Raw genomic sequence first — 57,290 nt, 5'->3', positions numbered from 1 at the left:
GCCGAGGCGCAAATCGGGGAAGCAAGGGCGAATTATCAGCAGGCCAAGGACGAGCTCGAGGTCAAGACCGAGCTGCAGCGGCGCAATCCCGGCATCGTTCCGCAGCGTGATATCGACAAGCTCCAGGTCTTGGTCGATCAACGTCAGTCCGGGATCGATGCCGCGACCGCCGCGAAGCAATCCGTATCGATGCAGATCTCCATCCTGCTGCCGGCGCAGAAGGCCAGCGCGGAGGCCGCGCTCGACCAGGCCCAGGTGGATGTCGACAAGACCTTTGTCCGCGCCGGCGTCGATGGGCGCGTCGAGCAATTCCTGATCCGTCCCGGCGACGTCGTCAATCAACTCATGCGGCCCGCCGGCGTTCTCATTCCGGAGGGGGCCGGCCGCAAGGTGCTCCAGGCCGGGTTCGGTCAGATCGAGGCACAGGTGATGAAGGAGGGCATGGTGGCGGAAGCGACCTGCATCTCCAGGCCATGGGTGATCATCCCCATGGTGATCACGACAGTACAGGACTACATCGCGGCCGGACAATTCCGATCCGGAGAGCAATTGGTCGATCCGCAGAACGCCGTCCGCCCCGGCACTATCCTGGTGTTTCTGGAGCCGCTTTACAAAGGTGGCCTCGATGGCGTGACACCGGGCAGTAGCTGCATCGTCAATGCCTACACCAGCAGCCACGAGGAGATCTCGGCCAAGGGGACGCCGACCAGCCGGAAGATTGCACTGCATGTGGTCGACGGCGTCGGTCTGGTGCACGCGCTGCTGCTCCGCATCCAGGCTCTGCTGCTGCCGATCCAGACCCTGGTGCTGAGCGGGCATTGAGCTGTGACGGCGCCCCCCGGGCCTGTCGCAGCGGTGCAATTCCAGCTAGAATTGCCGGGACAGCAGTTGCTGGAAGCTTCAAGGATGGAGCATGAGCGGGCGCACGTCCATCTCCAAGGTCAGGTCTGGGGCTGCGGCGGCGCTGTTCTGTCTCGCGCTGCTGGTCGCCGTCTGCCTGTCAGCCGGGCGAGTTGGTGCAGTCGAACGAAGTCTCCGGGGCGAACTGAAGCGCGTCCTGGTATTGCATTCTTTCGGCCGTGATTTTCGGCCGTGGAGCGAGTATGCGCGCGACATCAAGGCCAAGCTCGAGCGGCAATCGCCCTGGCCACTCGATATCCAGGAGCACGCGCTGCTCACCGCGCGCTTCAACAATCCCGGTCCCGAGGCGCCTTTCGTCGAATATCTGCAATCGCTGTACCAGGGAGCGATGCCCGACATCGTATTGAGCATCGGCGCGCCTGCGGCCCGGTTTGCGCAGAGATACCGCGGAAGACTGTTCCCTGATGTGCCATTGATTTTCTCCGCGGTCGAGCATCGGCTGATCAATCGCGCCGATCTCAGCGACAACGACGTCGTCGTGGCGATCCGCAACGATTTCATGGCCGCGTTCCGCAACATCCTGCAGATCTTGCCTGACACAAAGTCGATTGTGGTCGTGATCGGTGCCTCGCCGCTCGAGAGGTTCTGGGTCGAGGAGGTGAAACGGGAACTGAAACCCTTGGGCGAGCAGGTCGAGCTGGTCTGGTGCTCGGACTTGTCATTCGAGGAAATCCTGAAGCGCGCCTCAAATCTGCCGCCGCACACCGCGCTGTTCTGGGGGCTGATGTCGGTCGACGCAGCTGGGGTCGTCCACGAAAGCGACATCGCCTTGCGCAGCCTGTACGCAGCCGCGAACGCCCCGATCTTCTCCTACCAGGAGCCGTTTTTCGGTGACGGTACCGTCGGCGGGCCGATGCACATGATCGAGGAAACGAGTTCCAGGACCGTCAGTGCGGCGATTAGCATTCTCGGCGGCGCGAGACCAGCGAGCATCAGCTACGAGCCGATCGGCTTCGCCGCGCCGAGATATGATTGGCGCCAGTTGCAGCGTTGGGGCATCAGCGAGAGTCGTTTGCCTCCCGGCAGCGAAATCGTGTTTCGCGAGCAGAGCGTCTGGGAGCGCTATCGTTGGCAGATGCTGCTGATTGCGTCCGTGATTCTCGTGCAGGCCGGCCTGATCAGTGGGATGCTGCACGAGCGCCGCCGGCGCCAGATCGCCGAAGTCGAGTCCCGCCAGCGTCTGGCCGAGCTCGCTCACGCCAACCGCTATTCGGCCGTGGGCGAATTGACCACGTCTATTGCTCATGAATTGAACCAGCCGCTCGGCTCCATCCTGACCAACGCCGAGACCGCGGAGCTCATGCTCAAGGCCGCTTCGCCCGACATCGACGAGATCCGGCAGATCCTCGCCGACATCAGGCGTGATGATCAGCGGGCGAGCGAAGTCATCCGCAGGCTGCGCAGCATTTTGAAAAAGACACCGTTCGAGGTCAGGGACATCGAGCTCAATGATATGGTCCGCGAAGCGATCGGCCTTGCGCGGGCCGTCGCCGATGGACGCCGGATTACATTGATCTACACGCCTGCCCTGGCCGACCTGCATGTCAGAGGCGATCCGATCCAGCTTCAGCAGGTTGTTCTCAACCTGATCATCAACGGGATGGATGCGATCTTCGAGGCAGATCCCGGAAAACGCCAGGTCAGCGTCTCGACCCAGCGCGTCGGCAACGAAGCGGAGATCCGGGTCTCCGATACTGGTCCCGGGATTGCCGCCTCCGACCTCGCGAACGTGTTCGATCCGTTCTTCACGACCAAGCCGCAGGGCATGGGCATGGGGCTCGCGATCGCCAAAACCATCGTCGAGGCCCATCACGGCACGATCGGCGCGGCGACGCAGCCTGCGGGCGGCGCGCTCTTCACGATCCGTCTCCCGGTCGTCCGCTGACAGGCGATGCAGGACCGCCAATGCCCCTGGATTGAGGATACCGGGGCGGCTCCTGATGGATGCCGAGTTGATCGAATGACAGTATGCTCTCGCGCTGCAGCAGCCACGAGGGCCTGGTTTCGTTGATCTCGATCAACAAACGGCTGCGTCCCGGCCCGATCGTCCCACACTGGAAGTGCAAGGGAGGATGCAATGTTTCGCTGCGGCAAGACCCTGATGGCGCTTGCGTTCGTCATGGCGACATCGTTCGCCGCAACGGCGCAAACCAACACGACGCCCGTGGCCCCGTCTCCGCAAGCGCAGCCGGCTGCTCCGCCTGCGCTGACGGCCGAGCTTCTGAAGCCGGAGCAGCTTGAGGCCTTGGTGGCGCCGATCGCGCTCTATCCGGACGAGCTCCTTGCCAATGTGCTCGCCGCCTCAACCTATCCGTTGGAGGTGGTGCAGGCCGACCGCTGGCTGAAGGAGCGCAAGACCCTGAAGGGCGATGCGCTGAAGACCGAGGTCGAGAAGCAGGCTTGGGACGACAGCGTCAAGGCGCTGGCCTCCACCGCCGATGTGTTGACCATGATGAGCGACCAGCTGGAATGGACCAAGAAGCTGGGTGATGCCTTTCTCGCCCAGCAGCCCGATGTGATGGATGCGATCCAGCGCCTGCGCAACAAGGCCTATGACAACAAGAAGCTGGTCACGACCAAGCAGCAGAAGGTCAGTGTCCAGTCTCAGGAAGGCAAGCAGGTCGTCGTGATCCAGCAGGCCGACCCCGCGGCGATGTACGTGCCATATTACGATCCGGCGACGGTCTATGGCAGCTGGCCCTATGCAGAGTATCCGCCGTATTATTGGGGCTACCCGTCCTATGTCGGTGCCGGCGTGGTCGCGGCCGGCATCGCCTTCGGCACCGCCTGGGCGATCGGGCGCTGGGGCAATTATTGGGGCGGCGGCTGCAATTGGGGCAACCGCAACGTCTACGTCAATCATCGCACCACCAACATCGGTAACGGCTGGCAGCACAATCCGGCGCATCGTCAGGGTGTGCGCTACAACAACAGCAATGTTCAGCAGCGCTTCGGCAACAACAACCTGAAGGCGGGGGTGTCGGACCGGATGGATTTCCGAGGTCGTGACGGCAACCAGGTGCTGCGTCCCAATCAGGGCGCAGGAGACCGTACAGGCGATCGCGCGGGCGATCGTGCAGGAGATCGAGCAGGTGATCGAGCCGGCGATCGTGCCGGTGACCGTGCCGGCAATCGCGGCGATCGGCCCGGCGGTGGTGATCGTGCTGGTGCCGGGGATCGCGCCAAGGGCGGAGGCGATCGTGCCAAGGGCGGAGGCGACCGTGCCAAGGGCGGCGGCGATCGTGCAAAGGCCGCTAACCGCCCCAGCGGCGGTGCGACCAATCGCGGCGGCGCGATGAACGTCTCCTCCGGCCGGTCGGCAGCCGCAGCATCCGCGCGCGGACGATCCAGCATGGCGAGCATGCCGCGCGGTGGTGGCGGTGGACCAAGCATGGCTGGCCGCGGCGGAGGTGGCGGAATGGCGATGCGCGGCGGCGGAGGTGGCTTTGGAGGTGGCGGCCGCGGAGGTGGCGGCGGTGGCCGGCGTTCCGACATCGCACTGAAGCACGATGTCGTCCTGCTCGGCTATCTCGCAAGCGGTCTCGGCTACTACCGCTTCAGCTATATCGGCAGCGACAAGAGCTATGTCGGCGTGATGGCGCAGGAGGTCGAACGGGTGGCGCCCGATGCTGTCACGCGCGGCAGCGACGGCTATCTGCGGGTCTCCTACGACAAGCTCGGGTTGAGATTCCGATCCTACAGTGACTGGCTCGCCAATGGCGCAAAGATCCCTGCGGAGTACTTGCCATGACCGGCTTGAAGTTGCTTCGTCGCGCCGCTCTGCCGGGCATGGTGGCGCTGGCTCTCGTCACCACGGCCCGAGCCCAGCAGTCCTATCCGACGCCGGAGGACGCCGCCTCGGCACTCGCAGCGGCGGCCAAGAGCGGTCCTCGTGAAGTTCTGAAGGTGCTCGGAAGGGCGGGTGATGACATCGTCTCATCGGGCGATGAAGTCGCCGACGCCGATATCCGCGCCCGCTTCGTCTCGATGTACGACGCCAAGCACGCGGTCAAGGCGGAGGGCAACAAGAAGGCGACGCTGGTGCTCGGGCCTGACGATTTCCCGTTCCCGATTCCCCTCGTCAACACCAAGGCAGGCTGGGAGTTCGACACCGACGAGGGACGGATCGAAGTTCTGCGCCGCCGCATCGGCCGTAACGAGCTCGATGCGATCCAGACCGCGCTCGCCTATGTCGACGCGCAGAACGAATATGCCGACAAGGATCGCGGCGAAGGCGCCGGCATCTACGCACAGCGCTTCCTCTCGACGTCGGGCAAGAAGGACGGCCTGTTCTGGCGCGACGACAGCGACCCGAGTCCGCTCGGTCCCTTGGTCGCGGAGGCTTCAGCCGAGGGCTACAAACCGGGCGAAAGGCTTGCGCCGTATCACGGCTATTACTTCCGCATCCTGAAGGGGCAGGGTTCCGACGCGCCCGGCGGCGCGCTCAACTATGTCGTCAAGGGCAAGATGATCGGCGGCTTCGCGCTGATCGCCTGGCCTGCCGAGTATGGCAATTCCGGTGTGATGACCTTCGTGGTGAACCATGCCGGCACCGTTTACGAGAAGGATCTGGGGGCGAGAACAGATTTCATCGCGCCGCGCACGACATTGTTCGATCCCGACCAGACTTGGAAGAAAGTCGATGCCGCAAAGCCTTGAATGGATCATGGCATCGCGGCTGCGCGTATGTCGTCTGATTGCGATAATGGTGCTGGCGCTGAGCTTCGCAGTGCCGGCTACGCCGTCCTTCGCGCAAGCCGCCGGTCACGTGCGCGCCAGGATCGTCAAGGCGGGTCTCCTTGTCGGCGGGGGTGTTGGAAGCGGCGTGCTGACCTATCGGGGCAATAAGTATCCCTTCAAGATCACGGGCATGAGCTTCGGCATCACCGCCGGTGCGGCGATCGGCCGGCTCGACGGCTGGGCCTCGGGTATCCGGGAGGTCGGCGACTTCGCCGGCACCTACAGCTCCGTCGGCGGTGGCTTCGCTTTGGTTGGAGGCATCAGCGGCGTCCACCTGCGCAACGAGAAGGGGGTGACGATCGTGATGCAGGGGCCGAAAGCGGGTCTGGAGCTTGCGGCCAACATCAGCCAGATCATGATCGCGCTGAGATAGAGCACGTCAGCGACGGATGTCGTCGCAATAAAGGCCACAGCAACGAAATGATGACGCCGACGCGTTCCCGACGAGCGCACACTCGGCGAATCTTCCTGCGGCATTTTGACCGCACCGATTTGGAATCATCCAAAGCGCATTTGAATCGTTCCAGACATTCTCCTCCCAGTTGGCGATGATCGAGGCATTCTAAGCCGCGGCGTACGCATTTGCGTTGCCGTCACGATGGCCTCTTTTTAAAGAGGCGATGCAGATCGCTGGCATTCGAATGTTGCTGCCAAGATGAAGGCAGTGAACGCGCGTGCGCGTCTGCAGAGCAACTGATTGACGGGCCATGCATGCCGGCCGACCTCGGATACGACGAGCTGCTCTTCGGTCCATGGTCGTTGCTGGCCAAACGCGGAGCCGCTTCGCGGCGGGCTGCGCGCTATTGATAAGGACTTGCTGGGAATGCGGCGTGCGGGTGGGGTTGGGACGGTGGCGCGGTTTGCGGCGGCGCTGCTGGGTGGAGTGACATTGCTCACGTGGTTCGAACTGCCTGTACGATCCCAGACATCGCAAGGCGGAAACTCTCTTCCACCGGTGACCGTCGAAGCGCCGGCGAAACAGTCGGCCCGCCGTGCGCCAACCAGGCGAAATGATGCTCGCATCCGATCGACCGCGCGACGCGCACCGCAAGCTCCAGCGCTCGCGGTGCAATCGCAACCGGCTGTCGCCCCGCCATTTGCCGGTGGCCAGGTCGCTCAGGGCGCGCGGCTCGGGCTGCTCGGCAATACCAGCACCATGAAGTCACCGTTCAGCGCAACGAGCTACACCGACAAGTTCGTCCGGGATCAGCAGGCGGCAACGGGTGCGGATGCCTTGATCCTCGACCCTTCCGTGCGAAGCTCTCACCCGACGGGCGGTATCGTCGATTCCTTCAACATACGCGGCTTCCCGATCAACGAAGGCAATAACGGTGAATTCGCCTTCGAGGGCCTTTACGGAATCGCGCCGACATATCGGATCTTCACGGACTACGTCGAGCGCATCGAAGTGCTCAAGGGTCCCTCGGCCGCGCTCTCGGGCATGGCGCCCAATGGCGGCGTCGGCGGTGTCATCAATGTCGTGCCCAAGCGCGCGGAAGAGGATCTGACCCGCTTGACCGCGAGCTACGGCTCGACCGCACGTTTCGGCGGTCACTGGGATGTTGCGAGGCGCTACGGCGATGGCAAGCAATGGGGCGTACGCGCCAGCGGGAGTCTCCGCGACGGCAATACGCCCATCGACCGCCAGTCCGAAACGACAGGTGTCGGATCGCTGGCGCTCGACTATCAAGGCGAACGGTTCAGGTCTTGGCTCTATCTCATCGCCCAAACCGATCGGTTCGACGCTCCCTCACGTCCCTTTCTGATGGCCCCCGGCCTGCAAGTGCCGAAGGCGCCGGACGGCCGGCTGAACGTGACACAGCCCTGGGAATGGTCGCGTATCACAGACCAATCGGCCTTGCTGCGGACCGAATACGATGTCAGCGATCAGGTCACGCTGTTCGCGGATGTCGGTGGCTCCAGGACCAACGTCGAGCGGTTCTTCGGTCTTCCGACCATCGTCAACACGAGCGGCAATACGACCTCAACGCCCCAGTACTTCGGCCTCAGCATCGATCGAACTACATATGATGGCGGTGTCCGCGCCCGCTTCGATACCGGCTTCGTCCACCATGCCGTCGCCTTCCAGGCCTCGGTCTATCACGACGCGCTGCACCGGCGGCTGACCAATGGCAGTCTGGTCACCTCGAACATCTACAGTCCGACCGTCGCGCCAACCCAGTTTGCGAACGAGATCAGCGACCGCCCTCGGCTCTCGGACAGCGAGCTTACGGGGCTTTCGATCGCCGACACCTTGTCCGTGCTCGACGAGCGTATCCTGTTGACCTTGGGTGTCCGGCGCCAAGGTATCGAGGCGAACAATTATCTCTCCAATGTCGGAACGCCGACGTCGTCCTATGACAGGAGCGCAGTCACCCCGGTGGTCGGCCTCGTCGTCCGTCCCCAGGACAACGTCTCCCTGTACGCGAACTATGTCGAAGGTCTCGCGCGGGGCGACATCGCGCCGCAGGGTGCGTCCAATTTCGGTGAGGTGCTACAGCCTTACGTCGCCAAGCAGTACGAGGCCGGCATCAAGGTGGAGCTCGGCCGGATCGCAACCACCTTCAGCGCGTTCGAGATATCGAAGGCGAGCGGCGAGTCGTCCGCCGGGCGCTTCGCGGCGACCGCCGAACAGCGAGTCCGCGGGCTCGAGTTCAACGTCTACGGCGAACTCCTGCCGGATGTTCGTGTCCTCGGAGGCATCTCGCTGCTGGACGGCACCCTGACGAAGACCGCCGTCGCGGCCAATGTCGGCAACACCCCGATCGGCGTTCCGAACATACAGGCCAATATTGGCATGGAGTGGGACCTCCCGTGGATGAGGGACCTTACTTTGAATGGAGCCGTGATCTACACGGGCAGGCAGTTCGTCGACTCCGCGAACAAGCAGCCGATCCCGGATTGGACGCGGCTCGATCTCGGCGCCCGCTACACCACGGCGATCAATGGCAAGAAGACGGTTTTCCGCGCAAACATCCAGAATGTGACCGGTGAGAGTTACTGGTCCAGCGTGGCTTCGTTCGGAACGTTCTTCCTGGGAGCGCCACGCACATATCTCCTGTCGATGACCGTGGACATGTAGTCGACGCTCTTGCACTTGGGGCAGTTGAGGAGCCGGCGGCAGCATGCGCGTGACCGTCGTGTGCGGGCCGGTCAACCTGGTCGTCAAAGTGGATAGTTGCTTGCCAACAGGGGCGCCGCAGCTCGCTCCGGCCCGATGATGGCGCACGTAAAAATTCCTTCATTAAATCAATGAGGTAAATTCCGTTCTGCGTGCCTTTCGGCTGCCAGGCCGAAAGTGGCGCGGCTCTTGCTCTTGCCAGTATGAGGGTTCTTGATAAACGTCATACTGCGGGATCGAGTAGATGGAGCAGGCGGTGAGGCTGACTTTGCGGGCGGTCGAGTCCGGAACGGTGGTGCTGTTCGGGGGGCTGATCGCCGCCAACATCGCCGCATGGGCCTGGGCCTTCGCGCTGTTCGGCGACCGGCCGACGGTGCTGGCGACGGCGCTGCTGGCCTGGGTGTTCGGCCTGCGCCACGCCGTCGACGCCGACCACATCGCCGCCATCGACAACGTCGTGCGCAAGCTGATGCAGGCGGGCGGCGCGCCGCGCAGCGTCGGGCTCTATTTTGCGCTCGGCCATTCCACCGTCGTCGTGGTCGCGACCATATTGCTTGCGCTCGGCGTGGTGAGCCTCGGCGGCGACAGCCTGCTCAAGGAGATCGGCGGCCTCATCGGCACGTCGGTGTCGGCGCTGTTCCTGCTCGTGATCGCGGCCATCAATCTCGTCATCTTCGCCGGCCTGTGGCGGACGTTTCGCGCGGCGCGGGAGCAGGGTGTTCACGACGCCGAGGGCCTCGAGAGGCTGCTCGCCAATCGCGGCGTCCTCGCGCGGCTGCTCGGACCGCTGTTCCGCCTGGTTACGAAACCCTGGCACATGTATCCGCTCGGCTTCCTGTTCGGGCTCGGCTTCGACACGGCGACCGAGATCGGCCTGCTCAGCATCTCCGCAACCGAAGCCGCGAGCGGCGCGTCCGTTGCCGACGTGCTGGTTTTCCCTGCACTGTTCGCGTCCGGCATGGCGCTGGTCGACACCGCCGATTCCGCGCTGATGGTGAGTGCCTATCGATGGGCCTTCGTCGATCCCTTGCGAAAGCTCTGGTACAACCTCACGATCACCGGCGCTTCCGTGGCGGTCGCGCTGTTCATCGGCGGTATCGAGGCGCTCGGGCTGATCGCCGACCGGCTCGACCTGTCCGGAGGAGTGTGGACGCTGGTCGACGGCCTCAACGAGTCGCTCGCCAATGCCGGCTTCGCCGTTATCGCGCTGTTCGCGGTCGCCTGGCTGGTCTCGGTCGTGCTCTATCGCCGCATCTTTGCGAACGGCCGGCATCGAGCAGCGACGAAAGCTCTGGCATGCGCCGATGCGACCGAAGCGGCGTGAGCCCAGTCGTGGCAGCGGCGCGCTGACGGCACTCTGCGCCCTGGTGCTGCTTGCGGATGACGGCTGCGCTTTCGCGCAGAGCGAGATCGCCTCACGCGAGCTGCCGCCAATCCAGGTCGGAGGCGGCGAGACATCTGCGCGCAAGAAGCCGGCCGCATCGCGCCGGGCCGGCAAGCCGTCCCCGGCGGATCACCGCATCTTCGTGTATCCAGCGGCAGCGCAAGGGGCGGATGCGCGCGGAGTCGCATCAGGTGCGAAGAGTCAGCCCAGCCTGGCCAGTGAGATCACCGTCTCGGGCGAGGAGATCAATGCACGCCCTTTCACGCGGCCGGGCGAAGCGCTCGAAGCCGTGCCGGGTCTCATCGTGACGCAGCATTCCGGCGAGGGCAAAGCCAACCAGTATTTCCTGCGCGGCTATAATCTCGACCATGGGACCGACCTTGCGATCACCGTCGACGGCGTCCCCGTCAACATGCGCACCCACGCGCACGGCCAGGGCTATGCCGATCTCAACTGGCTGATCCCGGAAACCATCGCCGCAGTGGATGTGCGCAAGGGGCCGTACTTCGCCGACGAGGGCGATTTCGCCTCGGCCGGAAGCGTCCATATCGGTCTGATCGACCGCACCAGGGGACTAGCGCAGGTGAGCGCCGGCAGCTTCGGCCATCGCCGTCTGCTCGGCATCGACTCCGCGAAGGTCGGTGACGGCTCCTTGCTCGTGGCCGGCGAGGTCGGGACCTACAACGGTCCGTGGGACAATCCGGACAATGTGAGGAAGCTCAACGGTCTCGTGCGCTACAGCCAGGGCACCGCGACCGACGGCGTGTCCATCACCGGCATGGCTTACGCCAACAGATGGAATTCGACGGACCAGGTCCCGCAGCGCGCGATCACCGGTGGCCTGCTCGACCGGTTCGGCTCTGAAGATCCAAGCGACGGCGGCAAGACCAACCGCTTCGCGCTCTCTGGCCGCATCGCGCAGACCGACGATCTCGGCGCGTGGAAAGCCAACGCCTATGTGGTGAAGAGTCAGCTCGACCTCTTCAACAACTTCACCTACTTCCTCAGCGATCCCGTGCTCGGCGACCAGTTTCACCAGCACGACGATCGCCTGATGGCCGGCGCCAACGTTTCGCGCGCGCTGAACGGCTCGTTCGCCGGCCTGCCGATGCAGACCACCTTTGGTTTGCAATCGCGCTATGATGCGATCGATCTCGCGCTCACCAACACCTTCCAGCGCGGCTTCCTTGCCAATATCCGCAGCGACAAGGTCGGCGAGGGCAGCGTCGGCGTCTATGCCGAAAACACCGTGCGATGGACCGATTGGCTCAAGACGACGGTGGGATGGCGTGGCGACTATTATGCGGCCGATGTCACCTCGCGGTTCAATGTCAACAATTCCGGCCGCACCGACGCCGCGCTCGGCAGCCCGAAATTCAGGATGGTGCTCGGTCCGTTCAACCAGACCGAGTTCTTCTTCGGCGCCGGCTACGGCATGCACTCCAACGATGCGCGCGGCGCGACCACGACGGAAGACCCCAGCGATCCCGCCACGAGGCTGACGCCATCGCCGCTCCTGGTGCGCACCAAGGGGGCAGAGGTCGGCATGCGCAGCAGGATCGTTCCCGGCCTGGACACCTCGCTCAGCCTCTTCGTCCTGGATCAGGATTCCGAAATCCTGTTCTCCGGCGATGCCGGCGACACGTCGGCCACCCGCGCCAGCCGCCGCTACGGCTTTGAATGGACCAACCACTACCGGCCCAGATCCTGGATCGACATCGACGCCGATCTCGCAATGACCCATGCGCGATTCCGCGGCTATGACAGCGAGCAGGCGGAAGTCCATGCCTCGCTCGCCGGCTATCCCGAAGCGCAGATCGGCACCGCCCCCGGCAACTACATTCCGAACGCGCCGGCGATGGTGGCATCGGCAGGCGTCACGCTGGGCGAGAAGACCGGCTGGTTCGGGACTTTGCGCTGGCGCTATCTGGCGTCGAGCCCATTGACGGAGGACAACGCGTTCCGCTCCTCTGCGACCAGCATTTTCAACGGCCGCCTCGGCTATCGCATCGACAATGGTTGGCGGCTTCAGCTTGACGTGCTCAACCTCCTCAACACGAGAGCCAACCAGATCAGCTATGCCTATGGCTCGCTGCTCAAGACCGACACGCTCTACAACCTCTGCAGGTCAGGCACCGCGCCAGCTTCAGTCTGTCAGAACGGCGTGATGGACTACGTGCTGCACCCCGTGGAGCCGTTGACGTTCCGACTCACGATCGCCGGGACGTTCTAGGTTCAGTCAGGCCGCGAGTCGCGGAAGGTGCGCTCGCCGGTGATGATGGCGGATAGCATGCTCTGGCGCGACATGAATTCTTCGCGCAGCGCCGCGTAGATGTGCAGGATGACGAACACCACGATGAACCACATGCCGAGATGATGCACGGTGTGGACGTCCTGGCTGTTCGGAAAGATCGCGAAAACCCAGCCGAATAGCCGGTACCAGAGGCTGTCGATGCCAGCGCCCTCGGCATAAAGCGCAAATCCGGTCGCCATCATCGCCAGCATCGCGATGACGAACAGGAACATCGCGGTATTGGCGAGGGGATTGTGCCCGACATATTTCTTCGGGTAGCGCACCAGGAAGAGGTACCAGCGCAGCTCGTACAGAAGACCCCAGCGCCATATCCGGTTGTAGAACGGCAGCGCGAACAGCTGTCGCGCGTAGGCATTGCCGACAAAGGCCCAGTAGACGCGAAAGAGGAAGCCGACGGCAAGTGCCTGCCCCGATGCGAAATGGACGAAGCGGATATAGCCCATCGTGTACCAGTTGCTGGCCTCGCCCGGCATCGACGGAAGCGGTGAGGCGATCAGATAGCCGGTGACCACGAGCAGGGTGACAAGCGCCGCATTCAGCCAATGCCAGATGCGCACCGGTGCTTCGTATACATAGATCGATTGGCGATTGGTCCCCGTTGCTCCGACCGCGTCGAGCGTGCCCGGTATCTCCATCTCTGTCATCGATTGCTCCTGCCCCAAAAGCGATCCGACGCAGGAACAAACGAATCAGCTTACCCCATGAGACAATATCGCGAGCGGTCGTCTGCAAAATGTCCGCAGCGAAAAAAATATCTCCCCGCACGTGATGAGATGAGTTGGAAACAAGTTTCGTCTCGCGATGGAAATGTGCCTTCCAGGGCTTGCTTGAAACTGCTTGGATTTTCTTCAGCGCAAATGCCGCGTTCGGCCGAATGGTGCGCGGCGCAGCGATCGACGTCACTGACTTGGAGGCTCCCTTCGCTGCGCGGCAGCAGGTTTCGATTTACCGATGATTAGGGGTGCGGCCGCATCGTCGCGTCATTTCGAACTTCCAGAGAGCGGGTATTGCGAAATGAAATCGAGTTTTGTCGCGCGCGCGTTCGGCCGGGATGGGCAATCGACGTCGGGCCTGTTTCACGGCAACGGACGAATGAATGCTGCCGCCATGAGTCTTCCCAAGAGCGAGCCGGTCTTCGCCAATGTGTCGATCCGGGCGAAGATCATGATCGGATTTGCGGTCGTTCTGCTGTTGTCGGCCATCACCCTGGCCGGCGCCTGGCTCGGCTATGAGAAGATCCTCGACGGCTTCGGCGTCTACCGGGTCAGCATGTCGGAATCCGACTATGCGCGCGAGATCGACAGCTCCCTGTCTGCCTATCAGAGCAACGCGCGCTATTTCGCCATGGCCGGCACGCGGGAGGCGGAAGCTGCCGCCGAAGAGGCGCGGCGAAGGCTCGAACAGACCATCACTGCGGCCAAGACCGAGGCCTCGACCTTGAGCTGGCAGCGGTCGATCAAGGAGCTGTTCGAAGCCTATCGCGCCTACACCGATGCTTTCAACAGGGTTCTGGCCCTGCGGTCGGAGATAGGCCGATCCGGTGCGATGCTGCAGGAGCAGGCGCGTGCGATCAAATCCGCCCTGGCGGATGCAAAGTTGTCGCGCGCCAACGAAGCGATGGACGGCGTCCTCGATCGCTTCGAAGCGGTCGATCTGCTGGTCATGGCCGAGCTGAATCGCCACGATGCCGCGCTGGTGCAGGGCGCAGTACAACGGCTGGACGCGATGAAGCGTCTGGTCGATCGCGGTGCATTGCGCTCGATGGACGCTCTCGGTGAGAAGACGCTTGCCGACCATCTCGCCGTCTACGGCGTGAGCGTTGTGCGCGCCGCGGCATCCGCTCAGGAGATCGATCGTCTCGTCGAAGGAATGTGGAAGCTGCGCCACAGCCTGTCGGGCGCGTCGACCTCGCTGAAGCGCGTGGCGCTGGCCGAGCAGGCCGAGGCCGAGAAGAAGACGTCGGAGCAGATAACCAGCGGCCAGTCGACCGTGGTAGGGCTGGCACTGGCGTCGATCGCCATCGGCCTCGTGCTTTCCTTCGCGATCGGGCGTGGCATCGCGCGTCCCGTGATCGCGATGTGCAGCGCAATGACGGAACTCGCCCGAGGCCGGCACGAGATCGTGCTGCCGGGTCTCGGTCGCCGCGACGAGGTTGGCAGGATGGCCGGGGCCGTCGAGATGTTCAAGCGGCAGGCAATCGAGCGCACCGAGCGGGAGGCGGCCGAGATCGAGGAGCGCAACAGGTCCGCCGCGGAGCTTCGCCGTTCGGAGCTGACGCGATTTGCCGGTACGTTCGAGCGCGCCGTGGGCGACATCGTCAAGGACATATCGAGTTCGGCGCGGCAACTGGAAGTCGCCGCTTCGACACTGTCGCGCAACGCCGAGGCAACCGGCGATCTGACGACCGCGGTGGTCGGTGCGTCCCGGGAATCGGCCAGCAGCATCCGCTCGGTCGCTGGGGCGGCCGAGGAGCTGTCACTCTCGATCAACGAGATCCGGGCGCAGGTGCGCAACTCCAACGGCATCTCGGAGAGCGCGGTGCAGCAGGCGCGGGACACCGACGCCCGCATCGCCGTGCTTAGTGAGGCCTCGCACCGAATTGGCGACGTCGTAAAGCTGATCACGGCGGTGGCGGAGCAGACCAATCTGCTGGCCCTGAATGCCACAATCGAAGCTGCGCGAGCCGGGGACGCTGGGCGCGGGTTTGCGGTGGTGGCCTCCGAGGTGAAATCCCTCGCGGGCCAGACGGCGCGCGCCACGGAGGAAATCGGCGCGCATATCCAGGGCATGCAGCAGGCGACGGGTGAGTCAGTCGCGGCGATCAAGACGATCGCCCGTACGATCGGCGAGATCTCGTCGATCTCCGGCTCGATCGCATCCGCCGTCGATCAGCAGACTGCGACCACGCAAGAGATCGCGCGCGGCGCCCAGCACGCGGCCTTGGGCACCGGCCAAGTCTCCACCAATCTCGAACAGGTCAATCGCGAGGCGACCGAGACGGGCGCGGCGGCCTCGGCCGTTCTGCAGTCGGCCCGCGGCCTGACCGAGGCGAGCCAGCGCCTGCGTGTCGAGCTCGACAGCTTCATGGCCAACGTGGCGGCGGCATGACACGGCGGGAGGGGTGGAGATACTGCCAACGGGTGATTGTGTGGGCATGGGTGTGGTGTGGTAGTGAACGGCAAGGTCCGTGGCACGCCGCGGTCTGAGAGCGCTACCAAGGGACCACCGATGAACCGTGACCTCGATCTCGCCGGCTTTGAGCTGCATCCGCAGCGTGGTGCGGTGCTGGGCGAGGTGCACGCCCGCCCGTTCACCCGGTTGATTGCGCCGGTCACCGTGCTCCGCTTTGCTTTTCTCAGCCAGGGCGAAGTCGCGGCGGCGGACCGGCAGAAGTTCGTGGCATTCTGTATGTCGCACGGGCAGGCGCCGCCGGACGCCGGAACCAAACATCACCAGGTGACGATCGACACCACCCAGCTTCGCTGGGAGCAACACTCGGAATTCAGCACCTTCACCTGGATCCTGAGCTCTGGGACACCCGCTCGCCGGTTCGGCGAGATCGGCGATCAGTCCGCAGCGCTGATCCGCTCGCTGTCGCAGTCTGGCCAATTGCTGGTCGCGGTCAAGCTCGAGGTCGAGCAGACCTCGACGGCGCTGGAGCGTGCGCAGCAGCTGTTCGAGAGAGGCAGTCTCGCCATCGCCGCGGTCCGCAGCGGTCCTGCCGTCGTTGCATCCGACTTTCGCAGCGATGATCAGGGCTTCGTCCGCATCCTCGTTTGCAACGACGGCCTCTCGCCGGGCCGGCTCGGCGCTCTCGTGCAGCGGGTCCTTGAAATCGAGACCTATCGCACGCTGGCACTGCTCGGCTTGCCCGCCGCGCTCGAGCTTGCGCCCTCCGTCGATCATATCGGCCGGCGGCTCGTCGAGGTGCTCGAGGAGATGCAGGGCGCCGAGGACCTCAAGCTCAACAATCATCTCTTGACGGAGCTGACGGCCTTGGCGGCTTCGCTGGAAAGGGGAGCGGCCGGCAGCCTGTTCCGCTTCGGCGCCAGCCGCGCCTATTACGAGATCGTGCAGGCCCGCCTCGCCGTGATCGAGGGCGGCGAGATCGCCGGCTATCCGACCTGGTCCTCCTTCCTCGCTCGCCGCATGGCACCTGCGATGCGCACCTGCGCGACGATGGAGGACCGGCAGGCCGATCTGTCGATCAAGCTCGCGCGCGCGGCCGATCTGTTGCGCACACGCGTCGATGTCGAGCTCGAGGAGCAGAATCGCGATCTGCTGCGCTCGATGGATGAGCGCACCCGGTTGCAGTTGAGGCTCCAGAGCACGGTCGAAGGCTTGTCGGTGGCGGCCATTGGCTACTACGTCGTCAGCCTGTTCGGCTACCTCGCCAAGGGCGCCCATGACGGCGGTCTGCATGTCGAGCCTTCGCTGGCAACCGCGATCTTCGTGCCGGTCGCCGTGGCCGTGGTCTGGATCGTCACCCGCAATATCCGCAGGCGGCACTTGAAGCACGACGAAAGGTCGGGCGCTCACGACTGAGGGCGCAAACGAGCCTCTTGCGCTTCGTCGATGAGCGGTTGAAGCTGGGGCGACCGGGAGACATGGGATGAGCCGATCCGACGGAATCACAAACGTGCTCTGGCTGCAGGGCGCCAGCTGCGGCGGTTGTACGATGTCGATCCTCGAAAGCGGGGCCTCCGGCTGGTTCGACGAGCTACGGCAGTTCGGCGTCAACCTGCTGTGGCATCCGTCCGTCAGCGAGGAGACCGGCGAGGAGGCGGTCGGGATCCTGCAATCGGTGCTCGACGGCAAGGTGCGGCTCGACCTTCTCCTGCTCGAAGGTTCCGTCGCCCGCGGACCAAACGACACCGGCCGCTTCAACATGCTCGCGGGCACCAACCGTTCCGTCTATCGCTGGATGCTCGACCTTGCGCCGCACGCCGGCTATGTGATCGCGGTCGGAAGCTGCGCGGCCTATGGTGGCGTGCCGGCCGCCGGATCGAACCCGACCGATGCGGTGGGCTTGCAGTTCGAAGGGCCCGACAGTGGCGGCGCACTGGGCGCGGCTTTCCGCTCGCGGCTCGGTCTTCCCGTCATCAACGTCGCCGGCTGTGCGCCGCATCCGGGCTGGATGATGGAAACCATCCTGGCACTGACCGGCAACGATATCGCAGCGAGCGATCTCGACGGATATGGGCGGCCGAAGTTCGTCGCCAATCACCTTGCCCATCACGGCTGCTCGCGCAACGAGTTCTACGAGTTCAAGGCCAGTGCCGAGACCATGTCGGAGCGCGGCTGCCTGATGGAGCATCTCGGCTGCAAAGCGACGCAGGCGGTGGGCGACTGCAACCAGCGCTCCTGGAACGGCGGCGGCTCCTGCACCAAGGGCGGTTATGCCTGCATCGCCTGCACGTCGCCGGGGTTCGAGGGCGCGCAGAACTTCCTGGAAACCGCCAAGCTCGCCGGCATTCCGGTTGGCTTGCCGACCGACATGCCAAAAGCCTGGTTCGTCGCGCTCGCGGCCTTGTCGAAGTCCGCAACGCCCCGGCGCGTGCGGCTGAACGCAACTGCCGATCACGTCGTCGTGCCGCCGGGCCGGACGACGACCAAGACCAAGCCATGACGCGGATCACGATCGGCCCGTTCAACCGCGTCGAGGGCGATCTCGAAGTCCGACTCGACGTCGAGAGCGGGCGCGTCATGCGCGCCGAGGTGACGGCGCCGCTCTACCGTGGGTTCGAGCAGATCCTGGAGGGGCGCCCGCCACTCGACGCGCTGGCGCTGGCGCCGCGGATCTGCGGCATCTGCTCGGTCTCGCAATCGGTGGCAGCAGCGGCCGCCCTGCGCGACGCCATGGCGATCGAGGCTGCGCCCAATGGACTGCTCGCCACCAACATCGCGCATGCCGCGGAGAATGCGGCCGACCATCTCACCCATTTCTACATCTTCTTCATGCCGGATTTTGCCCGTGAGGCCTATGCCGCGCATGACTGGCACGCGGCGACGCGCGAGCGCTTTGCCGCGACCCGCGGCAGTGCGGCGCGCGATGCTTTGCCGGCGCGGGCGCGGCTGCTCGAGACCATGGGCATCATCGCGGGAAAATGGCCGCACAGCCTCGCGTTCCAGCCCGGCGGCACGACGCGCGCGATCGATCTCGGCGAGCGTGTCCGGCTGCTGTCGATCACGACGGCGTTCCGAAGCTTCCTCGAGCGTGTCGTCTTCGCGGATTCGCTGGAGAATGTGCTGGCGATCGCCACCGCGGACGAGCTCGATCGCTGGCGTGACGGCCGCGGCGGTGACTTTGCCCATTTCCTGCGGCTGGCGGACAGCCTCGCGCTGAGCGAACTCGGCAAGGGGACGGGTCTGATGATGAGCTACGGTGCCTATCATGGCATCGAGGGCGAGCTGTTTCCGCGCGGTCTGTTCGGCCCGCGCGCCGCGATCGAGCCGCTGCCACTGACGCAAATCACGGAGGATGTCTCGCACGCCTGGATGCGGGATTCCTCCGTGGATCCCGCCCACAGCAGCACGATCCCGGATCCCGACAAGCCGGCCGCCTATAGCTGGTGCAAGGCGCCGCGGCTCTCCGGTCAGCCGATCGAGGTCGGCGCCATCGCGCGCCAGACCGTGGCGGGGCAGGCGCTGATTGCGGATCTGGTGTCGATCAGCGGGACCAATGTGCGCAACCGCGTGATCGCGCGGCTGATCGAGACCGCGCGCATCGCGCTCGCCATGGATCAGTGGACGCGCGCGCTTCGCCTGTCGGAGCCGTTCTGCAACAATTCGCGCGACATTCCTGACGGTAGCTATGTGGGGTTGGTCGAGGCCGCGCGCGGCAGTCTTGGGCACTGGATGGCGGTACGGGACGGCAGGATCGAGCGCTACCAGATCATCGCACCGACGACGTGGAATTTTTCGCCGCGCGATTCCTTCGACGTCGGAGGACCGCTGGAGCAGGCGCTGGTCGGCACCAACGTCGGCGATGCCGGCGCGCGCGCGGTTGCGATCCAGCACATCGTGCGCTCGTTCGATCCCTGCATGGTGTGCACCGCGCACTAGCCGGAAACTTCCTTGCCGACTGCAAATCGAGTTGTTTCCGCTCCTCTGCTTTTCGGGTCCTCATCCGCGATCCATGAGAGCGATTCAAATTCGTAACGTTTTGGAATCTCTCTACATTTGAATCGCTTTGGGCTGTTGGCCTGCTTCTTGCTGTCTTTGACGTCATCGAAAAGTCAAAGCCGAACGCGGGAGGATTCATGGGCACGGCGACGGAAACGTTTTACAGCGTGATCAGGCGGCAAGGCATCACGCGTCGGAGCTTCCACAAATTCTGCAGCCTGACGGCGACGAGCCTCGGGCTCGGGCCGCTGGCGGCGGGCCGCATCGCGAATGCGCTCGAAACCAAGCCGCGCGTGCCCGTCATCTGGATGCACGGCCTCGAATGCACCTGCTGCTCGGAGAGCTTCATCCGGTCAGCGCATCCGCTGGTGAAGGATGCGGTGCTCTCGATGATCTCGCTCGACTACGACGATACCATCATGGCGGCGGCGGGCCACCAGGCGGAAGCCATTCTCGACGAGACCCGCGCCAAGCACAAAGGCCAGTACATCCTCGCGGTGGAAGGCAATCCGCCGCTGAACGAGGGCGGCATGTTCTGCATCGACGGCGGCAAGCCGTTCGTCGAGAAGCTGAAGATGATGGCCGAGGATGCCATGGCGATCATCGCCTGGGGCGCCTGCGCGTCCTGGGGCTGCGTGCAGGCGGCCAAGCCCAATCCGACGCAGGCAACCCCGATCGACAAGGTCATCACCAACAAGCCCATCATCAAGGTGCCGGGATGCCCCCCGATCGCCGAGGTGATGACGGGCGTCGTCACCTTCATCACCACCTTCGGCAAATTGCCCGAGCTCGACCGCCAGGGCCGGCCAAAGATGTTCTACTCGCAGCGCATCCACGACAAGTGCTACCGGCGGCCGCATTTCGACGCCGGCCAGTTCGTCGAGGAATGGGACGACGAAGCCGCGCGAAAAGGCTACTGCCTCTACAAAATGGGCTGCAAGGGCCCGACCACCTACAACGCCTGCTCGACCGTGCGCTGGAACGGCGGCGTCTCGTTCCCGATCCAGTCCGGTCATGGCTGCATCGGCTGCTCGGAGGACGGCTTCTGGGACAAGGGCTCGTTCTACGACCGTCTCACCACCATCAAGCAGTTCGGCATCGAGAAGAATGCCGATCAAGTCGGCATGGTGGCAGCCGGCGCGGTCGGTGCCGCGGTGGCCGCACATGCGGCGGTGACGGCGGTGAAACGGCTCGCGACGAAGCGCGAAGACGTCGACCACAACAGCTGAGCAAAAAGACACACTAGGGTAGGGCAACCATGGGCATCCAGACTCCCAACGGCTTCAATCTCGACAATTCCGGCAAGCGCATCGTCGTCGATCCCGTGACTCGCATCGAAGGTCACATGCGGGTCGAGGTCAATGTCGACGCCGACAACGTCATCCGCAACGCGGTCTCGACCGGCACGATGTGGCGCGGGATCGAGGTGATCCTGAAGAACCGCGACCCGCGCGACGCCTGGGCGTTCACCGAGCGGATCTGCGGCGTCTGCACCGGAACGCACGCGCTGACGTCGGTGCGTGCGGTCGAGAACGCGCTCGGCATCACCATTCCGGAGAACGCCAACTCGATCCGCAATCTGATGCAACTTGCCTTGCAGGTGCATGACCACGTCGTTCATTTCTATCACCTTCATGCGCTGGACTGGGTCGATGTCGTCTCCGCGCTCTCGGCCGATCCGCGCGCGACTTCGACGCTGGCGCAGTCGATCTCGAGCTGGCCGCTGTCGTCGCCGGGCTACTTCAAGGACCTGCAGACCCGGCTGAAGAAGTTCGTCGAATCCGGGCAATTGGGACCGTTCAAGAACGGCTATTGGGGCAGCAAGGCCTATAAGCTGCCGCCCGAGGCCAATCTGATGGCGGTGGCGCATTATCTGGAGGCGCTCGATTTCCAGAAGGAGATCGTCAAGATCCACACCATCTTCGGCGGCAAGAACCCGCATCCGAACTGGCTGGTCGGCGGCGTGCCCTGTCCGATCAATGTCGACGGCACCGGCGCGGTCGGCGCCATCAACATGGAGCGGTTGAACCTGATCTCCTCGATCATCGACCGGCTGATCGAGTTCAACGAAATGGTCTATCTGCCCGACGTGGCGGCGATCGGCTCGTTCTACAAGGACTGGCTCTATGGCGGCGGTCTGTCGGGACAGAGCGTGCTCGCCTATGGCGATGTGCCCGAGCATGCCAACGACTATTCCGCCAAGAGCCTGAAGCTGCCGCAGGGCGCCATCATCAACGGCAACCTCTCCGAGGTGTTTCCAGTCGATCACACCAATCCCGACGAGATCCAGGAATTCGTGGTGCACTCCTGGTACAAATACCCCGACGAGACCAAGGGTCTTCATCCCTGGGACGGCGTCACCGAGCCGAACTACGTGCTGGGACCCAATGCGAAGGGCACCAAGACCGCGATCGAGCAGCTCGACGAGGGCGGCAAATATTCGTGGATCAAGGCGCCGCGCTGGAAGGGGCATGCGATGGAGGTCGGCCCGCTGGCGCGCTGGGTGGTCGGCTACGCGCAGAACAAGTCCGAGTTCAAGGATCCCGTCGACAAGTTCCTGAAGGATCTGAACCTGCCGACGTCGGCGCTGTTCTCGACGCTCGGCCGCACCGCGGCACGCGCACTGGAGTCGGTCTGGGCCGGACGCCAGATGCGCTATTTCCAGGACAAGCTCGTCGCCAACATCAAGGCCGGCGACTCTTCGACCGCCAATGTCGACAAATGGAAGCCGGAGAGCTGGCCGAAGGAAGCCAAGGGTGTCGGCTTCACCGAAGCGCCGCGGGGCGCGCTCGCGCACTGGATCAAGATCAAGGACACCAAGATCGACAATTACCAGTGCGTGGTGCCGACCACCTGGAACGGCTCGCCTAGGGATCCCAAGGGCAACATCGGCGCCTTCGAGGCGTCGCTGATGAACACGCCGATGGTCAATCCCGAGCAGCCCCTGGAGATCCTGCGCACGATCCATTCCTTCGATCCGTGCCTGGCCTGTTCGACTCACGTCATGAGTCCGGATGGCCAGGAGCTCGCCAAGGTCAAGGTCAGGTAGGAGGCGGCCATGATGGATGCAGTTGCTCCCGGCTCCGACGCACGGCCGGACCTTGCGGCGATCGCAGCGGATGCTTCCGGAGAACGTGCGGTGGGCCGGCCCACCGTCTATGTCTACGAAGCGCCGGTGCGAATCTGCCACTGGGTGAACGCGTTCTCGATTCTCGTGCTGATGGTGACCGGTTATCTGATCGGAACGCCGCTGCCGACGGTCGCGGGCGAGGCGTCCGACAACTTCGTGATGGGCTATATCCGTTTCGCCCATTTCGCCGCCGGACAGGTGCTCGCGGTGTTCTTCCTCACGCGCATCCTGTGGGCCTTCGTCGGCAATCACCACTCCCGGCAGATCTTCTATATTCCCGTTCATCGCAAGCAGTTCTGGAAGGAAGTGCTGCACGAGATCCGCTGGTACGCGTTCCTGGAACGCGAGCCGAAGATGTATGTCGGGCACAACCCGCTGGCGCAGACCGCGATGTTCACGGGTTTCACGCTGTTCGTGGCCTTCATGATCGTCACCGGCTTTGCACTCTATTCGGAAGGTCAGGGCATCGACAGCTGGCAGCACAAGCTGTTCGGCTGGGTGTTTGCGATCTGGCCGAACAGCCAGGACGTCCACACCTGGCATCATCTGGGCATGTGGGCGCTGGTCGTGTTCGTGATGGTGCACATCTACGCCGCGGTCCGTGAAGACATCATGTCGCGCCAGAGCATCATCTCCTCGATGATCTCGGGCGAGCGGCAATTCCGCGATTGAAGACTGGAACGCAACCGATGCCGACATCCTCGCAAGACGACCGTATCCTGGTGCTCGGCATCGGCAATATCCTGTGGGCCGATGAGGGTTTTGGCGTGCGCACGGTGGAGGAGTTCCACCGCCGCTACGCCGTGCCTGACAACGTCACCATCTTGGACGGCGGCACGCAGGGCCTCTACCTCGTGAACTATCTGGAAGAGGCCGACCGCCTGGTCGTGTTCGACGCCATCGACTACGGCCTCGAGCCCGGCCGGTTGAAGCTGGTGCGCGACGACGAGGTGCCGCGTTTCACCGGCGCCAAGAAGATGAGCCTGCACCAGACCGGTTTCCAGGAAGTGATCAGTGCGGCCGACCTGCTCGGCAGATGCCCGAAGCACCTCGTGCTGATCGGCTGCCAGCCGCTCGACCTCGAAGATTGGGGCGGTCCGTTGACGCCGCCGGTGCGCGACCAGATCGCACCCGCGATCGATCTGGCCTGCCGCATATTGGCCGAGTGGGGCGTCACGGTGAGCCGCCGCAGCGTGCCGTTGGCGGACACCGAGCGGTTGCTCGCCAATGACATCGACCACGCCAATTACGAGATGCGGCCGGCCTGACCGGCCGGCCTTTTGGAGATAGCGCGATGTGCCTCGGCCTCCCGATGACGATCGTCGAGACCGACGGAATGTCGGCGCTTTGCGAATTTCGCGGGGAGCAGCGCCGCGTCTCCATGCTGCTGCTCTCCAATCCGCCGGTCGGCGCCCATGTCCTCGTCTACATCGATACCGCGATCCGGCTTCTGGATGAGGAAGAGGCGCGCCTGATTGGTGCGGCGATCGACGGGCTCGGCGCCGCGCTCGACGGCGAGGATTGCGAGCGCTTCTTCGCCGACCTGATCGATCGCGAGCCGCAGCTGCCCGCACATCTTCGGTCTGAGTAAGCAAACCTCCTGCAGCTGTGATCGCCGCGCTCGCCGCCGGATCGGCCTTGCGGGGGCGGCATGTTGCCTGGAAGCCTTCTTTCTATCTGCTAAGATAGCTTCCACTCAAATTGGAAAGTATCTTGTCATCGATGTATGCGCCGCTTCGCACATCTGAAAATACATGATGTAAATCAAATACATATCTCGAGAAAATTGCTGGAATATCCTGGCATGTGCCTTGCTAACTCCTATCCCGAGCAAAATCATAAGCTTGTCAGGGGAGGTCTGATGGAATTCCAGGTGGGGAAGCAGGATCTGACGCGGTACGGCCTGCCTGAGGTCGACGCCGCCACGGTCGATCATTTTCTCGGCGCGGCCGACGAGGCTGGCGCGATCACGGTGCTGCTGTCGGCGGGCGATCCCAACCGTTTCCCCGAGGCGATCGACGTCGCCGTGGTGTTGCCGGAGTTGATCGCCGCTTTCAATGGCCGGCTGCGCGGCGCGATCATCGCCCGCGGCGACGAGAGTGCACTCGGCCAGCGTTTTGGCGTGCGGGTGCAACCGACCCTGATCCTCGTCGCCAAGGGCGAGACGCTGGGTCTGGTCGCCAAGATCCAGGACTGGTCGGTCTATATCGACCGCATCACAAAGCTGATCGACCGTCCGCGCGGGCAAGCTGCCGCGGTCGCCGTCACCATTGTTCCCCAGCATCGCACACAAGGTGTCGAGCTATGAAGGTCGGATTCTGGGATGCGCCGGAAGGCGCCGAGCAACCGGTCAGCGTGTTTCCGATCGGCGAGGAGAGTCTCAATGCGTCGAAAGGCAGCCTGACGGCGGCCGGAGCGCTGGCAAAGCTGGCAACGCTCGACAGCGCCGAGCTTGCCAGGAGCTGCCCGAACGCGGTGGCGCTGCTCTCGAACATCGCGCAGGCTATCGCTGGCCAAAAGGCGGATGCGCCGAGCCAATTGTTCCGGCTCGCCAATCTCAACGAACTCGAGAGCAAGCTCATCGCCGACGTGCTCGGCGAAGGCGAGGTCGGCGGGGTCGTCGCGTTGCCCGACGGATCGCTGGCCCAGATCCAGGAATCGGTCCTGGCGGGGATCTGGCGCGTGCGGCTCGAGACCGACGCGGCGTCCGAATATATCGAGATCGGCGCCGTCCCGGAGATCGTCAAGCGCGCGGCCGCCGACCTGACGTCTGCCGATTTCGAGATCGGGCAAGTGCCGGAGGGCGCCATGAACGTGCTGCCGGTGCTCGCCGAAATCCGCGAGCGCGCGCTGGCCTGGCGCCCCGGTATCCGCTCGCAGATCATCAATTTCACGCTGCTGCCGATGAGCCCGGTCGACATGAGCTTCCTGCAGGACACGATCCGCAACGGCCCGATCCAGCTGGTGTCGCGCGGCTATGGCACCTGCCGGGTGCTGTCCACTGGCATCCGCAATATCTGGTCGGTGCAGTTCTTCAACGCCATGGATACCATCATCCTCGATACGCTCGAGGTCGGCGGCGTGCCGACCGTCGCGCTTGCGGCGGACGAGGATTTCGAGGATTCCGCCGAGCGGCTGCAGGAAATCATCGAGGCCTATTTCAAATGAGCGCCTTCGAGAATTTTGGCGTGCGTCAGGACGTCACCGAGGCCACGCGGCTGGAATGCGGCATCTGCTGGACGGTCTACGATCCCGCCGATGGCGACGAGGTGGCGCAGATCGGGCCCGGCACGCCGTTCGCGGCGCTGCCGGAGGAATGGCACTGCCCGAACTGCGATGCGCCGAAGTCCAAATTCATGGCGATCGAAGCATGACGGGGAGGACGCCAGATCCCGATGCGGACGCCGTGGCGTGGGGCGAGCTTCTGGCCGGAACCTATCGGGAGATCGGCGAGCGCGCCATGCGTGATCTGCCGATCTACAACGATGCGCTCGGCGTCGAGGCGGTCGGCTTCCGCCGGTTCAATGGTACGATCGTCGGCGTCATGGTCACACCATGGTTCATGAACGTGGTGATGCCGGGAAGCGCGGCACGGGAGACGTCGGGCACGAGCATACGAATCGGTTTTCCCGCAGGCGACATCGAGTTCACCCTCAGCGAGGTCGGGCAGATGGGCAGGATCGCAAGCTGCTCACTGTTCTCACCGATGTTCCAATTCGCCGACATGGCCGCCGCGCTGGCAACGGCCGAGGCCGCGCTTGCCGAACTGATGCTGCCGGCCGACAGCGAGGAGGCGGTCCGCCGCCGCGAGCCCGCGACAACGCCGATCGATCGGCGTAACTTCCTGCGCGGGACTTTGACGGAGCGGCGCGGATGACCTTGGCCTTCCGCAATGAGATCGACATCACGGTGTGGCTTGCCGGCTCTACCATCGCCGACGTCGCGATCCAGCCGCGCAGCCGGCCGCCGCTGACGCGGCTGTTCGCGGGAAAGCCGGCTGCCTCCCTGCTTCCGGTGCTGCCGCGGCTGTTCTCGCTCTGCTCGGTGGCACATCAGGTGGCGTTCCTGTCGGCGATCGAGGCCGCGCAGGGGCTGCAGGCGGCGCCGGCCATGGCGCGCAATCGCGTCACGGCGGTCGTTGCCGAGCGGCTGACCGAATTGCTGCGCAGCCTGTTCGTCGGACGGCTCGCGCTCGACGGCGCGAGCGCTGCGTCCGTGCGCGCCATGATGCAGGCAACCACCGTCCTCGGTGGTGCCAGCGAAGGCGCGTCGGAGGCCTTGCGCTGCGAGGCCGTGGTACAGATCAAGGCCGCGCTCGCAGCGCTCGGGATTGCCGGCCAAGGCCAGGCTCTCGTGCCGGGCAGTGCGCTCGCCGTCTATGTCGAACGCTGCGAGGATGAGGGCTTGTCGCCGCCGTCGGTCGAGCAATCATTCCTGACGGCAGCTGATGATCTCGACATCGTCACGCGCCTGCTCGCGGGCGGGCCAGCCTATTCCGACGCGCCGGAGCTCTGCGGCAAGATTCCGGAAACCGGCGTCTGGGCGCGGGCACGGTGCGAACCCGCCTTGCCGGCGGCAGGGGCGGCCGCGCGCCTCGAGGCGCGCATCGCCGAAGTGGCGCGGCTCTGCGTCTGGCTCGACCAGGGCGATGAGAATCTCGACGATGGCGTCGTCGCGAGCTATCGGCTCGGTGCGGGCAGGGCTGCGGCGGCGGTCGAATGTGCGCGGGGCCGGCTCTACCACGCCGTCGTGCTCGACGAGGAGAGCCGCATCGTCAATTTCGAATTCCTGGCGCCGACCGAGTGGAATTTCCACGCCCGCGGCCCGTTGGTCCGAAGCCTCAAGGGCGCGATGCTGGCTGCCGGTCGGCGCGGCCAGGACGCGGTTCGCACGCTGGTCGGCGCGTTCGACCCTTGCGTCGGTTTCAACCTCAATTTCCGCGAGGTGGGTCATGCATGAGATGGCGCTCTGCGAAGGCATCATCGGCATCGTCGAGGAGGAAGCGCGCAAGCGTTCCTTCGCCAAGGTGAACGTCGTCTGCCTCGAAATCGGTGCGCTCAGCCATGTCGCGCCGGAGGCGATGAAATTCTGCTTCGAGGCCGTCGCAGCGCGGACCATCGCAAAAGGCGCAAGGCTCGAGATCGTCGAGACACCGGGAACCGCCTGGTGCATGGCGTGCTCGGAGAGCGTCGAGATCAAGCAGCGCTACGAGCCGTGCCCCTCTTGTGGTGGCTATCAATTGCAGGTGACGGGCGGCGAAGAGATGCGCGTAAGGGAATTGGAGGTCGACTGATGTGTACGGTTTGCGGCTGCAGCGACGGCAAGGCGTCCCTCGAACACGCGCATGATCATCATCATGACCACGATCATGGTCACGGCGGACACCATCATCATCACGGTCATGGGCATGGCCATGTTCACGATCACCACCATGATCATGCCCCTGCTGAGCCGGGCGTGCTCGATTGCGGCGCCAATCCGGCTGGTCAGGAGATCGCCGGCATGAGCAGCGAGCGCATCATCCAGGTCGAGCGCGACATTCTCGGCAAGAACGACAGGCTTGCGGCCGACAATCGTGCGCGCTTCCGGGCCGACGAGGTGCTTGCCTTCAACCTGGTGTCGAGCCCGGGTGCCGGAAAGACCTCGCTGCTGGTTCGCGCGGTCTCGGAATTGAAGGACAGCTTTCCGATTGGCGTGATCGAGGGCGACCAGCAGACCTCCAACGATGCCGAACGCATCCGCGCCACCGGCGTCGCGGCGATCCAGGTCAACACCGGAAAAGGCTGTCATCTCGATGCCGCCATGGTCGGCCAGGCCTATGACCGGCTGCCCTGGCTGAACGGCGGCCTTCTCTTCATCGAGAACGTCGGCAACCTCGTTTGCCCTGCGGCGTTCGATCTCGGCGAAGCCTGCAAGATCGTGGTGTTCTCGACCACCGAGGGCGAGGACAAGCCGCTGAAATATCCTGATATGTTCGCAGCGGCCTCCTTGATGCTGATCAACAAGATCGACCTCGCGCCGGTGCTTGATTTCGACCTTGCCAGGACCGTCGAATATGCCCGGCGGGTCAACCCTGACATCGAGGTGATGACGGTGTCGGCGCGCACGGGCGAGGGGTTCTCGGCTTTCTATGCCTGGATCCGCCGGCGCTGGGCGAAGGTGAAGCGGGCCGAGATGGCGACGCAGGGATGACGATGAACGGCGGGGCGAGCGCTGCCAACAGGACCAGACTGCGTCTGCACGTGCGGGGCGCGGTGCAGGGCGTCGGATTTCGTCCCTATGTTTATGGCCTCGCCACCCGCTATCGTCTCGGCGGTTTCGTCGCCAACGATCCTCACGGCGTCATCATCGAGGTCGAGGGTGAACGTGCCGCCGACTTCATCACGGCGTTGCCGCTGGAGAAGCCGCCGCTTGCCCGAATCGACGACATCTCGGTGCATCCGGTCGGGGCGGTGGCGAGCGAGGAATTTTGTATCCGCGCCAGCGAGCAGGGAAGGGTATCGACCCGCATCGGCGCCGACGCTGCGACCTGCCAGGAATGCCTGCGCGAGCTGTTCGATCCGAGCAGCCGCTTCTATCGCTATCCGTTCGTCAACTGCACCCATTGCGGCCCACGCTACACCATTGCCGAGCGGCTGCCCTATGACCGTGCGGCCACGGCGATGAAGGGCTTTGCGATGTGCAGGGCCTGCGCGGACGATTATGCCGATCCCAACAACCGCCGTTTCCATGCCGAGGCGATTGCCTGCCCGGATTGTGGTCCGAGGCTCAGCCACGAGATCGCGGACATTGCCGCCGCGATTGCTGGCGGCAAGATCGTCGCGATCAAGGGGCTCGGCGGCTATCAGCTGCTCTGCGATGCCCGCGACGATGACGTCGTGCGGCGGCTGCGGCAGCGCAAGCAGCGCGATCAGAAGCCGTTTGCCGTCATGGTGGGATCAGTGAATGCGGTTGGGGATATCGCTGATGCCGATCGTGCCGAGCTTGCGTTGCTGGAGAGCTCGCCGCGGCCTATCGTGCTGATGAGATCGCGCGATCGGCTCGCGTCCGCAATCGCACCGGAGCTGTCCCGTCTCGGCGTCATGCTGCCGGTCGCGCCGCTTCATCATCTGATCTTCGATGCATTGAGTGCGGCGCACGCACTGGTCCCTGAGAGCTGGGCGATCGTCGCCACCAGCGCCAATCCCGGCGGCGAGCCGCTCCTGATCGACAATCGCGACGCCGAACGACGCCTTGCCGGCATTGCCGACCTCATCGTCACGCACGACCGCGACATCGTCACCCGTGCCGACGATTCCGTCGCGGCGGTCGTCGCGGGTCGGGCGCAATTCATCCGCCGCGCCCGCGGCTACGTGCCCGAGCCGGTTCGCCTCGCGCGGCCCGTGCCGCCCATCCTTGCGGTCGGCGGCACATTGAAATCGACCGTGACGGTCACGCGCGGCAATGAGGCGTTTGTCTCCCAGCACATTGGCGACCTCGACACTGCGGAAGGCGTCCGCTTCTTCGAGGAGACGGTGGATCACCTGCTGTCGACGCTCGACGTCGAGCCTGTCGTCATTGCGCATGATCTGCATCCCAACATGGCCTCGACCCGCTTTGCCGAGGCCAGCGGCAAGCGGCTGATCGCGGTCCAGCACCATCATGCCCATGCGGCCTCCGTGATGGCGGAACATGGCATCGCAGGACCGGCGCTGGCCCTGGTTCTCGACGGTTTCGGCCACGGCAGCGACGGCGGCAATTGGGGCGGCGAGCTCCTCGCCTGCGACGGCGCCCACTTCCGGCGGCTCGGATACCTCGCGCCGATGAAGATGCCGGGCGGCGACCGCGCCGCGCGCGAACCATGGCGGATGGGCGCGAGCGCGCTGCATGGCCTCGGGCGAGGGGACATAATCGCGACGCGGTTCAATGCACAGCCGCAGGCCTTGCGCCTCTGCGCCATGCTCGATCAGCCGGGCGTGCCGACGACGACCAGCGCCGGCCGGCTGTTCGATGCGGCGGCGGGACTCCTTGGCCTCTGCCCGGTGCAGAGCTACGAAGGCGAAGCCGCGATGAAGCTGGAAGCGCTGGTGCGCACGCCGCGCATCGCGCAAGACGGCTGGATCATCGAGAGCGGCGCGCTGTCCCTGGCTCCGCTGTTCGAGCACCTGGCAACCGGGACCATCGATCCGGTCGAGGGCGCCGAGCTGTTCCACGGCACGCTTGCCGCTGCCTGCATCGATTGGATCGGCCGGGCGGCGCGCACGACCGGCATCACCACCGTCGCCCTGAGCGGCGGCTGCTTCCTCAACGCGATCCTGTCTGACGAGATCGAGCGCGGCTGCGTCGCGGCCGGCCTCTCGCCGCTGCTGCCACGTCAGATGCCGCCCAATGACGGCGGCCTCAGCCTGGGCCAGGCCTGGATTGCCGCGCTAACACTCCTCGAACCGCAAGATCTGGAAGGAACCGCCTGATGTGTCTCGCGATACCGGCAGAGGTCACAAAGCTCCTGCCCGACGAGATGGCCATCGTCTCGATCGACGGCGTCAGCAAGGAGATCTCGGTCGCCTTGATCGAGAATCTCGCGGTGGGCGACTACGTGATCATCCATGTCGGCTATGCCCTGACCAAGATCGATCCGGAGGAGGCGCGGCGCACGCTCGAATTGTTGCGCGAGCTGAGCGTCGAGGGACAGGGAGTGGCGCCATGAAATATGCCGACGAGTATCGCGACAAGGAGATCGCATTGGGGCTCGCGAAGACGATTCGGGCGGAGACCCATCCGGAACGGCCGTATCGGTTCATGGAGTTCTGCGGCGGTCATACGCATGCGATCTCGCGCTACGGTCTGGAGGACTTGCTGCCGAAGAACGTGCGGATGATCCATGGCCCGGGTTGTCCGGTCTGCGTGCTGCCGGCCGGGCGCATCGACATGGCGATCCGGCTTGCGGAGCGCAGCGAGGTCATCCTGTGCGTCTATGGCGACCTGATGCGCGTTCCCGGCTCGCAGGGCGCCTCGCTTCTGAAGGCGAAGGCGCGGGGCGCCGATGTCCGCATGGTCTATTCCACGATCGATGCGATCAGGATTGCTGAGGAAAATCCAGAGCGCGAGATCGTGTTCTTCGCCATCGGCTTCGAGACCACGACGCCGCCGACCGCGGTGATGATCCGGCTGGCCGAGAAGAAGCAGCTTTCGAACTTCAGCGTGTTCTGCAATCACGTGCTGACCCCGCCGGCCATGCAGAACATCCTGGAGAGCCCTGATATCCGCAGCATCGGCCGCGTCGAGATCGACGGCTTCGTCGGGCCGGCGCATGTCTCGACCATCATCGGCACGGCGCCTTACGAGTTTTTCGCGGAAGAATTCGGCAAGCCGGTGGTGATCTCGGGATTCGAGCCACTCGACATGATGCAGGCGATTTTGATGCTGGTGCGCCAGGTCAACGAGGGCAGGCACGAGGTCGAGAACCAGTATAGCCGCGCGGTCACGCGCGACGGCAATCTGCGCGCCAAGGAAGAGGTCTCCGACATTTTCGAGCTGCGCGACCAGTTCGAATGGCGCGGACTCGGGCAGGTGCCCTATAGCGGGCTGAAGCTGAAGCGCACTTACGCGAAATACGACGCCGAAATCCGCTTCGGCATGAACGAGCTTCGCGTCGAGGACAATCCGGCGTGCGAATGCGGCGCCATCCTGCGCGGCGTGAAGAAGCCGGTCGACTGCAAGCTGTTCGGCACGGTCTGCACGCCCGAGACGCCGATGGGATCCTGCATGGTCTCCTCGGAAGGCGCCTGCGCCGCGCATTGGACCTACGGCCGCTTCCGCGATCATCAGCAGAGGCGAGCGTCATGAAGGCCTATCAGCGCAAGCTCGATATCAGGAACGGCTGCGTCGACCTGTCCCACGGCTCGGGCGGCCGCGCCATGGCGCAGTTGATTTCCGGCCTGTTCCACGAGGCCTTCGGCAATGAATGGCTGGCGCGCGGCAACGACCAGTCGGCCTTCGACGTCGGCGCTGGGCGCATGGTGATGACGACCGACGGCTATGTGGTCTCGCCGCTGTTCTTTCCCGGCGGGAATATCGGCTCGCTCGCGGTTCACGGCACGGTCAACGACATCGCCATGGCCGGTGCCAAGCCGCTCTATCTGTCGGCGAGCTTCATCATCGAGGAGGGCTTTCGCTTCGCCGACCTCAAGGCGATTGCGGAATCGATGGGGGAGGCGGCGCGCGACGCCGGCGTCCATATCATCACCGGCGATACCAAGGTGGTCGAGCGCGGCAAGGCGGACGGCCTGTTCATCTCGACCTCGGCCGTCGGGGTCGTCCCCGACGGGCTCGATCTGTCGGCCGAGAACGCGCGCGTCGGCGATCGCGTCCTGATCTCGGGCACCCTCGGCGATCACGGCGTGGCGATCATGTCGAAGCGGCAAAACCTCGCCTTCGAAACCGAGATCGTGTCGGATTCGGCGGCACTGAACGGTCTCGTCGCGAAGATGGTCGAAGCCGGCGGCGCCGGGATCCGCCTGATGCGCGATCCCACCCGCGGTGGGCTCGCCGCGACGCTGAACGAGATCGCGCAGCAATCCGGCCTCGGTTTTCACCTCCAGGAGGAGGCGATCCCGGTCAAGCCGGGCGTGGCGGCCGCTTGCGAACTGCTCGGGCTCGATCCGCTCCATGTCGCCAATGAGGGCAAGCTGGTCGCGGTCGTTGCGCCCGAGATTGCCGGCGCCGTTCTCGCCGCGATGCGAGAACATCCGCTCGGCCGCGATGCCGCCGACATCGGCGAAGCCGTCGCCGATGACCATCATTTCGTGCAGATGGCGACGAGTTTTGGCGGCGGCCGGATCGTCGATTGGCTGTCGGGCGAGCAATTGCCGCGGATCTGTTGAGCGATCATGATGCGCATCCTGCTGCTTTCGCATTCCTTCAACAGCCTGACGCAGCGTCTGCATGTCGAGCTGCGCGAGCGCGGCCATGAGGTCTCGGTCGAGCTCGATATCCACCCCGACGTCACGCGCGAAAGCGTGGCGCTGTACCGGCCGGACCTCGTGATCGCGCCGTTCCTCAAACGCGCGATCCCCGAAGATGTCTGGCGCAGCGTGCGCTGCCTGGTGGTGCATCCCGGCCCGCCCGGCGACCGCGGCCCGGCGGCGCTCGACTGGGCCATTCTCGAAGGCGCGACCGAATGGGGCGTCACCGTGCTGCAGGCGGATGGCGAGTTCGACGCCGGTCCGGTCTGGGCTTCCCGCACGTTCCCGATGCGGCGCGCGGCAAAGTCCAGCATCTACCGCAACGAGGTCACCTCATGCGCGGTCGAAGCGGTGCTGGAAGCGATCGCGGCGATCGAAGCGGGACGGCCGACGCCGCAGCCGATGCGCGAGGGCGACGCGCGCATTCGCGTGCGCGGGCCCTGCCGCCAGTCGGACCGGGCCATCGACTGGCAGCACGACACGACCGAGACCGTGCTGCGCAAGATCAACAGCGCCGACGGCATGCCGGGCCTCCTCGACAGCCTGTTCTTCCAGGACGTGCGGCTGTTCGACGTCCATGAAGCGCGCGATATCTCCGGCGTTCCCGGCACGATCGTGGCGCAATGCGACGGTGCGTTGGCGCGTGCAACGGTCGACGGTGCAGTCTGGATCGGCCATGTGCGGCAGCTTGCACCGAAGAGCCTGAAGCGATCTGCGGCAAAGATCTTCGCCGAGCAAGCAGCCAGCCTGCCGCGGCGGCCGGGTTGCGGCTATGCTCCGTTGCAGTATCGCGAGCATGGCGAGGTCGGCGAGTTGCGGTTCTCGGTCTACAACGGCGCCATGACGACCGGCGACTGCGAAGCGCTGCTGGATGCCTACCGGGCCGCGCTGGCGCGCCCGACAAAAGTGCTGCTTCTGACCGGCGGTTTCGACTACTGGTCGAACGGCATTCATCTGGCCGAGATCGAGGCCGCCGACAGCGCCGCCGATGAATCCTGGCGCAACATCAACGCCATCGACGATCTTGCGCGCGCCATCATCGAGACGACGGACCGGCTGGTGGTATCGGTCATCCGCGGCAATGCGGGCGCAGGGGGCGTGTTCCTGAGCCTGGCCGCCGACGAGGTCTGGGCCGGCGATCAGGTCGTGCTCAATCCGCACTACAAGGACATGGGCAATCTGTTCGGCTCCGAATACTGGACCTATCTGTTGCCGCGCCGCGCGGGCGCCGACAACGCGACCCGGATCACGCAGTGCCGGTTGCCGATGGGCGTCGCGGAGGCCAAGCGCCTCGGGATCGTTGATCGTGTCCTCGCAAGGAACGAGCTTGCGCGCGAAAATCTCGTGAGACTCGCTGCCGCCATGGGTTCGGATCAAGGCTTGGCAGCCCGGCTCGCTGACAAGAGAAAGCGCCGCGCGGCGGACGAGGCGGAGAAGTCCCTGCAAGCCTATCGCGACGAGGAGCTGCGGCGGATGAGGCTCAATTTCTACGGCTTCGATCCGAGCTACCACGTCGCCCGCTACAATTTCATCCACAAGGTGCCGAAGTCGCGCACGCCGCTGACCATCGCCCATCATCGGTTGCGGCGGACGGCCGAGCGGCAGAGACCCATGGTTGTGCCCTCATGAGCGTTCTGGGAACCATTCTCGTCGTCGATGACGAAGTTCGTTCGCAGGAGGCGCTGCGGCGCGTTCTCAGGGAGGATTTCGAGGTGCTTTGCGCCGGCAATGCGGCCGATGCGGAAAAGCTGCTGGAAGGCGAGATCGTCCACGCCATCCTCTGCGACCAGCGCATGCCGCATGAATCCGGCGTGAGCTTCCTGAAGCGCGTGCGGGAGCTGTGGCCCGATCCGGTGCGGATGATCATCTCGGGCTATTCCGATTCCGAGGATATCATCGCAGGCCTCAACGAGGCCGGCATCTATCAATACATCACAAAGCCCTGGCAGCCGGACCGGCTGGTCGACATCGTCAAGGAGGCGGTGCAGCTCTATCGGCTGCAGAAGGAGACGGAGACGGCCGGCGTCGACGTCAAGGCGACGCCGGGGCACATCAAGAAGGTCGTCTCGGTCAAGCGCGGGGTTGCCAAGCAGCTCTATGATTTCGACCGCATCGTGCATTCGCCGGAAAGTCCGATGCACAAGGTGATCGAGCTCGGCAGACGCGCCGCCGACTACGACATCTCCGTGCTGATCACGGGCGAGTCCGGCACTGGAAAGGAGCTGCTGGCACGCGCCATTCACTACGGTTCGGCGCGCGCCAATAAGGCCTTCGTCGTCGAGAACTGCGGCGCATTGCCAGACGAGCTGCTCGAAAGCGAGCTGTTCGGCTGCAAGAAGGGCGCCTTCACCGGCGCCTATCAGGACAGGATCGGCCTGTTCGAGGTCGCCGACGGCGGAACCATCTTCCTCGACGAGATCGGCGAGACCTCGCCGGCATTCCAGGTCAAGCTGCTGCGTGTCCTCCAGGAGAGCGAGATCCGCCCCCTCGGCGCGCAGCGGGTGCGCAAGGTCGATGTCCGCGTCGTGGCCGCGACCAACCGGGATCTTGAGGCCGAGGTCGAGGCGGGCCGCTTCCGGCGCGATCTCTATTATCGCCTGGCGGCGTTTCCCGTCCACATGCCGGCCTTGCGCGAGCGCCCGATGGACGTCTCGTTGATCGCCGAAGGGGTGCTGTCGTCGGTGAAGGTCTCCTTCAACCGGCCGGGCCTGCGCTTTGCCCCTTCCGCGCTCGAGGCGTTCGTCAAGTACCATTGGCCCGGCAATGTCCGCGAGCTGCAGAACGAGATCCAGCGCATGGCGGTGCTGGCGGACGCGGATGAGTTGCAGGCCCCGCCGCTGCTGGGCAAGCGCAACGGCAAGCCGCCGGCGACCGCGGTCCCCGGCCAGCTGAACGGCTCGGCCACCCTCAAGGACAAGGTGGAAGACCTGGAGAAGGCGCTTATCATCAGCTATCTGGAGCGGTACGAAGGCAATATCAGCCGGGTCGCGAGCGAGCTTGGCCTGTCGCGCGTCGGTCTCAGGAACAAGCTGTCCAGGTATGATTTGAGGAAGAATGCCTGAGGTGACGCACCCTCCTGAAACCAGCGAGACCGAAACGCTGCTCAAGCTGATCAGCAATCGCGGCGCGATGGAGCTCGACCAGGAGCGCGAGGGCGCCTGGATCGAGGTCATCCGCAAGATGGACGAGGTCTATTCCGACCTCCTGCGCTATGAGGTCGACCTCGAGCACAAGAATGCGGAGCTGGAGGAGGCGCAGGCCTTCGTCACCAACGTCATCGAATCCGTCTCCGACATCCTCATCGTCTGCGATGCGAAAGGGCTGGTGCAGCAGGTCAATTCCGCGTTCCAGCACATGCTGGGCTGCAGCGTCGCGGATATCGTCGGCAAGGATATCGCCGATGTCATCGCTGCCCAGGACAAGGCCAAGCTGGTGCCGCTGCTGAAGCCGCGCGGCGCCTCCGATGTCGTCGACGGCGAGCTGCGGTTTTCGCGCGAAGGCGGCAGCTCAGATCTGTTCGCCATCAACGGATCGCCCCGCCACGATCATCGCGGCCGCTTCATCGGCGTGGTGCTGACGGGACGTCCGATCGGTGAGCTGCGCCGCGCCTATGAGGAGCTGCACAAGGCGCATCACGAGCTGCAGCGCGCCCAGCGGCAACTGGTCGAGCAGGAGAAGATGGCAAGCCTCGGCCGTCTCGTTGCCGGTGTCGCGCACGAGCTGAACAATCCCATCAGCTTCGTCTATGGCAACGTCCACACCCTGATGCGCTATCGGACCGCGATCGTCGCCTATCTCGATGCGGTCCACGGCGAGGCCAAGGGGGATGAACTCTCGGCTCAACGGCGCAGCCTCCGCATCGACGAGATCCTGGAGGATTTCGGTCCGCTGATCGAAGGCACCCTGGAAGGCGCGGTCCGCATCAGCGAGATCGTGAAGAATTTGCGCCGGTTGTCCTTCAGCAAGCTCGGCGAGGTCGAGCGCGTCAACATCGAGCGGCTCATCAACACCGCGGTGCTGTGGGCCGTACGCACCAAGCAGGTGCGCATCGACTTGCAAATGGAGGTCGAGCCGGAGCTCTGGATCTCCGGCAATGAGGGGCAGTTGCACCAGGTGATCGTCAATCTCGTCGAGAATGCGATCGATGCGATGCGCGGCACGGAATCGCCGCGGCTTGTCGTCTCGGCGGTGCGCAAGGGTCACGAGATCCTGTTCCGGATCTCGGACAACGGCCCGGGAATCGACAAGGATCACATCAGCCACATCTTCGAGCCGTTCTTCACGACCAAGCGGGTCGGCGAGGGGACGGGCCTTGGCCTCTGGATCAGCTACGGCATCGTGCGCGAGCACGGCGGCGAGCTGCTCGCGGGGTATGGGCCGGAGGGCGGCGCGACATTTTCATTCGCGTTGCCGTCGGCCTAAAGCATGATCCGGAAAAGTGCGTAGCGGTTTTCCGAAAGGATCATGCGCAAACAACAACCTGAAGCACGATGACGATTCATCCTGATCGCATCGCGCCTTAGGCGGCTGCCACTGATCCCGCTGCCTCGTCGTGAGCGCCGTCGGCCAAGATGAAAATTGGTCGCACCGTTGCCTCCTCGATTTGCAGGAGGCGAATGTCACGCGCGACTGCTACCTGAACGATCGGCCGAATTCGGAGATGGAAACGCCGCGCTGGCTCAACGGCGGCGCGCAATGCGCCGCGCGCGGTGGTCTGCGGCACGCCGCGACCAGGCCGGGAAGATCTTTAGTCGATGAAGACAGGAGACAGGCATGCAGAACGTCGTCCAGATATTGTCGCTGATCCTTACGGTCGTCACGTTCGGCACGGGCGCGACGAAGTCCGTGATGCCAAAGGACATCGTCGCCAACGGGACGGTGGTTGCGAGCTTGCTGGCCGAGGGAGCGCAGACCTACGATTGCAAGGCCGGCAGTGACGGCAAGTTGATCTGGACATTCCGGGAGCCGATCGCGACGTTGATTTCCGAGGGCAAGACTGTCGGTCGCCACTACGCCGGTCCGATCTGGGAGAATGTCGACGGCAGCGCGATCACCGGCAAGGTCGTCGCGAGCGCGCCCGGCGCGACGCCGAACGACATTGCCTGGCTCAAGCTCAGCGTCGTCAGCACGCGCGGCGAGGGCCTGTTCTCGAAGGTGACGACCGTGCAGCGGATCGAGACCCATGGCGGTGCGGTGCAAGGCTCCTGCGAGGCGACGGGCACCTCTCTCGTTGCCCCATACGTCGCCACCTACGTCTTCGTGCGCGAGGGGAACTGAACCCGACGGCACGGGAATGGAATAGCTGCGGGCCGTCGTCTCCTAGGTTTGACGGAGGCGGCCTCATTCCAGCGGTGGTAATTGCGAAGGTCGACGCGTTGGCGGCATGGGAGCTCCATCGTCCCACTCCGACCGGGGCCGTCGCGCCATCTGGAACTTGCCATGACGAAGATACTGGTCATGCCGGGAGCGGGTAACCGACCGCCTTGTAACGGAAATTGCCGCGGCACTGACGACCTGCCGAACAGCCGCATCCTCCGAACGGAGGATGGCTGAAGTTCCCTTCTCAACGAGTGTGTGAACACGCGATATGCCCGGAGGGGAGCGGATGATGATAATGTCGGAGTGCTGCGGAGCATGCAGCTGTCGTCTTCGTTTCCAGATTCGGGCTGCCAATGAATTATAGGCCAAATCTGCAATCGGTTCCGACATTGTCCGCGCCGGACAATTTCGGTGTTCAGCGAGAGCTGAGCGATCTGATCGGCGTCGTCTATGATGCCGCCGTGGATCCCCCGCGCTGGAATGAGGCCATCGCGAAAGCCACCCAATTTGTCGGTGGCACCGGTGGAGGACTTTTCTGCAAGGACGTCGGCGTCCAGCATGCATCCATCTCTCATGGTCATGGATTTCAGAGGCCGCTGCCGGTCGCGCTGTTTGGAGAGATCTATCCGGCGGCTGCGGCGCACTTTCAGGGAGACATCGAAGAGCCGATCGCGACCGCAGATCTGATGCCGCTGAAGCAACTGACCCGGACCGAGTTCTATCGTCAGTGGGCCAAGCCTCAAGGCCTGATCGATTTCCTGAGCGTGGTCGTCGACAGGACGACCATCAGCGCCGCGATATTCGGCGTTTTTCGCCACCAGACGAACGGCGTCTTCGACGATCAAGCGCGCCGCAAAATGAGGTTGATCGCTCCGCATATCCGGCGTGCCGTATTGATCGGCAAGATGTTCGAGTTCAAGGCGGCGGAAGTCGCCACGTTCGTCGATACGCTCGACGGGCTCAGTGCGGGCATGTATCTCGTCGATGTGAACGGACGTCTCATTCACGCAAATGCCGCCGGCAACGCCATCCTCTCTGCATGCGATATCCTGAGCTCCGTCGGTGGCCGCTTGGTCGCCCGCGATGCGCGGGTCGACAGAGCCTTGCGGGAGGTCTTCGCAAGCGCCGGGCAGGGGGACGCCGCGCTTGGCACCAGGGGGATTGCCGTGCCGCTGGCCGGAAACGACGGTGAACGCTATGTCGGCCATGCGCTACCCCTGAGCTCAGGTGCGCGCCGCCGCGCCGGCGTGGTCAATACCGCCGCTGCTGCATTGTTCGTTCGCAAGGCAACGCTCGTCGTGCCGTCGGCATCTCAGGCCATTGGCGACGCATTCAAGCTGACGCCGACCGAGCTTCGCGTATTGCTCGCGATCGTCGAGGTCGGAAACATTCCCGAGATCGCCGATGCATTCGGTGTTGCCGACACGACGATCAGGACCCATGTCAGCCATCTGTTCGAGAAGACAGGTGCGGTGCGCCAGGCCGATCTGATCAAGCTGGTCGCGGGATATGCGACGCCGCTGGCGGATTGAGCGCAGGCGGAGCGCCCGAACCGGGCAAGCGCCGGATCCGGACGCCCGGTTTCTCCTCCATTCCCAGGACGACAGATCTCGCCCGCCTGCTTAGGGTTGCTGGCGATCGGTTGGTGGCGCGGCCGATCGGCATTTGACAATCCGCATTGTCGTCAAACCGCGAAAGCAACAGCCATGAGCAGCGATCTCGTCGTGGGCAAGGCTGCTGCCGGCAAGCCCGAGCAACGCACCGGGATCGCTGGTAGAGGCGTGATCTGCGCATTTGCGGCGATGGGAGTCCTGTCCACCAACATCTTTCTTCCCTCATTGCCGGCAATGGCGGCCGATCTTGGCGTGTCCAGCGCGGCCGTGACATCGAGCATAACCGTATTTCTGGTGGTCTTTGCCGCAGGGCAGCTCATCGTCGGTCCGCTGTCGGACAGGTTCGGGCGGAAGGTCCCGATCGTCGTCGGAATCTGCGTCTTCGTGCTCGGGACCGCGGGGTGCGCCTTCGCGGGAGAGTTCCTGACCTTGCTGGTGGGCCGATCGGTTCAGGCGGCCGGGGCCTGCGCCGTTGCAGTTCTATCGCGTGCCATCGCCCGGGACTTGTTCGACGGCGAGGCACTGACCAGGGTGATGGCATCGATTACGATCGCCACCGCAGCGGCACCGGGCTTTTCGCCGCTTCTCGGCGGCGCGATCGACCTTGTTCTCGGCTGGCGCTTCGAGTTTGTGTTTGTCGCGGCCGTCGCTGTCGGCGCAGGGGCGGTGTATGCGGCATTCGTTGGCGAGACGCTGGAAACGGTCAGCCCTCCGCGTCATCCGCTCGAGATTATCCGTGGCTATCTTGGGCTGGTCCAGGACGCGCGCTTCAGCGCGCCCGCGAGGACCGCCGGCCTTCTCATGGCCGGCCTGTACGCCGTCTTGTCGAGCGCGCCACGCGTGCTTCTCGAGGGATTCGGCCTGTCGCCGATCGCTCTCGGCTGGTTGTTTGCGGGCGTCGTCTTCATCGTGTTCGGCGCCGGCTTGCTGGCACCAAGGCTGTCGGCGCGATTTGGCCGCCAGGGTGCGACGTCGGCCGGTCTTGCGCTGGCCGCCGCTGGAGCCGCCGCGCTGCTTGGCACGATGCTGGTCGAAGGGATCGCGCTGGGTTCATTTCTCATGATCGTTGCGGTGTTCCTGTTCGGGGCCGGGATTGCGAGCCCGCTTTCGAGCGCGACGGCGCTGGCGCCGTTCGGCGACAAGGCTGGCCAGGCGGCCGCGCTGTTCGGCTGCTCGCAAATGGCGGGCGCAGCCTGTGGTGCCGCGCTCGCGGCGATCCTCTCCAGCGATCCGGTCCGGGGACTTACGATCGTTCTCGCGGCGACGTCTCTGGTCGCACTGGTGTTGCATGTCGCTCGGGGGCGTCGCGGCGCGTGATCATGCGTCGGATGTTGGACGTAGTTGCCTTTGCGCAGGAGATTGCAAGATCCTGACGCTGCGTCTGCGGCCAGTTGTGCCCCTGGCTTGCAGGCCACCTCCATGCTCCCTGCATCGAAGGGGCCGATTGTCACGACGAATTGCGCCGTGAGAGATTCGGCCATCGGCAGCACGCCAGGATTGGACTGTGAGCCCGGCCAGTTCGCGCCGTGAGCCTGTCTCGCCTGCGCACACGAATGTCGTTTCGACGGGTGACCGCAGCCGTCAATTTGTACCGAAAGCGCCGAAGTTTGCGCTTCCACAAAGAGCCATGGATGGAAATAGTTCGATTGTTGAGCGTCGGGTGTTCCGTCGCGCTGGTCGTATCTCTTGATCGAGCGCCGGCGAGACGGCCCCTCGTTGGAATTGATCCAGCTCAAAATATGTCGCGATGGATGATCAATAGTCACGCAACAGGATCAAACATCAGGGATGAGACGATGATGGCGCCCACTCCGGTTGATCTTGAGATCGCCGCGGAGATACCGGTCTTCAGTGGGCTCGAGCCGCAAGCGCTTGCCGTCTTGCTGGGGCCAGCCAGCATTCTCAATCTCCGTCCGGGTCATACGCTGTTTCGTCAGGGCGAGCCGGCCCAGGCATTCTTCGTTGTCATGGATGGCTGGATCAAGCTGTACCGGGTCACGCCTGCTGGCGACGAGGCCGTGCTCAACGTGCTCACCAGGGGCGAGAGCTTGGCCGAGGCGGTTACGTTCACGTCCGACCGCTATCCCGCTACCGCGAGCGCGGTAACTTCGGCCCGGGTGATGGTCATTCCGGCCGACCACGTCATCGCTTGCATTCGCCAGATGCCCGACGTCGCAATCGCGATGATCGCCTCGACGTCGCAACATCTGCATCGAATGGTCCAGCAGATCGAGCAATTGATGGCGCAGAGCGCTACGCAGCGCGTGGCCGAGTTTCTCGCTTCGCTAGCCCCCCGCACCAAGGGGCCATGCACGATCACGCTGCCATACGACAAATCGCTGATCGCCGGCAGGCTCGGCCTGAAGCCAGAGTCGCTTTCCCGAGTGTTCGCCAAGCTGCGTGCGGTGGGCGTCGATGTGCGCGCCTCGAACGTGGTGGTGCGCGACATGGCGCAGCTCTGCAAGCTCGTGGCCTGCGACCGGATCAGCGCGCGCTGCCCCGTGAAGCCCAGAATGATGTGCTCCGAGCCGCCCGCTCCACGCGCGATCCGGCCCGAGGCGAAATCTGTGCCGGCGTGAACCTCATGCGCCGGTCTGCCGTCATTCTTCAAATCCGCGCTGGCGCATCCGAGGCGTAGCCGGACCAATTCCACTCAAACAGGAGACGACGAAATGAGGCGTGTTTTGATCGCAATCGCTGTCGCTGCGGCTTCGAGCAGTGCCGGTTACGCGCAGGACGTGACGGCGGGCGCCACCGCCTTCAAGAAGTGCGCCAGCTGTCACGACGTCGGCGCGACCGCGAAGAACAAGGTCGGCCCGGTGCTCAATGGTCTCGACGGCCGCAAATCGGGATCGGTTGCCGGCTACAATTATTCGGACGCGAACAAGAATTCCGGCATCACCTGGGATGAGGCGAGTTTCCTCGACTATATCAAGGATCCCAAGGCCAAGGTGCCCAACACCAAGATGGCATTCGCCGGCATCAAGAACGAGGCCGAGGCCAAGAATCTCTGGGCCTATCTCAAGCAATACGACGGCGACGGCAAGACCAAGTAGAGGTCGAACCGGCCGTCTGCCCGGCGCGCATCGTCGCTCAGCCGACGATGCCGTCGCGCGGGTCGGCCGACCGGTATGAGCGGCGTCCGGCCAGATCGGTTGCCCATATCGCGGTGCCGCTCAGCCGTGGCAGCAATTCCTGGATCTCGTTCGCGGAGGCGATGGAGAGCGCCGTCGACAGCGCGTCGGCCACGGCCGCCGAGCGATGGTGCACGGTAATGGTGCGCCAATGAGCTGCGCTGCGGCCGCTGCGTGGATCGAACAAATGGTGCGCCGCGCCGTCGGCACCGAGCACGCAGCCCGAGCCCTCGGACGTGGCGAGCGCTCCGTTCGCCAAGCGTAACGGATCGGCGCCGCTGCGCGCGATCAGCCATGGCGATCCGTCGCGGCGCGGGCCAGCCGCCCGCTGCTCACCGAGGTCGACCAGGATGTTCGTGAACCCCTTCGCCGCCAGCATCTCCGCCACGCGGTCGGTGACGTAACCTTGGCCGAGACCATTGAGCGTCAGGCGTTGGTTGTCGCCCAGATGAATTGAGTTCGGTCCGATCCGGACGCTCCGCCAGTCCACGGCCCGCCTTGCTTCGGCAATGACGGCTTCCGGCGGCAGGCCGGTGCGGCCTTTGTCCGCGAACCAATCGACATGGGCTTCCCACAGCGCCTGCACGGTCGGGTCGAACAGGCCGTTCGTGAGGTCTGCGATCTCTAGCGCCAGCGCCACGGCGCGCCTGAGATCGCCGCCCGGCTCGACGAGGGCGCCGTCGCGATTGAGCCGGCGCAGCTCCGATCCGGATTGAAACAGGCTCAACGCGTTTTCCAGGCGATCGATCTCCGCCTCGACCAACGCGGCAATCCCTCTTGCGCTGCCCGGCTCGATGTCGCTGAACAGGATCCGCGCGTCCGCACCCATCGCCGTGCCGCGCCATTCGAAATCGGCCCTGGCTGGACGGGCGGGACCCGCGATGGCGACCGCAGCGGCCGACGCGAGGATCGTGATGGCGCGGCGTCGTGTCGGATGATCAGGGAGCATCGTGTCTCCTCACGACGGCTGGGAAGGGGCTTGCGGCAACGGCTTGCGCCGCTGTGCGCGCTTCTTCAGGTGCAGGCAGACGTCCTGGTCGAAATAATTGGCCTGGCACTTCAGGCAATAGATGCATTCGTTGGGGTTGATCTGGCCGAGCGGATGGATCGCCTGCACCGTGCAGCGCCGGGCGCAGACGTGACATTCCGCGCCGCATTCCCGGTAGCGCTTGAGCCATTCGAACATCCGCATCCGGGCCGGGATCGCGAGCGCCGCGCCGAGCGGGCAGAGGTAGCGGCAGTAGAAGCGCTCGACGAACAGGCCGGCGAGCAGCAGCAATCCGGCGTAGACGCCAAACGGCCATTCCCGCAGGAATTTCATGGTGATCGCCGTCTTGAACGGCTCGACCTCCGCGAGCTGGAAGGCCGTCAGGATCGAGCGCAGCGAGATCGCGAGGATGGCGACGAAGAGGACGTATTTGATCATCCACAGGCGCTCGTGCAGCCCGAATGGAATCTCGATCTGCTGGATGCCGAGCCGGCGCGCGAGCTGATTGGTGAGCTCCTGCAAGGTGCCGAACGGGCAGAGCCAGCCGCAGAACACGCCGCGGCCCCAGAATAGCATGCTGAAGGCGACGAAGCTCCAGAGCAGGAACACCAGGGGATCGAGCAGGAAAAGCTCCCAGCGGAAGCCGGAGAGCAGGGCGTGGATGAAGGTGAGGACGTTGACCACCGAAAGCTGCGCGTTGGCGATGAAGCCGAGGAACACCAGCGTCAGGAGCAGATAACCTGTGCGGAGCCGATAGTAGAACACCCCGTGCGCCGTCACCGTGTCCTGGAAGATCAGGATGGCCGCCAGCACCGTCAGCATCGCGCCGAGCACGCCGATCTCATAGCGTCGCGCCCACCAGATCTCCTGCCACACCGTCTGCACCGGAGCGGGCGCGGCCGTGGTCGATGCCGCAGGCGGCTCGGCCGGCGCGGCGATGAGGTAGCGCTCGGGAATGCGATAGTCGAGCGAGATCACGGCGGGGCCGCTCGCAGCGGCGCCGGCGGCGAGATCGACGTCGAGCCGGAACGGCTTGGTCGAATCGAAACCGCTCGCCCGCGGAATGCGGAACACGGCGATCTCGCGCAACTCCGGCGCGCCGGCGGCGTGCAGCGTTTCGACCGCCGTATGGTCGGCGGGCTTGAGACGCAGGGTTCGCGAGCCCTGGACGATCTCGATCCGGGTGAAGGTCCCGGACTGGCGCCATTCCGTGCCCTTGAACGAATAGAGTCCGGATGCGCCGATCAGAAGCAGATCGTCGTCGGGGCCGATCTTTGCCGTTTCACTTTCGTAAATGCGCTGGCCGAGCAGGCTTTCGCCGATCGGCGGCGGCGTGGCGAGCGCCATCCAGAGGTCGATGAAGGCCTTGTCGGGTTCGCTGTCCCGGGTCCCGAGCAGCTTTGCCGCTTCGCCGCGGCTCACCAGCCGCCTCTGCACCGCGCCCTCGGCGAGCAGCGAGGACCAGGACGACCGGCGCAGGGTCTCGCGGTCGAGCCGCACGGCCCGCTCGGGCACATTGGTCCGGCTGCGCAGCACGGCGCGTGCCGAGCGCACGATTGCGTCGCGGATCACGGTACTCGTGATGGTCGCGCCGGCGACGGCGTGCGGTCCACGCGCGGGCTCACCGGCGGATTTGAGCGTGGCGCTGCCGCGCACGTCGAAGCCGCGGAAATTGGCGACATAGGCGGCGAGCGCATCGCGGGGGATTCCGATCACGAGGATCGGCTCTTCATGCGCGACGATCTCGGCGCCGGCGACGATGCCATCAGCCGTCACCGCCGCGACGATGTCGAGCGGCCGGCCCGCATAGCCGACGGAACCGGAGACATCGAGGCTCGAAAAGGCGTAGCCGAGCACGCGTCCATCGGCAGCCCGCACCACCGCTGCCGGAGGCTTGCCATCGGTACGGTCGATCACGACGGGCTCGGAGAAGAACTTGGCGGCGACGCTGAGGTCGGCTGCGTTTGCGCTGCAAAACATCAAGGACAGCGCCGCCAGTGCGGACAGGGCGTGCCGTGCAGCGGCGGAGATGATTCCAGGCGATCGCATCCGACGGATCAGGCAGCGTTGCGAGGCGGGCGCATTGAGATGGATCAATGTTGCGATTAACCGCGGTCAAGGAGAAATCGTCGGATTGCCTGCATAAACCTCCCATCGGATTCTCACGCTGGAGGAATGTAATGCGAGGCCGAGCTTCTCTGTTTCCAAGCCTGTTTCCAAGGCTGGCTGGCGGCGTTGCCGCTGCGAGCCTAATCCTTTTGAGTGCGACGAGCGCCGGCTATGCGCAGCAGGCTCCGACGCCGAAGCCTGCCGATGTCGAGCAGCACAAGACGACGCCGGGCGGCCAATACCAGCCTAGCCTGGACGTTCTCGGCAAGGGCGCGACCGAGCAGCCCGGCACCAAGCCGGGCGATCCCAACCTGACGAAGGCCGAATTCGACAAGGCCAACCAGATCTATTTCGAACGTTGCGCCGGATGCCATGGCGTGCTGCGCAAGGGCGCGACCGGCAAGCCGCTGACGCCCGATCTCACCAAGAAGCTCGGCTTCGACTATCTGCGTGACTTCATCACCTATGGTTCGCCCGGCGGCATGCCGAACTGGGGCACCTCGGGCCAACTCGAGGCCGCCGACATCGACCTGATGGCCCGCTACCTCCTGAACACGCCGGCGCAGCCGCCGGAGTTCGGCATGAAGGAGATCAAGGACAGCTGGAAGGTCCTGGTTCCGGTCGCGCAGCGGCCGACCAAGAAGATGAACAAGCTCGACATCGACAATCTGTTCTCGGTGACGCTGCGCGATGCCGGCGAGGTCGCGCTGATCGACGGCACCACCAAGAAGATCGAGCACATCCTGAAGTCCGGCTATGCCGTGCACATCTCGCGCATGTCGGCATCGGGACGCTACCTCTACATCATCGGACGCGACTCGAAGCTCAACCTGATCGATCTCTGGATGGATCCGCCGCAGACGGTCGCCGAGCTGAAGATCGGCACCGAGGCGCGCTCGGTCGAAACCTCGAAGTTCAAGGGCTATGAGGACAAGTATGCGATCGCCGGAGCCTACTGGCCGCCGCAATACGTGTTGATGGACGGCGCGACGCTCGAGCCGTTCAAGGTGGTCTCGACCCGCGGCATGACCGAAGACACGCAGGAGTATCACCCCGAGCCGCGCGTTGCCTCCATCGTGGCCTCGCACTTCAAGCCGGAGTTCGTCGTCAACGTCAAGGAGACCGGCCAGGTCCTGCTCGTCAACTATCAGGATCTCAAGAACCTGAAGGTGACGTCGATCGAGGCCGAGCGCTTCCTGCATGACGGCGGCTTCGACAAGACCGGCCGCTACTTCCTGGTCGCCGCGAACGCCCGCCACAAGGTCGCGATCGTCGACACCAAGGAAGACAAGCTGGTCGGCGTCGTCGAAACCGGCGGCCAGACCCCGCATCCCGGACGCGGTGCCAACCTCGAGCATCCGAAGTACGGGCCGGTGTGGGCGACGAGCCATCTCGGCAGCGAGCAGATCTCCTTCATCGGCACCGACCCCGAGAAGCACAAGCAGTTCGCCTGGAAGGTGGTGCAGACGGTGGACGGTCAGGGTGGCGGATCGCTCTTCATCAAGACGCATCCGAAGTCGGAGAACCTCTACGTCGACACGCCCTTGAACACGGATGCCGAGATCTCCTCGTCGATCGCGGTGTTCAAGATCAAGGACCTCGCCAAGGAGAAGCCGACCTACAAGGTGCTGCCGATCGGCCAGTGGTCCGGCATCTCGGAAGGCGCCCGCCGCGTGGTGCAGGGCGAGTACAACAAGGACGGCACCGAGATCTGGTTCTCGGTCTGGAACAACAAGGCGCAGGACTCGGCGATTGTGGTCGTCGACGACAAGACCTTGACCTTGAAGACGGTCATTCGTGACCGGCGACTGGTCACCCCGACCGGCAAGTTCAACGTCTTCAACACGCGTAACGACGTCTACTGACAAATCCGGGGTTGGTGCGGCGAGCGATCGCCGCACCAACCAGCCTTTTCGCGGGTAGTTTCGGCGGAGCGCATCATGGCTGTTGGAAAGGTCTACCTCGTCGGCGCCGGTCCCGGCGATCCCGAGCTGCTCACGCTGAAGGCGGTCCGCGCCATCGGTGAGGCCGACGTCGTCGTCTACGACCGCCTGGTGCCACCAAGCATCCTGGCGACCATTGCGGACGGGGTGCTGCAGATCAATGTCGGCAAGCAGGCGGCCCATCACCCGGTGCCGCAGGAGGAGATCAACCAGATGCTGGTCCGGCTGGCGCGCGCCGGCCGCACGGTCGTCCGGCTCAAGGGCGGCGACCCCTTCATTTTCGGGCGCGGCTCGGAGGAGGCGGCCGAGCTCGAGCTGGCAGGCATTCCCTACGAGGTGGTGCCGGGCATTACCGCGGCACAGGGCTGCGCCGCCGCCGCGCGGATGCCGTTGACGCATCGCGGAATCGCCTCCGGCGTGCGCTACGTGGCGGGCCATCGCAAGGCCGACGAGCCGCTCGACCTCGACTGGAAGAGCCTCGCCGATCCCGACACCACGCTCGTGGTCTATATGGGCCTTGCCAATATCGCCGAGATCGTCCGCAACCTGATCGCGCAGGGGTTGTCGGGAACCACGCCGGTCTTTGCTGTGTGTCAAGGTACGACGGCGCAGGAGAGCCGAATATGTGCGCCTCTGGAGGCGCTTCCGGTCGCTCTGAAAGACGCCTCCTTCAGCGGTCCCGTCCTTTTCATCATCGGAAAGGTCGCGGCGATCGCGATGCAACGGAGCGCGCGGAGCGATGCGGCACATTGCGAGGCAATTTCAGTTGTGGCCTAGCATCGCCCTGGCAGCGGCCGTTGCGATCGGGCCGGCCGCCGCGGGCGAAGCGAATGCCAATGCCGCAACGAATACTGCGAGGCTTGCCAATCTGGTGCGGCAGGACTGCGGCTCCTGCCACGGGCTGACGCTGAAGGGCGGGCTCGGCAAGCCGCTGACGCCGGACCATCTCAGCGCCTGGAGCCGCGAGCAGCTCGTCAGCATCGTGCTGGACGGCGTGCCGGGCACGCCGATGCCGCCCTGGCGCCCGCTGCTGAGCGAAGCCGACGTGCGCTGGATCGTGGAACGTCTGCAGCAGGGAGATCTTCCATGAGAGCAGTGGCGCGATGGTGTCTGGCCCTGTTGCTGCTGATGCCGGTTCTCGCGCGTGCCGACACGCTGCGCGGCACCGGCAACCTCGGCCTCGTGGTGGAGCGCGCGACGGGATCGGTGCTGATCGTCGACACCACCGAACGCAAATCGATCGGCCGCGTCGAGGGGCTCGGCGATCTCTCGCATGCCTCCGCCGTGTTCTCGCCGGACCAGCGCTATGTCTACGTGTTCGGGCGCGACGGCGGCCTCACCAAGGTCGATATGCTCACGAGCACGATCGCCAAGCGCATCGTGCAGGCCGGTAATTCGATCGGCGGCGCCATCTCCGACGATGGCGCGCTGATCGCGGTCTCGAATTACGAGCCGGGCGGGGTGAAGATCTTCGACGCCAGAGCGCTCGACCCCGTCGCCAACGTCCCGGCGGTCGGTGCGAGCGGCAGGCCCTCGAAAACGGTCGGGCTGGTCGATCTGCCCGGACGGCGTTTTGCCTGGGCGCTCTACGATGCCGGCGAGATCTGGATCGCCGATCTCACCCATGTCGAGACCCCCGCCATCACCCGGCTGACCGATGTCGGCAAGCTGCCCTATGACGGCAACGTCACCCCCGACGGCCGCCATTATCTTGCGGGTCTGTTCGGCGAGGACGGCGTCGTCCATGTCGATACCTGGCGCGAGCCGCTGAAGGCCGAGCGCATCCTCAGCGGCTATGGCCGCGGCCAGGAGGCGCTGCCGGTCTACAAGATGCCGCATCTGGAAGGGTGGGGCGCGACGGGCGACAAGCTGCTGCTTCCCGCTGTCGGCCATCACGAATTGATCGCGGTCGATCTTCGCAGTTTTGCCGAGGTCGGGCGCACCGCCACCCACGGCCAGCCGGTCTTCGCCGTGGCGCGGCCCGACGGGCGCCATGTCTGGGTGAATTTCGCGCACCCGTTCAACGACACGGTCGAGATCGTCGACACCGAGACGCTGAAGGTGATCCATCGCCTGACGCCCGGCCCGGCGGTGCTCCACATGGAGTTCACGCCGCGCGGCAACGAGGTCTGGGTCTCGGTCCGCGATGCCGATCGCATCGACGTCTATGACGCCGCCTCTTTTACCAAGAAGGCGGAGATCCCGGCGCAAAAGCCGTCCGGAATCTTCTTCACTGCACGCGCGACGAGGATCGGACAATGACCCCTAGCTCCGTCGAGCTCGCTCTGATCGACCGCTGGCAGCACGATTTTCCGCTGGTGGAGAAGCCGTTCGAGATCGTCGGCCGCTCCGCCGCGCTGGACGAGCAGGCGGCGATCGGCGTCTTCCGCCGCATGCGGGAGCACGACCTGATCTCGCGAGTCGGTGCCGTGGTCCGCCCCAACACGGTGGGCGCGAGCACGCTGGCCGCGATGCAGGTCCCGCCCGATCGGCTCGACCGGGTCGCTGAAATCGTCAGCCGCGAGCCGCTGGTCACGCACAATTACGAGCGCGAGCATGATCTGAACCTGTGGTTCGTGATCGCTGGCACAGATGCCGACGCGATCACCGACACCATTGACAGGATCGAGGCACAGACGGGGCTGCCCGTCGTCGACCTACCGATGGTGCAGGCCTATCATCTCGGCCTTGGCTTTTCGCTGCGCGAGCCGCGCGCGCAGAAGCGCATGGTGCCGGCCGCCGGGGATTATCGTCCCGATCCGCGCGACCAGCGCATCCTCGCGGCGATCGAGAACGGGCTGCCGCTGGTCGAGCATCCCTACCTCGCGGTCGCCGATCAGCTCGCACTCGGCCAGGATGAGGTCATCGCGCGGCTGGAGCATCTGGTCGCTGCCGGCGTGGTGACGCGGTTCGGCTGCGTCGTGCGCCACGAAAAGCTCGGTTTCCGGTCGAATGCGATGGCGGTCTGGAACATCCCGGACCAGGTGATCGGCGATGTCGCCGCGATCTTCGCCCGCCATCCCAGCGTGACGCTGTGCTACCAGCGTCCGCCCCGGCCGCCGGTCTGGCCGTACAACCTGTTCTGCATGGTGCACGCGCGATCGCGCGAGGAGGCCTATGCCGCGATCGACGAGCTGAACCTGCTCGCCGAAACCGGCCTGATGCAGCAGGCCGTGCTGTTCTCGAAGCGCTGCTTCAAGCAGCGCGGCGCGGTGTTCTCGAGGCGTAAGGAGACCAATTGATGCGCTCGCTGGACCCGACTGAAAAGGCGATCATCAACGGCCTGCAAGGTGGCTTTCCCCTGACGCCCCGGCCTTTTCGCGACGCCGGCGCGCAGCTGGGCCTGAGCGAGGGCGAGATGATCGAGGAGATCGGCAGTCTGCTCGCGGGCGGGCAGCTCAGCCGGTTCGGCCCGCTCTGGAACGCGGAAGCGCTCGGCGGCGCCGTCTGCCTCGCCGCCATCGCCGTCCCGCCCGAGCGGTTCGATGAGGTCGCCGAGCTCGTCAACGCACATCCCGAGATCGCGCACAACTACGAGCGCGATCACGCGCTGAACATGTGGTTCGTCGTGTCGACCGATGCCCCTGATCGCATCGCCCAGGTGCTCGCGGAGATCGAGCGTGAGACGGGCCTTCGCGTGCGCGCGATGCCAAAGACGCGCGAGTTCTTCGTCGGTTTTCGCGTGGAGGTCTAGACATGCTCGATGCCATCGATCGCAAGCTGATCGCCGCTACGCAAGCAGGGCTTCCCCTCGTCGCCGAGCCCTATCGCGCGCTGGCCGACAAGCTCGGCCTCGCCGAGACCGAGGTGGTCGATCGCCTCACGCATTTGCTCGGTGATGGCGCGATCCGCCGCATCGGCGCGATCCCCAATCACTACGCGCTCGGCTACACCGCCAACGGCATGTCGGTGTGGGACATCGCGGACGAGGCCGTTGCCGATATCGGCGCCAGGGTCGGCGCGCTCGATTTCGTCACGCATTGCTATGAGCGGCCGCGTCATCTGCCGCTCTGGCCCTACAATCTCTTTGCCATGGTCCATGGCCGGACGCGCGACGAGGTGAGGGCGAAGGTTGCCGAGATTGCCGTGCTGGTCGGTCCGGCCGCGCGGGCCCATGAGGTTCTGTTCTCGACCCGGATCTTGAAGAAGACCGGCCTTCGCATTGCCGCCTGACGGGAGCCGGTCATGTTTCGCCTGAGCCAATACTTACGCGAGCTGAACGAGCCGGCCCCGACCGGGCCAGTTCGGCAGCCGCCGGGACCGGTGGTGATCTGGAACCTGATCCGCCGCTGCAACCTCACCTGCAAGCACTGCTATTCGATCTCCGGCGACGTCGACTTTCCCGGCGAGCTCTCCACCGCGCAAGTGTTCGGCGTGATGGACGACCTCAAGGCGTTTCGCGTGCCGGTGCTGATCCTGTCGGGCGGCGAGCCGCTGATGCGGCGCGACATCTTCGAGATCTCGGCGCGCGCCAAGGCGATGCGGTTCTATGTCGGGCTGTCGTCCAACGGTACCCTGGTCGATGCCGCGATGGCCGACCGCATCCGCGACATCGGCTACGACTATGTCGGCATCTCGCTCGACGGCATCGGCGAGACCCATGATCGTTTCCGCCGCAAGCAGGGCGCCTATGAGGAAGCGCTGAACGGCCTGCGGCTGCTGCGCGACCGCGGCATCAAGGTCGGCGTGCGCTTCACCATGACCGAGGACAACGCGGCGGAGCTGCCGCGCCTGCTCGATCTGGTCGAGCAGGAGAACTTTCCAAAATTCTACCTCTCGCATCTCGTCTATGCCGGCCGCGGCAACAAGAACCGCGGCGACGATGCCATGTGGCAGACGACGCGCGATCGCATGGACATGGTGATCGCGCGTGCCTGGCGCTGGGCGCAGTCGGGCAGCGAGATGGAGATCGTGACCGGGAACAACGACGCCGACGCGGTCTATCTCCTGCACTGGGCCGAGCGAACCGTGCCGGATCGCGCTGGCGATCTGCGCGCAAAACTGGTGCGCTGGGGCGGCAATTCCTCCGGCGTCAACGTTGCCAACATCGACAATCTCGGCAACGTGCACCCGGATACGATGTGGTGGCACCACACGCTCGGCAACGTGAAGACACGTCCGTTCTCAGAGATCTGGCCTGATACCTCGGATCCGATCATGGCGGGCCTGAAGCAGAAGCCGCGCCACGTCTCCGGGCGGTGCGGCGCCTGCGCCCAATTCGACATCTGCAACGGCAACACACGCGTGCGCGCGCAGCGGATCACCGGCGATCCCTGGGCGGAGGATCCCGGCTGCTATCTCAGCGATGCCGAGATCGGCCTTGCGGCACCGAGCGACCGGGTCAAGACCAGCATCTATCGCGGAACACGTCATGAAGCGCCGCTCTCCATTTGATCGCATTCTCGTCGCTCTGGCGCTGCTCGCGCTCGCAGGCACGGCGCGTGCCGAGCCGGATGCGGCGAAGCTGTTCGCGGACAATTGCGCCGAATGCCACGGCGCGGACCGGCTCGGCCGGCTGGGGCCGGCGCTGCTGCCGGAAAATCTCGGCCGCATGATGGGCGCGCGGGCAGCCGCGGTGATCGCCGACGGACGCGCCGCCACCCAGATGCCGGGCTTTTCCAATAAGCTCGCCAAGGACGAGATCGCCGCGCTCGCGGCCTATGTGTCCTCGCCGCTGCCTTCGGTGCCGGCCTGGGGCGCGGCCGAGATCGACGCCAGCCGCGTCGTGCATGCCACGGCACCGGCCCTGGAGCGTCCGCGCTTTCCGGCCGACCCGATGAACCTGTTCGTCGTGGTGGAATCCGGAGACCATCACGCGACGATCCTGGACGGCGACCGCTTCGAGCCGCTGGCGCGCTTCCAGACTCGTTTCGCGCTGCATGGCGGCCCGAAATTCACACCCGACGGCCGCTACGTGTTCTTCATGTCGCGCGACGGCTGGGTCAGCAAATACGATCTCTGGACGCTGACCATGCTGACGGAGGTGCGCGCCGGGATCAATTCGCGCAACATTGCGATCTCGCGGGACGGCAAGCATATCGCGGTGGCCAATTATCTGCCGCGCACGCTGGTGATGCTCTCGGCGGACGACCTGTCGGTCGAGAAGATTTTCGACGTGAAGGACCGCCTGGGCACGTCCTCGCGGGTCTCCGCGGTGTACCAGGCCCCAACTCGGAACAGCTTCATCGCGGCGCTGAAGGACGTTCCGGAGATCTGGGAGATCGCGACCGATCCGAACGCAGGGCCAGTCTATGCCGGCTTCGTGCACAGCCACGAGAAGGGCATGATCGAGGCGCTGCCATCCTCGCAGGGCCTGTTCGCGCTGCGCCGGATCGAGACGCCGGAGCCGCTCGACGACTTCTTTTTCGATCCGCCCTATCGCAACCTGATCGGCTCGGCGCGCGAGGGCAGGGCGATCGTGGTCAATTTGACGGTCGGGCGCGATATCAAGCAGCTCGATCTGCCCGGGCTGCCCCATCTCGGCTCGGGCATCTCCTGGACGTGGAACGGCCGGCTGGTGATGGCGACGCCGCTTCTGAAGGCGGGCAAGATCAGCGTGCTGGATATGCAGGACTGGTCGCAGATCAAGGTGATCGAGACGCCCGGACCCGGCTTCTTCATGCGCAGCCATGAGAACACGCCCTATGCCTGGACCGACAGCATGATGGGCAGCGGCAAGGATACGCTTTCGATCATCGACAAGCGCACGCTGGAAGTGGTCCGCAGCATTACCCCGGAACCGGGCAAGACCGCCGCGCATGTCGAATTCGACAAATACGGGCGCTACGCCCTGGTGTCGATCTGGGAAGACCAGGGCGCGCTGGTGGTCTATGATGCGGCAACCTTTGCCGAAGTGAAGCGTATTCCGATGTCGCGCCCTTCGGGCAAATACAACGTCTGGAACAAGATCACCTTTTCCGATGGCACCAGTCATTGAGAAGCCGGGCTCGGCCCCGTCGATCGCGTTGCTGTTGGCAGCCCATGGCGAGCGGCGGCCGGATGCCGGCAACACGGGAGCGTTCCAGCTTGCACGCGCACTGGTTTCTCGCAGTCTGGTGGCCGAAGTCGCCATCGGCTTCATCTCGGGCACGCCCGGCATCAGGGAAGCCCTGGAGACGCTGACCGCCAGCCGAATTCTGGTCTATCCGCTGTTTGCCTCCAGCGGCTATTTCACGAGGGATCGTCTGGTTCAGCTTCTCGACCAAGCCAGGGGCGATGGCCGCAGCATCGACGTGCTGCCGCCGCTCGGGCTCGATCCGGGCCTGCCCGATCTTTTGTGCGATCAGGCCGTGCGCTGCGCGCGCGACCACGGCTTCGCGCCGGAGGACTGCACATTCGTCCTTCTCGCGCACGGCTCGAAGCGCAATCCGGCCTCGCGCCAGGCAACCGAGCAGGTGGCGCGCGAGATCGAGACACGCGCGGCCTGCCGGAAGGTCGTGGTGGCTTTCCTGGAGGAGCAGCCCTCGCTCGAAGAGGCTGCGGCATCCATTCGCGGGCCCGCGATTGTCCTGGGCCTGTTCTCCGGCGAAGGCCTGCACGGTGCGAAGGATGCGCCGAAGCTGGTTGCACGGCTTGGTCGCCGCGACATCGTGTTCGCGGGCATCATGGGCAGCGGGCCCGGCATCGAGGATCTCGTGGCACGGGCGGTGGTCGCTGTCCTGCAAGACTCGGGAGCGGTGCAGGTGGCCGGGCCACCGAACCAGTCGACGCTTGCGGCGGCGCCGGTATGCTGGGCCGTTTCAGTTGATTGATGGCGCGGCGTTGAAGGGGAGGGGAAAGAGATGACCGAGTACCTTGATGTCGATGTCCGTCCGATCCTGCGCGCGGGTGGTGAGCCCTTCTCGGCCATCATGGCCGCAGTGGAGAGTCTAGAACCGGGACAGGGCATCCGGCTGTACGCGCCGTTCAAGCCCGTGCCCTTGTTCGATGTGATGGCCGGCAAGGGCTTTGCCCATTCCGCGACGGAGCTCGGCGGCGGTGAGTGGCAGGTGCTGTTCACCCCGACCGGGGCGCCTGCCGAAGCTCTCGTGCCGAAAGCGCAGGCCAGCGCCAAATGGCCGGAGTCGAAGCTACGGCTCGACACCAGGGAGCTCGATCCGCCGGAGCCGATGACGAGGATCCTCGCCGCGGCCGAGACGCTGGGTCCCGGAGAAACGCTGACCGCGTTCCTCAGCCGCGAGCCCGTGTTCCTCTTTCCGCAGCTGGAGAAGCGGGGCTACAACTGGCTCGGCGGCTTTCTGCCTGACGGTGTGACGTACGAGCTGACGGTGCGGGCACCGTCGTGAGCGGGATTTCGGGTCCTAGCGCTCCCGTAGCCCGGATGGAGCGGGAGCGTAATCCGGGGCCGCTCGCCCGGCATCTTGCACTGTCCCGGATTGCGCTCCGCTCCATCCGGGCTACGGCACCGCGCCTGTGTCGCCCGCTGTCAACCCGTCCCGTCAAAAATATTCCACTTTACCGAAATTCGGTTTCGGCGTATGTGTCGTCCATCCCGGCTCACCAAGAG

51 protein-coding genes (1 of these 51 running past the window's edge) are annotated in these 57,290 nt (G+C 64.8%); 47 read left to right on the top strand and 4 right to left on the bottom strand.

Going from position 1 to position 57,290, the window contains the following annotated elements:
- A protein-coding gene (locus AABA84_RS06595; protein WP_338311667.1) for an HlyD family secretion protein crosses the window boundary here: on the top strand, window positions 1–822 show its 3' portion. 411 nt of this gene lie to the left of the window's left edge; only the last 822 of its 1,233 coding nucleotides appear in the window; its start codon lies beyond the left edge, outside the window; its stop codon occupies window positions 820–822.
- A gap of 178 nt (window positions 823–1,000) precedes the next feature.
- On the opposite strand, the gene AABA84_RS06590 is transcribed toward AABA84_RS06595, so the two are convergent.
- Entirely contained in the window at window positions 1,001–1,357 is a 357-nt protein-coding gene (locus AABA84_RS06590; RefSeq protein ID WP_338311666.1) for a hypothetical protein, read from the bottom strand.
- A gap of 63 nt (window positions 1,358–1,420) precedes the next feature.
- Between AABA84_RS06590 and AABA84_RS06585 the strand changes: the two genes are divergently transcribed.
- From AABA84_RS06585 to AABA84_RS06555, 7 genes are all read left to right on the top strand, one after another.
- A complete protein-coding gene (locus AABA84_RS06585) occupies window positions 1,421–2,806 on the top strand; it encodes a HAMP domain-containing sensor histidine kinase (RefSeq protein WP_338311665.1) in 1,386 nt (461 codons plus the stop codon).
- Between the two features lie 192 nt (window positions 2,807–2,998).
- Window positions 2,999–4,672, top strand: coding sequence for a DUF3300 domain-containing protein (locus AABA84_RS06580; RefSeq protein ID WP_338311664.1), 1,674 nt, complete (start codon window positions 2,999–3,001; stop codon window positions 4,670–4,672).
- Window positions 4,669–5,580 carry a DUF2950 domain-containing protein gene (locus AABA84_RS06575; protein WP_338311663.1) on the top strand — a complete coding sequence of 304 codons (912 nt, stop codon included), beginning with the start codon at window positions 4,669–4,671 and terminating at the stop codon, window positions 5,578–5,580. Before AABA84_RS06580 ends, AABA84_RS06575 begins: the two co-directional genes overlap by 4 nt.
- Window positions 5,564–6,034: a hypothetical protein gene (locus tag AABA84_RS06570; protein ID WP_338311662.1), complete on the top strand. Its 471-nt coding sequence runs from the start codon at window positions 5,564–5,566 to the stop codon at window positions 6,032–6,034. The genes AABA84_RS06575 and AABA84_RS06570 overlap by 17 nt, the downstream gene beginning before the upstream one ends.
- Before the next feature lie 693 nt (window positions 6,035–6,727).
- Window positions 6,728–8,743, top strand: coding sequence for a TonB-dependent receptor (locus AABA84_RS06565; protein ID WP_338311661.1), 2,016 nt, complete (start codon window positions 6,728–6,730; stop codon window positions 8,741–8,743).
- A 283-nt stretch (window positions 8,744–9,026) separates the two neighbouring features.
- The gene (locus AABA84_RS06560) at window positions 9,027–10,106 is read left to right on the top strand and encodes a HoxN/HupN/NixA family nickel/cobalt transporter (RefSeq protein WP_212248643.1); all 1,080 of its coding nucleotides are present in this window, start codon (window positions 9,027–9,029) and stop codon (window positions 10,104–10,106) included.
- The gene (locus tag AABA84_RS06555) at window positions 10,087–12,399 is read left to right on the top strand and encodes a TonB-dependent receptor (protein WP_338311660.1); all 2,313 of its coding nucleotides are present in this window, start codon (window positions 10,087–10,089) and stop codon (window positions 12,397–12,399) included. The genes AABA84_RS06560 and AABA84_RS06555 overlap by 20 nt, the downstream gene beginning before the upstream one ends.
- Before the next feature lie 2 nt (window positions 12,400–12,401).
- Here the strand turns inward: AABA84_RS06555 and cybH (AABA84_RS06550) are convergent, their stop codons facing one another.
- A complete protein-coding gene (gene cybH, locus AABA84_RS06550; RefSeq protein ID WP_338311659.1) occupies window positions 12,402–13,124 on the bottom strand; it encodes a Ni/Fe-hydrogenase, b-type cytochrome subunit in 723 nt (240 codons plus the stop codon).
- A gap of 370 nt (window positions 13,125–13,494) precedes the next feature.
- On the opposite strand from cybH (AABA84_RS06550), the gene AABA84_RS06545 reads away from it, so the two are divergent.
- From AABA84_RS06545 to AABA84_RS06410, 28 genes are all read left to right on the top strand, one after another.
- Window positions 13,495–15,588 carry a methyl-accepting chemotaxis protein gene (locus AABA84_RS06545; protein WP_338311658.1) on the top strand — a complete coding sequence of 698 codons (2,094 nt, stop codon included), beginning with the start codon at window positions 13,495–13,497 and terminating at the stop codon, window positions 15,586–15,588.
- A gap of 120 nt (window positions 15,589–15,708) precedes the next feature.
- On the top strand, window positions 15,709–17,025 hold the full coding sequence (locus AABA84_RS06540) for a DUF3422 domain-containing protein (protein ID WP_338311657.1): 1,317 nt from the start codon (window positions 15,709–15,711) through the stop codon (window positions 17,023–17,025).
- Between the two features lie 67 nt (window positions 17,026–17,092).
- The gene (locus AABA84_RS06535; protein WP_338311656.1) at window positions 17,093–18,109 is read left to right on the top strand and encodes a HupU protein; all 1,017 of its coding nucleotides are present in this window, start codon (window positions 17,093–17,095) and stop codon (window positions 18,107–18,109) included.
- Complete coding sequence (locus tag AABA84_RS06530) at window positions 18,106–19,545, top strand: nickel-dependent hydrogenase large subunit (protein ID WP_338311655.1); 1,440 nt, start codon at window positions 18,106–18,108, stop codon at window positions 19,543–19,545. The genes AABA84_RS06535 and AABA84_RS06530 overlap by 4 nt, the downstream gene beginning before the upstream one ends.
- A 197-nt stretch (window positions 19,546–19,742) precedes the next feature.
- Entirely contained in the window at window positions 19,743–20,834 is a 1,092-nt protein-coding gene (locus tag AABA84_RS06525) for a hydrogenase small subunit (protein ID WP_338311654.1), read from the top strand.
- A gap of 29 nt (window positions 20,835–20,863) precedes the next feature.
- On the top strand, window positions 20,864–22,654 hold the full coding sequence (locus AABA84_RS06520; RefSeq protein WP_338311653.1) for a nickel-dependent hydrogenase large subunit: 1,791 nt from the start codon (window positions 20,864–20,866) through the stop codon (window positions 22,652–22,654).
- Window positions 22,655–22,663: 9 nt separating this feature from the next.
- A complete protein-coding gene (gene cybH, locus AABA84_RS06515) occupies window positions 22,664–23,407 on the top strand; it encodes a Ni/Fe-hydrogenase, b-type cytochrome subunit (RefSeq protein ID WP_338311652.1) in 744 nt (247 codons plus the stop codon).
- Between the two features lie 17 nt (window positions 23,408–23,424).
- Window positions 23,425–24,003 carry a HyaD/HybD family hydrogenase maturation endopeptidase gene (locus AABA84_RS06510; protein ID WP_338311651.1) on the top strand — a complete coding sequence of 193 codons (579 nt, stop codon included), beginning with the start codon at window positions 23,425–23,427 and terminating at the stop codon, window positions 24,001–24,003.
- A gap of 26 nt (window positions 24,004–24,029) precedes the next feature.
- Window positions 24,030–24,326 (top strand): HypC/HybG/HupF family hydrogenase formation chaperone, encoded by a 297-nt coding sequence (locus AABA84_RS06505; protein ID WP_338311650.1) that lies wholly within the window; start codon window positions 24,030–24,032, stop codon window positions 24,324–24,326.
- A gap of 270 nt (window positions 24,327–24,596) precedes the next feature.
- Window positions 24,597–25,043, top strand: a complete 447-nt coding sequence (locus AABA84_RS06500) for a hydrogenase accessory protein (protein ID WP_338311649.1) — start codon at window positions 24,597–24,599, stop codon at window positions 25,041–25,043.
- A complete protein-coding gene (locus tag AABA84_RS06495; protein WP_338311648.1) occupies window positions 25,040–25,903 on the top strand; it encodes a hydrogenase expression/formation protein in 864 nt (287 codons plus the stop codon). The genes AABA84_RS06500 and AABA84_RS06495 overlap by 4 nt, the downstream gene beginning before the upstream one ends.
- A complete protein-coding gene (locus tag AABA84_RS06490; RefSeq protein ID WP_212248656.1) occupies window positions 25,900–26,109 on the top strand; it encodes a rubredoxin in 210 nt (69 codons plus the stop codon). Before AABA84_RS06495 ends, AABA84_RS06490 begins: the two co-directional genes overlap by 4 nt.
- Complete coding sequence (gene hybE, locus AABA84_RS06485; RefSeq protein ID WP_212248692.1) at window positions 26,106–26,612, top strand: [NiFe]-hydrogenase assembly chaperone HybE; 507 nt, start codon at window positions 26,106–26,108, stop codon at window positions 26,610–26,612. Before AABA84_RS06490 ends, hybE begins: the two co-directional genes overlap by 4 nt.
- Window positions 26,609–27,694 carry a nickel-dependent hydrogenase large subunit gene (locus AABA84_RS06480; protein WP_212248657.1) on the top strand — a complete coding sequence of 362 codons (1,086 nt, stop codon included), beginning with the start codon at window positions 26,609–26,611 and terminating at the stop codon, window positions 27,692–27,694. The genes hybE and AABA84_RS06480 overlap by 4 nt, the downstream gene beginning before the upstream one ends.
- On the top strand, window positions 27,687–28,028 hold the full coding sequence (gene hypA / locus AABA84_RS06475) for a hydrogenase maturation nickel metallochaperone HypA (RefSeq protein ID WP_212248658.1): 342 nt from the start codon (window positions 27,687–27,689) through the stop codon (window positions 28,026–28,028). The genes AABA84_RS06480 and hypA overlap by 8 nt, the downstream gene beginning before the upstream one ends.
- Window positions 28,028–28,927 (top strand): hydrogenase nickel incorporation protein HypB, encoded by a 900-nt coding sequence (gene hypB / locus AABA84_RS06470; protein WP_212248659.1) that lies wholly within the window; start codon window positions 28,028–28,030, stop codon window positions 28,925–28,927. The genes hypA and hypB overlap by 1 nt, the downstream gene beginning before the upstream one ends.
- The gene (gene hypF / locus AABA84_RS06465; RefSeq protein WP_338311647.1) at window positions 28,924–31,185 is read left to right on the top strand and encodes a carbamoyltransferase HypF; all 2,262 of its coding nucleotides are present in this window, start codon (window positions 28,924–28,926) and stop codon (window positions 31,183–31,185) included. The genes hypB and hypF overlap by 4 nt, the downstream gene beginning before the upstream one ends.
- Window positions 31,185–31,421, top strand: coding sequence for a HypC/HybG/HupF family hydrogenase formation chaperone (locus AABA84_RS06460; protein ID WP_025038699.1), 237 nt, complete (start codon window positions 31,185–31,187; stop codon window positions 31,419–31,421). Before hypF ends, AABA84_RS06460 begins: the two co-directional genes overlap by 1 nt.
- Complete coding sequence (hypD, locus tag AABA84_RS06455; RefSeq protein ID WP_338311646.1) at window positions 31,418–32,560, top strand: hydrogenase formation protein HypD; 1,143 nt, start codon at window positions 31,418–31,420, stop codon at window positions 32,558–32,560. The genes AABA84_RS06460 and hypD overlap by 4 nt, the downstream gene beginning before the upstream one ends.
- Entirely contained in the window at window positions 32,557–33,597 is a 1,041-nt protein-coding gene (hypE, locus tag AABA84_RS06450; protein WP_338311645.1) for a hydrogenase expression/formation protein HypE, read from the top strand. Before hypD ends, hypE begins: the two co-directional genes overlap by 4 nt.
- A gap of 6 nt (window positions 33,598–33,603) precedes the next feature.
- Window positions 33,604–35,307 carry a hydrogenase maturation protein gene (locus AABA84_RS06445; RefSeq protein ID WP_338311644.1) on the top strand — a complete coding sequence of 568 codons (1,704 nt, stop codon included), beginning with the start codon at window positions 33,604–33,606 and terminating at the stop codon, window positions 35,305–35,307.
- Complete coding sequence (locus AABA84_RS06440; RefSeq protein ID WP_338311643.1) at window positions 35,304–36,740, top strand: sigma-54-dependent transcriptional regulator; 1,437 nt, start codon at window positions 35,304–35,306, stop codon at window positions 36,738–36,740. The genes AABA84_RS06445 and AABA84_RS06440 overlap by 4 nt, the downstream gene beginning before the upstream one ends.
- On the top strand, window positions 36,733–38,100 hold the full coding sequence (locus AABA84_RS06435) for a sensor histidine kinase (RefSeq protein ID WP_338311642.1): 1,368 nt from the start codon (window positions 36,733–36,735) through the stop codon (window positions 38,098–38,100). Before AABA84_RS06440 ends, AABA84_RS06435 begins: the two co-directional genes overlap by 8 nt.
- Before the next feature lie 351 nt (window positions 38,101–38,451).
- Window positions 38,452–38,955, top strand: coding sequence for a DUF3455 domain-containing protein (locus AABA84_RS06430; protein WP_212248665.1), 504 nt, complete (start codon window positions 38,452–38,454; stop codon window positions 38,953–38,955).
- A 431-nt stretch (window positions 38,956–39,386) separates the two neighbouring features.
- Window positions 39,387–40,529, top strand: coding sequence for a helix-turn-helix transcriptional regulator (locus AABA84_RS06425; RefSeq protein ID WP_338311641.1), 1,143 nt, complete (start codon window positions 39,387–39,389; stop codon window positions 40,527–40,529).
- A 174-nt stretch (window positions 40,530–40,703) separates the two neighbouring features.
- Window positions 40,704–41,927 (top strand): Bcr/CflA family efflux MFS transporter, encoded by a 1,224-nt coding sequence (locus AABA84_RS06420; RefSeq protein ID WP_338311640.1) that lies wholly within the window; start codon window positions 40,704–40,706, stop codon window positions 41,925–41,927.
- Between the two features lie 479 nt (window positions 41,928–42,406).
- Complete coding sequence (locus AABA84_RS06415) at window positions 42,407–43,189, top strand: Crp/Fnr family transcriptional regulator (protein WP_338307383.1); 783 nt, start codon at window positions 42,407–42,409, stop codon at window positions 43,187–43,189.
- 93 nt (window positions 43,190–43,282) lie between these two features.
- Window positions 43,283–43,666 (top strand): c-type cytochrome, encoded by a 384-nt coding sequence (locus tag AABA84_RS06410; RefSeq protein WP_212248666.1) that lies wholly within the window; start codon window positions 43,283–43,285, stop codon window positions 43,664–43,666.
- A 37-nt stretch (window positions 43,667–43,703) separates the two neighbouring features.
- Here the strand turns inward: AABA84_RS06410 and AABA84_RS06405 are convergent, their stop codons facing one another.
- The gene (locus AABA84_RS06405; RefSeq protein ID WP_338311639.1) at window positions 43,704–44,573 is read right to left on the bottom strand and encodes an FAD:protein FMN transferase; all 870 of its coding nucleotides are present in this window, start codon (window positions 44,571–44,573) and stop codon (window positions 43,704–43,706) included.
- A gap of 129 nt (window positions 44,574–44,702) precedes the next feature.
- Window positions 44,703–46,781: a 4Fe-4S binding protein gene (locus AABA84_RS06400; protein WP_338311638.1), complete on the bottom strand. Its 2,079-nt coding sequence runs from the start codon at window positions 46,779–46,781 to the stop codon at window positions 44,703–44,705.
- Between the two features lie 209 nt (window positions 46,782–46,990).
- Between AABA84_RS06400 and AABA84_RS06395 the strand changes: the two genes are divergently transcribed.
- The 11 genes from AABA84_RS06395 (at window position 46,991) to AABA84_RS06345 (ending at window position 57,069) form a co-directional block, all read left to right on the top strand.
- Window positions 46,991–48,706, top strand: a complete 1,716-nt coding sequence (locus AABA84_RS06395) for a nitrite reductase (protein ID WP_338307380.1) — start codon at window positions 46,991–46,993, stop codon at window positions 48,704–48,706.
- A 75-nt stretch (window positions 48,707–48,781) separates the two neighbouring features.
- On the top strand, window positions 48,782–49,561 hold the full coding sequence (gene cobA / locus AABA84_RS06390; protein ID WP_338311637.1) for a uroporphyrinogen-III C-methyltransferase: 780 nt from the start codon (window positions 48,782–48,784) through the stop codon (window positions 49,559–49,561).
- Window positions 49,551–49,874 carry a c-type cytochrome gene (locus AABA84_RS06385; RefSeq protein WP_246550300.1) on the top strand — a complete coding sequence of 108 codons (324 nt, stop codon included), beginning with the start codon at window positions 49,551–49,553 and terminating at the stop codon, window positions 49,872–49,874. The genes cobA and AABA84_RS06385 overlap by 11 nt, the downstream gene beginning before the upstream one ends.
- Window positions 49,871–51,046: a cytochrome D1 domain-containing protein gene (locus AABA84_RS06380; protein ID WP_338311636.1), complete on the top strand. Its 1,176-nt coding sequence runs from the start codon at window positions 49,871–49,873 to the stop codon at window positions 51,044–51,046. Before AABA84_RS06385 ends, AABA84_RS06380 begins: the two co-directional genes overlap by 4 nt.
- Window positions 51,043–52,026: a siroheme decarboxylase subunit beta gene (gene ahbB / locus AABA84_RS06375; protein ID WP_338311635.1), complete on the top strand. Its 984-nt coding sequence runs from the start codon at window positions 51,043–51,045 to the stop codon at window positions 52,024–52,026. The genes AABA84_RS06380 and ahbB (AABA84_RS06375) overlap by 4 nt, the downstream gene beginning before the upstream one ends.
- A complete protein-coding gene (locus AABA84_RS06370; protein WP_338311634.1) occupies window positions 52,026–52,478 on the top strand; it encodes an Lrp/AsnC family transcriptional regulator in 453 nt (150 codons plus the stop codon). The genes ahbB (AABA84_RS06375) and AABA84_RS06370 overlap by 1 nt, the downstream gene beginning before the upstream one ends.
- A gap of 2 nt (window positions 52,479–52,480) precedes the next feature.
- A complete protein-coding gene (gene ahbB / locus AABA84_RS06365; protein WP_212248675.1) occupies window positions 52,481–52,957 on the top strand; it encodes a siroheme decarboxylase subunit beta in 477 nt (158 codons plus the stop codon).
- A gap of 12 nt (window positions 52,958–52,969) precedes the next feature.
- Window positions 52,970–54,178, top strand: coding sequence for a heme d1 biosynthesis radical SAM protein NirJ (gene nirJ, locus AABA84_RS06360; RefSeq protein ID WP_338311633.1), 1,209 nt, complete (start codon window positions 52,970–52,972; stop codon window positions 54,176–54,178).
- Complete coding sequence (locus tag AABA84_RS06355; protein ID WP_338311632.1) at window positions 54,156–55,721, top strand: cytochrome D1 domain-containing protein; 1,566 nt, start codon at window positions 54,156–54,158, stop codon at window positions 55,719–55,721. Before nirJ ends, AABA84_RS06355 begins: the two co-directional genes overlap by 23 nt.
- Entirely contained in the window at window positions 55,705–56,535 is an 831-nt protein-coding gene (locus AABA84_RS06350) for a CbiX/SirB N-terminal domain-containing protein (RefSeq protein ID WP_338311631.1), read from the top strand. Before AABA84_RS06355 ends, AABA84_RS06350 begins: the two co-directional genes overlap by 17 nt.
- 30 nt (window positions 56,536–56,565) lie before the next feature.
- The gene (locus AABA84_RS06345) at window positions 56,566–57,069 is read left to right on the top strand and encodes a DUF2249 domain-containing protein (protein WP_212248679.1); all 504 of its coding nucleotides are present in this window, start codon (window positions 56,566–56,568) and stop codon (window positions 57,067–57,069) included.
- Window positions 57,070–57,290: the final 221 nt, after the last annotated feature.

This window comes from Bradyrhizobium sp. TM239 (assembly GCF_036247985.1).
Lineage (GTDB): Bacteria > Pseudomonadota > Alphaproteobacteria > Rhizobiales > Xanthobacteraceae > Bradyrhizobium > Bradyrhizobium ottawaense.
Note: the sequence above shows the minus strand (reverse complement) of the source record. Positions and strands in the feature narration are given on the sequence as shown.

What these genes read in the sequence shown, in the direction of transcription:
- AABA84_RS06590 (WP_338311666.1), bottom strand. Translation starts at nt 1,357, where the DNA reads ATGCTCGACCGCGGAGAAAATCAATGGCACATCAGGGAACAGTCTTCC.
- AABA84_RS06585 (WP_338311665.1), top strand. Translation starts at nt 1,421, where the DNA reads ATGGCCGCGTTCCGCAACATCCTGCAGATCTTGCCTGACACAAAGTCG.
- AABA84_RS06580 (WP_338311664.1), top strand. Translation starts at nt 2,999, where the DNA reads ATGTTTCGCTGCGGCAAGACCCTGATGGCGCTTGCGTTCGTCATGGCG.
- AABA84_RS06575 (WP_338311663.1), top strand. Translation starts at nt 4,669, where the DNA reads ATGACCGGCTTGAAGTTGCTTCGTCGCGCCGCTCTGCCGGGCATGGTG.
- AABA84_RS06570 (WP_338311662.1), top strand. Translation starts at nt 5,564, where the DNA reads ATGCCGCAAAGCCTTGAATGGATCATGGCATCGCGGCTGCGCGTATGT.
- AABA84_RS06560 (WP_212248643.1), top strand. Translation starts at nt 9,027, where the DNA reads ATGGAGCAGGCGGTGAGGCTGACTTTGCGGGCGGTCGAGTCCGGAACG.
- AABA84_RS06555 (WP_338311660.1), top strand. Translation starts at nt 10,087, where the DNA reads ATGCGACCGAAGCGGCGTGAGCCCAGTCGTGGCAGCGGCGCGCTGACG.
- cybH (WP_338311659.1), bottom strand. Translation starts at nt 13,124, where the DNA reads ATGACAGAGATGGAGATACCGGGCACGCTCGACGCGGTCGGAGCAACG.
- AABA84_RS06545 (WP_338311658.1), top strand. Translation starts at nt 13,495, where the DNA reads ATGAAATCGAGTTTTGTCGCGCGCGCGTTCGGCCGGGATGGGCAATCG.
- AABA84_RS06540 (WP_338311657.1), top strand. Translation starts at nt 15,709, where the DNA reads ATGAACCGTGACCTCGATCTCGCCGGCTTTGAGCTGCATCCGCAGCGT.
- AABA84_RS06535 (WP_338311656.1), top strand. Translation starts at nt 17,093, where the DNA reads ATGAGCCGATCCGACGGAATCACAAACGTGCTCTGGCTGCAGGGCGCC.
- AABA84_RS06530 (WP_338311655.1), top strand. Translation starts at nt 18,106, where the DNA reads ATGACGCGGATCACGATCGGCCCGTTCAACCGCGTCGAGGGCGATCTC.
- AABA84_RS06525 (WP_338311654.1), top strand. Translation starts at nt 19,743, where the DNA reads ATGGGCACGGCGACGGAAACGTTTTACAGCGTGATCAGGCGGCAAGGC.
- AABA84_RS06520 (WP_338311653.1), top strand. Translation starts at nt 20,864, where the DNA reads ATGGGCATCCAGACTCCCAACGGCTTCAATCTCGACAATTCCGGCAAG.
- cybH (WP_338311652.1), top strand. Translation starts at nt 22,664, where the DNA reads ATGATGGATGCAGTTGCTCCCGGCTCCGACGCACGGCCGGACCTTGCG.
- AABA84_RS06510 (WP_338311651.1), top strand. Translation starts at nt 23,425, where the DNA reads ATGCCGACATCCTCGCAAGACGACCGTATCCTGGTGCTCGGCATCGGC.
- AABA84_RS06505 (WP_338311650.1), top strand. Translation starts at nt 24,030, where the DNA reads ATGTGCCTCGGCCTCCCGATGACGATCGTCGAGACCGACGGAATGTCG.
- AABA84_RS06500 (WP_338311649.1), top strand. Translation starts at nt 24,597, where the DNA reads ATGGAATTCCAGGTGGGGAAGCAGGATCTGACGCGGTACGGCCTGCCT.
- AABA84_RS06495 (WP_338311648.1), top strand. Translation starts at nt 25,040, where the DNA reads ATGAAGGTCGGATTCTGGGATGCGCCGGAAGGCGCCGAGCAACCGGTC.
- AABA84_RS06490 (WP_212248656.1), top strand. Translation starts at nt 25,900, where the DNA reads ATGAGCGCCTTCGAGAATTTTGGCGTGCGTCAGGACGTCACCGAGGCC.
- hybE (WP_212248692.1), top strand. Translation starts at nt 26,106, where the DNA reads ATGACGGGGAGGACGCCAGATCCCGATGCGGACGCCGTGGCGTGGGGC.
- AABA84_RS06480 (WP_212248657.1), top strand. Translation starts at nt 26,609, where the DNA reads ATGACCTTGGCCTTCCGCAATGAGATCGACATCACGGTGTGGCTTGCC.
- hypA (WP_212248658.1), top strand. Translation starts at nt 27,687, where the DNA reads ATGCATGAGATGGCGCTCTGCGAAGGCATCATCGGCATCGTCGAGGAG.
- hypB (WP_212248659.1), top strand. Translation starts at nt 28,028, where the DNA reads ATGTGTACGGTTTGCGGCTGCAGCGACGGCAAGGCGTCCCTCGAACAC.
- hypF (WP_338311647.1), top strand. Translation starts at nt 28,924, where the DNA reads ATGACGATGAACGGCGGGGCGAGCGCTGCCAACAGGACCAGACTGCGT.
- AABA84_RS06460 (WP_025038699.1), top strand. Translation starts at nt 31,185, where the DNA reads ATGTGTCTCGCGATACCGGCAGAGGTCACAAAGCTCCTGCCCGACGAG.
- hypD (WP_338311646.1), top strand. Translation starts at nt 31,418, where the DNA reads ATGAAATATGCCGACGAGTATCGCGACAAGGAGATCGCATTGGGGCTC.
- hypE (WP_338311645.1), top strand. Translation starts at nt 32,557, where the DNA reads ATGAAGGCCTATCAGCGCAAGCTCGATATCAGGAACGGCTGCGTCGAC.
- AABA84_RS06445 (WP_338311644.1), top strand. Translation starts at nt 33,604, where the DNA reads ATGATGCGCATCCTGCTGCTTTCGCATTCCTTCAACAGCCTGACGCAG.
- AABA84_RS06440 (WP_338311643.1), top strand. Translation starts at nt 35,304, where the DNA reads ATGAGCGTTCTGGGAACCATTCTCGTCGTCGATGACGAAGTTCGTTCG.
- AABA84_RS06435 (WP_338311642.1), top strand. Translation starts at nt 36,733, where the DNA reads ATGCCTGAGGTGACGCACCCTCCTGAAACCAGCGAGACCGAAACGCTG.
- AABA84_RS06430 (WP_212248665.1), top strand. Translation starts at nt 38,452, where the DNA reads ATGCAGAACGTCGTCCAGATATTGTCGCTGATCCTTACGGTCGTCACG.
- AABA84_RS06420 (WP_338311640.1), top strand. Translation starts at nt 40,704, where the DNA reads ATGAGCAGCGATCTCGTCGTGGGCAAGGCTGCTGCCGGCAAGCCCGAG.
- AABA84_RS06415 (WP_338307383.1), top strand. Translation starts at nt 42,407, where the DNA reads ATGATGGCGCCCACTCCGGTTGATCTTGAGATCGCCGCGGAGATACCG.
- AABA84_RS06410 (WP_212248666.1), top strand. Translation starts at nt 43,283, where the DNA reads ATGAGGCGTGTTTTGATCGCAATCGCTGTCGCTGCGGCTTCGAGCAGT.
- AABA84_RS06405 (WP_338311639.1), bottom strand. Translation starts at nt 44,573, where the DNA reads ATGGGTGCGGACGCGCGGATCCTGTTCAGCGACATCGAGCCGGGCAGC.
- AABA84_RS06400 (WP_338311638.1), bottom strand. Translation starts at nt 46,781, where the DNA reads ATGCGATCGCCTGGAATCATCTCCGCCGCTGCACGGCACGCCCTGTCC.
- cobA (WP_338311637.1), top strand. Translation starts at nt 48,782, where the DNA reads ATGGCTGTTGGAAAGGTCTACCTCGTCGGCGCCGGTCCCGGCGATCCC.
- AABA84_RS06380 (WP_338311636.1), top strand. Translation starts at nt 49,871, where the DNA reads ATGAGAGCAGTGGCGCGATGGTGTCTGGCCCTGTTGCTGCTGATGCCG.
- ahbB (WP_338311635.1), top strand. Translation starts at nt 51,043, where the DNA reads ATGACCCCTAGCTCCGTCGAGCTCGCTCTGATCGACCGCTGGCAGCAC.
- AABA84_RS06370 (WP_338311634.1), top strand. Translation starts at nt 52,026, where the DNA reads ATGCGCTCGCTGGACCCGACTGAAAAGGCGATCATCAACGGCCTGCAA.
- ahbB (WP_212248675.1), top strand. Translation starts at nt 52,481, where the DNA reads ATGCTCGATGCCATCGATCGCAAGCTGATCGCCGCTACGCAAGCAGGG.
- nirJ (WP_338311633.1), top strand. Translation starts at nt 52,970, where the DNA reads ATGTTTCGCCTGAGCCAATACTTACGCGAGCTGAACGAGCCGGCCCCG.
- AABA84_RS06355 (WP_338311632.1), top strand. Translation starts at nt 54,156, where the DNA reads ATGAAGCGCCGCTCTCCATTTGATCGCATTCTCGTCGCTCTGGCGCTG.
- AABA84_RS06350 (WP_338311631.1), top strand. Translation starts at nt 55,705, where the DNA reads ATGGCACCAGTCATTGAGAAGCCGGGCTCGGCCCCGTCGATCGCGTTG.
- AABA84_RS06345 (WP_212248679.1), top strand. Translation starts at nt 56,566, where the DNA reads ATGACCGAGTACCTTGATGTCGATGTCCGTCCGATCCTGCGCGCGGGT.